The sequence below is a fragment of the Streptomyces sp. NPDC047706 genome (assembly GCF_043204795.1).
Classification (GTDB): Bacteria; Actinomycetota; Actinomycetes; order Streptomycetales; family Streptomycetaceae; genus Streptomyces.
Genome location: NZ_JBIDCW010000020.1, coordinates 54906 through 111603, shown reverse-complemented (window position 1 = coordinate 111603; position 56698 = coordinate 54906). Strand labels below are relative to the sequence as shown.

The window sequence follows — 56698 nt, the reverse complement described above, 5'->3', positions numbered from 1 at the left end:
ACCGGCCGTGTCGCCCAGCGGGTCTTCCCCACGCTGACCGAGCCGCTGCCCCCGCGGGACGAGCTGCGCCGGCGCATCGACGACGAGGACGCCTGGCGGATGCTCTTCGAGGAGCCGATCGGCGTGGCCGTCGAGGACCACTTCGCCGACGACCTGGTGCGTGGCGTGGTGCTGACCGACGCGCTGATCGGCACGTTCGCCGACGCGCACGACGGGGAGCTGCGCCAGAACCGGTGCTTCCTCTACCACGTGATCGGCGGCGGCACCGGCGACTGGGACGTCCCCGTCGGCGGCATGGGCGCGCTGACCGGCGCGCTGGCCACCGCCGCGCGGGAAGCGGGCGCAGTCGTCGCCACCGGGCACGAGGCCCTGCGGATCGACACCGACGGCCGCAGCGCCGAGGTCACCTACCGCACACACGACGGCGAGGGCGTGGCCGTCGCCCGGCACGTCCTCGTGAACGCCTCCCCGCAGGAGCTGGCCGCCCTCACCGCGGACACCCCGCCCGCCCCCGCGGAGGGCGCCCAGCTCAAGGTCAACATGCTGCTGAAGCGGCTGCCGAGGCTGCGTGACACCTCGGTCGACCCGCGTGAGGCGTTCGCCGGCACCTTCCACATCGCCGAGGGGTACGAGCAACTGGCCACCGCCCACGCGCAGGCCGCCGCCGGTGAGCTCCCCGCCGCCCCGCCCTCCGAGATCTACTGCCACTCGCTGACCGACCCGTCGATCCTCGCCCCGGAGCTGGCCGGGCGGGGCTACCAGACGCTCACGCTGTTCGGTCTGCACACCCCTGCCCGGCTCTTCGCCCAGGACAACGACGCGGTCCGGGACGCCCTGCTGAAACCGACCCTCGCGCAGCTCGACGCCCACCTCGCGGAGCCTCTCGCCGACTGCCTGGCCACCGACGCCGACGGGCGGCCCTGCATCGAGGCCAGAACGCCGCTCGACCTGGAGCGTGAGCTGCGGCTGCCCGGCGGCAACATCTTCCACCGCGAGCTGTCCTGGCCGTACGCCCAGGAGGGCACCGGCCGCTGGGGAGTGGAGACCCGGCATCCCAACGTGCTGCTCTGCGGCGCGGGCGCCGTGCGTGGCGGCGGGGTGAGCGGGGTGCCGGGGCACAACGCGGCGATGGCGGTCCTGGAGGACGGTGACGGCCCGTCCCGGTGACCTTCGCCCCCCGGCTCGATACCCGGGGCGGGGCACGCGATCCTCGTGCGCAGGGTCACGGCGCCGCCCGGACACCATGGCCCCGGCCGACCGGCACGGCAGGCCCGCCCGGCGGAGACCGGCGCCGTGGTGCCCGTACGGTTGCGGGACGGGCACCACGCCGCCAAGCCCCGCCGCCCCGGCCGCCGCAACCGCCGGTCAGTCCTTCGATGCCGTCCACCCCGTCGGCGTGATCCGTGCCGCGTCCGCGGGCCGGGCCTCGTCGAAGAGAACGGCTCCGCCGGACTCGACCCGCAGGCCGTCGACGTACGCTCCCCGGCCGACGTAGCGCTGGTCGGTGGTGTACCGCCAGCGCAGGGTGAGCCCCGGGGCGGGCGGCAGGGCCGCCGTGAACCGGTGCCAGGTGCGGCCCGACCAGCCGGTGACCCGCCCGGCCGGGTGCTCCTCGGGCTCCTCGCCGCGCCGGTCGGTGCTGAACGGAACCGGCTGCCAGGTCGCGCCGCCGTCCGTGGAGGACTCCAGGGCCAGACCGTCGGACGCCGGTTCGGTGTCCCACCACAGCGCGCCGCGCAGCGATGCCCCACCCGAGGACGTGTCGAGCGCGGGCAGGGCGAGCGTCGCGGTCGTGGAGTTCGCCATCCCGGAGAACCAGGCGGTACGACCGCGCGCCGGGCGGACGGCGACGGCGCGCGCCAGATGGTTCGCCGCGGCGACCCGGGGCGCCGAACCGGAGCGCCAGCTGCGCACCGGGTGCACCGAGTTGCCCAGCACCACGAGGAAGGAGTCGGTCGTCGGGTCGAGGACGAGGGAGGTGCCGGTGAAGCCGGTGTGGCCGGCGGTGCGCGGGGTGGCCATCGCGCCCATGTACCAGTGCTGGTGGAGCTCGAAGCCCAGGCCGTGCTCGTCACCGGGGAAGGCGGTGTTGAAGTCGGTGAACATCAGCTCCACCGACTCCGGCCGCAGGATCCGCGCCCGGCCGTAGACGCCGCCGTTCAGCAGGGTCCGGCCGAGCACGGCGAGGTCCCAGGCGCAGGAGAAGACCCCGGCGTGCCCCGCGACCCCGCCGAGGCTGTAGGCGTTCTCGTCGTGCACCTCGCCCCACACCAGCCCCCGGTCCAGCCCGGACCACGGCTTGCGGGCGTCCTCGGTGGCCGCGACACCCGGTCTCCAGGAGGCCGGCGGATTGAACCGAGTGCGGCGCATACCGAGTGGAGCGGTGATCTCCTTCCCCAGCAGCGTGTCCAGACGGCGACCGGTGATCTTCTCCAGCACCAGCTGAAGCGAGATCAGGTTGAGGTCCGAGTACAGGTACCTGGTCCCGGGCGCGTCGACCGGTGCCTCGTTCCAGATGAGCCGCAGCTTCTCCTCGTACGTCGGCGCGACGTACAGCGGAATCCACGCGCGGAACCCCGAGGTGTGCGTGAGCAGCTGCCGCACGGTGACGTCCTGCTTGCCGGCGCCCGCGAACTCGGGCAGATACGAGGCGACCGGCGCCTCCAGCTCCAGCGCGCCCCGCTCGATCTGCTGCACGGCCAGGATCGACGTGAACAGCTTGGACACCGAGGCGAGATCGAAGACGGTGTCCTCGGCCATCGGTATCTGCTCCTCGGCCGGCAGCTCCACCCCGGTGTCGGTCTTCTCGTCGTACGCCGCGTACCGCACCGCCGTGCCGATCGGCTCGTGCAGGGCCACGGTCCCGCCCCGCCCGGCGAGCAGCACGGCCCCGGCGTACCACGGGTGTTCGGGGGAGGGGCCGAGGAACGCCTCGGCGTCGGTGACGAGCCGGCGCAGATGCGAGCCGAGCAACCCGGCGCGCTCCGGCGAGCCGCGCCGCAGGGTCGGGCGGCCGGTGCCGGCGGGCGCGGCGGCCGCCGCCGGTCCCGCCGGGAAGGGCGCGAGGGCGAGTGCGCCGCCCAAGGCCACTGCCCGCAACCCCAGTTGACGGCGGCTGAACCCGTTCGCCATCTCTTCGCCCATCGAGGACCCTCCCGTACCCGGCTGAAAGTATCTTTCGGGGACCACTGTGCGGGGTGAAACTTTCCTGTCATGGGCGGGGGTGTGTCAATGGGGCGTGCGGCCGCGGGTGAGAGCCCGCCAGATCTGACGCTGTGTCAGAAAAACTCTTCCGTCGACCGGAGGACTGCGGCATCCTGCGCCCATGCAGACGGAGCTGAGCAAGCAACTGGGAGCCGAGCACGCCCTTCTCGGCTTCACGCCGTTCCCGGCCGTCGCCGCGGCCCTCAGCCGGGCCGGCGGCTTCGGAGTACTCGGCGCGGTCCGCTACACCGCACCCGGCGACCTCAGGCGCGACCTCGACTGGATCGAGGCCCATGCCGAGGGGCGGCCCTACGGCCTGGACGTCGTGATGCCCGCGACCAAGGTCGAGGGCGTCAGCGAGGCCGACGTGCAGGCGATGATCCCCCACGGGCACCGGCGGTTCGTCGAGGAGACGCTCGCCAAGTACGGCGTACCCGAACTACCCGAGGGCGAGGCGGCCGGCTGGCGCATCACCGGCTGATGGAGCAGGTCGCCCGCACCCAGGTCGACGTCGCCTTCGACTACCCGATCCGGCTGCTGGCCAACGCCCTGGGCTCACCGCCCGCCGACGTCGTCCGGCGCGCCCACGACCGCGGCGTCCGGGTCGCCGCGCTCGCCGGCAGCGCCCGGCACGCGCGCAAGCACCAGGACGCCGGGATCGACGTCGTCGTCGCCCAGGGGTACGAGGCGGGCGGGCACACCGGTGAGATCGCCTCCATGGTGCTCACCCCCGAGGTCGTCGATCCGCTGCCCGTGCTCGCCGCCGGAGGCATCGGCAGCGGGGAACAGGTGGCCGCCGCGCTGGCGCTCGGCGCGCAGGGCGTGTGGACCGGCTCCATCTGGCTGACCACCACCGAGGCCGACCTCCACTCCCCGGCCCTGACCCGCAAACTCCTCGCGGCCACCTCCGGCGACACCGTCCGCTCCTGCGCCCTGACCGGCAAACCCGCACGTCAGTTGCGCACCGAGTGGACCGACGCCTGGGACGACCCCGCCGGGCCGGGCACCCTGCCCATGCCCCTCCAGGGCCTGCTCGTCGCCGAGGCCGTCTCGCGTATCCAGAAGTACGAGGTCGACCCCCTGCTCGGCACGCCGGTCGGTCAGATCGTGGGCCGGATGACCGGCGAGCGCAGCGTCCAGGCCGTCTTCGACGACCTCACCCGCGGCTTCGAGCGGGCCGTCGACCGCGTCAACCGCATCGCGGGAAGGAGCGGCACGTCATGAACCACCCCACCGGCTTCTGGGCCCAGGCCACCGCCGATCCCGGGCGCGCCGTCCTCGTCGCACCCGACGGCGAGGAGTGGACCGCCGGGCGCCTGCACGCCGACGCCAATCGCCTGGTGCACGGGCTGCGGGCCGCCGGCCTGGAACCCGGCGACGCCTTCGCCGCCGTGCTGCCCAACGGGCCCGAGTTCCTCACGGCGTATCTGGCCGCCACCCAGGCCGGGTTCTACCTGGTCCCCGTCAACCACCACCTCGTAGGCCCCGAGATCGCCTGGATCGTCGCCGACTCCGGCGCCAAGGTCCTCATCGCCCACGAGCGGTTCGCCGACGCCTCCCGCCAGGCCGCCGACGAGGCGGGCCTGCCGCCCCGCCACCGGTACGCGGTCGGCACGGCCGAGGACTTCCGCCCGTACGCCGAACTCCTCGACGGCCGGCCGCAGTCACCGCCCGGCGGCCGCACCCTCGGCTGGGTGATGAACTACACCTCGGGCACCACCGGCCGCCCCCGCGGCATCCGCCGCCCCCTGCCCGGCAAGCCCCCCGAGGAGTCCCACCTCGGCGGGTTCCTCGGGATCTTCGGCATCGAGCCGCACGACGGCAACGTCCACCTCGTCTGCTCGCCGCTGTACCACACGGCGGTGCTCCAGTTCGCCGGCGCCTCGCTGCACATCGGCCACCGCCTCGTCGTCATGGACAGATGGACGCCCGAGGAGATGCTCCGCCTGATCGACACCCACGGATGCACGCACACGCACATGGTCCCGACCCAGTTCCACCGGCTGCTGGCCCTCCCCGAGGACGTCCGCCGGTCGTACGACGTCTCCTCCATGCGGCACGCCATCCACGGCGCCGCTCCCTGCCCGGACCACGTCAAACGCGCCATGATCGACTGGTGGGGGCAGTGCGTCGAGGAGTACTACGCCGCCAGCGAGGGCGGCGGCGCCTTCGCCACCGCCGAGGACTGGCTGAAGAAGCCCGGGACCGTCGGCAGGGCCTGGCCGATCAGCGAACTCGCCGTCTTCGACGACGCAGGCCACCGGCTGCCCCCAGGCGAACTCGGCACCGTCTACGTGAAGATGAGCACCGGCGGCTTCGCCTACCACAAGGACGACGACAAGACCCGGAAGAACCGCGTCGGCGACTTCTTCACCGTCGGCGACCTCGGCCTTCTCGACGAGGACGGATACCTGTTCCTGCGGGACCGCAAGATCGACCTGATCATCTCCGGCGGCGTCAACATCTACCCCGCCGAGATCGAGTCCGTCCTGCTCGCCCACCCCGCCGTCGCCGACGCCGCCGCCTTCGGCATCCCGCACGACGACTGGGGCGAGGAGGTGAAGGCCGTCGTCGAACCGGCCCCCGGTCACGAACCCGGACCCGCCCTCGCCGCCGCCCTCCTCGACCACTGCGCCGCCCGGCTCGCCGGCTACAAGCGCCCCAGGAGCGTCGACTTCACCAGCGAGATGCCCCGCGACCCCAACGGCAAGCTGTACAAACGGCGGCTGCGGGAGCCGTACGGGGAGGAGCGGACCCGGGAGATGTGACGCACCCGGTCGCGTGCGGCGAACCGGCCGGCCACCGCAAGCGGCGCGTCCGCCGTCCTTCGGCCGACCCCGGCCCCCGCACCGCCCTCCTGGCGTGCCCGTACGGCGACCACGATCACCAAGGGCCGCCCGCCAAGCGGGAGCGCGCGGCGGGAGAACGGGCGCCCGCCCGATCTCACCCGGGTTCATGCTGCTGGGCATCGTCCTGTCCAACACGGCCTTCCACCTCTGGACGGCCGCTTGTACCGCCGGTCCCAAGTCCTCCAGGAGCTGATCAAGGTCGTACAGGCCACTGACGCCCGCGTCCGCACGTGCCGTGCGGGGCCATCGACCTCGACAGTGCCCCCGGCGTCATGACGGCTGAGATTCTGGCCAGCGTGCGCAAGCACGAAGTAGCCCACGCCATGGAGCCCATGAAGGGCAAGAAGCAGTCCAGCCGCGCGGCCGGGGTCAACCACGGCGGCCCGCGTGCGTTCGGCTTCCGGCCGGTCAAGCGGAAGGCCGAGGGTGAGGCCCCCGAGGTACCGAAGGCTCGAGCCCCGCGAAGCCGAGCTGCTTCGCGAGGCAGCGACGGCCATCCTCGCGCACGCCGCCGATCCCGACACCGGTCTCACCCCCGCGGGCATCAGCCGTCGGTGGACGGCCAGCGGCGTCAAGACCCCTTGAGGCACCGCCTGGACACGGCTAGTGCTGATTGCCGAGCAGCAGACAACGTCCACCCACCGTCGTGGCACCGCTGAAGGCGACCGCGTCGGAGGGGGGAGCGCTTGAGCGTACCAAGGGGTATGCCGAGCGCGGCCCTGTCTCTTGACCTCTTCCGGACGCGGACGGAGGATCATCAGTCATGACGCCCGGACACGGCAGCACGGTTGACGGGGTGCTGCGGCGCAGCGCCCGCCGCACCCCGGCGCGCGTCGCGGTCGAGTACCGCGAACGCCGCTGGACGTACGAGGAACTCGACGACGCCGTCTCCCGGGCGGCGGGCCTCCTGCTCGGTGAGGGCCTCGCCCCCGGTGACCGGGTCGGCGCCTACGGCCACAACTCCGACGCCTACCTCATCGGCTTCCTCGCCTGCGCCCGCGCGGGCCTGGTGCACGTGCCGGTCAACCAGAACCTGACCGGCGACGACCTCACGTACATCGTCGAGCAGTCGGGCAGCGGGCTGGTCCTCGCCGACCCGGATCTGGCGGGCCGACTCCCGCAGGGCGTACGGACGCTGCCGCTGCGGGACGCGGGCGACTCGCTGCTCGCCCGCCTGCCGTCCACGGCGCCCTACGACGGCCCGGAGCCGCGCGCCGAGGATCTGACGCAACTGCTCTACACCTCGGGCACGACGGCGCTGCCCAAGGGCGCGATGATGACGCATCGCGCACTCGTGCACGAGTACCTCAGCGCGATCACCGCCCTCGACCTCGCCGCGGGCGACCGGCCGGTGCACGCGCTGCCGCTGTACCACTCGGCACAGATGCATGTCTTCCTGCTGCCGTATCTCGCGGTCGGCGCGACGAACGTCATCCTGGACGCCCCGGACGGCGACCAGCTCTTCGATCTGATCGAAGCCGGGCGCGTGGACAGCCTGTTCGCTCCGCCCACCGTGTGGATCGGCCTGGCGAACCGGGCCGACTTCGCCACCCGCGACCTGAGCGGGCTGCGCAAGGCGTACTACGGAGCGTCGATCATGCCGGTGCCCGTCCTGGGACGGCTGCGCGAGCGGTTGCCGCAGCTGGCGTTCTACAACTGCTTCGGCCAGAGCGAGATCGGCCCTCTGGCCACGGTCCTCACTCCCGGCGAGCACACGGCCCGGCCGGCCTCCTGCGGCCGGACGGTGCTGTTCGTGGACGCCCGGGTCGTCGGCGAGGACGGCAAGGACGTGCCCGACGGCACACCCGGCGAGATCGTCTACCGCTCACCGCAGTTGTGCGAGGGCTACTGGGGCAAGCCGGAGGAGACCGCCGAGGCCTTCCGCGACGGCTGGTTCCACTCCGGCGACCTCGCGGTGCGGGACGCGGAGGGCTACCTCACGATCGTGGACAGGGTGAAGGACGTCATCAACTCCGGTGGTGTGGTCGTCGCCTCACGGCAGGTCGAGGACGCCCTCTACACCCATGAAGCCGTCGCCGAGGTCGCCGTCGTCGGGCTGCCCGACGAGAAGTGGATCGAGGCGATCACCGCCGTCGTCGTCCCGCGCGGCGAGGTGACCCCGCAGGACCTGATCGCCCACGCGCGCGAGAGGCTTCCCCATTTCAAGGCGCCGAAGCGGGTGGTGTTCGTGGACGCGCTGCCGCGCAACGCCAGCGGCAAGATCCTCAAGCGGGAGCTGCGGGACCGGTTCGGCGACGGACAGGTCAGCGCGGACGCAGATCCACGATCCGCCTGATCTTGCCCACGGACCGTTCGAGGGACTCCGGTTCGACGATCTCCACCGCCACGGACACGCCGATGCCGTCCTTCACGGCCGCCGCGATGGCCCGCGCCGCGTCGTCGCGGGCCCCGGCGGTGGCGTCCGGGCGGGCCTCGGCCCGGACGGTCAGGGCGTCGAGCCGGCCCTCCCGGGTGAGACGCAGCTGGAAGTGCGGGGCCACACCGGGGGTGCGGAGCACGATCTCCTCGATCTGGGTGGGGAAGAGGTTCACGCCGCGCAGGATCACCATGTCGTCGCTACGACCGGTGATCTTCTCCATCCGTCGGAAGACGCGTGCCGTGCCCGGCAGCAGCCGCGTCAGGTCCCGGGTCCGGTAGCGGATCACGGGCATGGCCTCCTTGGTGAGCGAGGTGAAGACCAGCTCGCCCCGCTCGCCGTCGGGCAGCACCTCACCGGTGACCGGGTCGACGATCTCCGGGTAGAAGTGGTCCTCGTGCACATGCAGACCGTCCTTGGTGTCCACGCACTCCTGGGCGACTCCCGGGCCGATCACCTCGGAGAGCCCGTATATGTCCACGGCGTCGATCGCGAACCGCTCCTCGATCTCCCGCCGCATCCCCTCCGTCCAGGGTTCGGCACCGAAGATGCCCACCCGGAGCGAGGTGCCCCTCGGGTCGACGCCCTGGCGCTCGAACTCGTCCAGCAGCGTCAGCATGAAGGACGGCGTCACCATGACGACGCCGGGTTTCAGGTCCTGGATCAGCTGTACCTGACGGGCCGTCATGCCGCCGGACGCCGGGATCACCGTGCAGCCGAGCCGCTCGGCGCCGTGGTGCGCGCCCAGCCCGCCGGTGAACAGGCCGTAGCCGTACGCCACATGCACCGTGTCGCCGGGCCGCGCGCCCGCCGCCCGCATCGAACGGGCCACCATGTCGGCCCACATCGACAGATCGTTGGCCGTGTAGCCGACGACGGTCGGGCGCCCGGTGGTACCGCTCGACGCGTGGATCCGGCGGATGCGCTCCCGGGGCACGGCGAACATCCCGTACGGGTAGTGCTCCCGCAGGTCGGCCTTGGTGGTGAACGGGAAGCGGGCGAGGTCGGCGAGGGAGCGGCAGTCGTCGGGGTGGACGCCCGCCTTGTCGAAGGACTCACGGTAGAAGCGCACGTTGTCGTAGGCGTGCCGCAACTGCGCCCGCAGCCGCTCCAGCTGCACCGCCCGCAGCTCCTGCGGGCCCAGTCGTTCCCCCGCGTCCAGCGGGTCCGCCGTCCTCGCCATGGGATCTCTCCTTACCAACCGCGGCAATCCGGGCGACCGATCATTCGGTCGAGGTGTTGTGGATCAGTAATCCAGCCCGCCCCGGCGGAAGCAAGGCCCCGGCCCGCACTTTCTGCGGGAGGCGGAAGTCTGTTGCGCGGGCCGCCGCCGAGCGCCGAGGATGCTCGCCACGCCCACTTTCCTCGCCCCTGACGGCACCCGGCTCACCTGTCATCTGCGCGGTGACGGCGCGCCGCTGGTCGTTCTGCCGGGCGGCCCCATGCGGCGCTCCGCCTATCTCGGCGACCTGGGCGGCCTCGCCGCACACCGCCTGCTGGTCCTGCTCGATCTGCGCGGCACCGGCGACTCGGAGGTGCCGGCCGACCCGGCGACCTACCGATGCGACCGCCTCGTCGACGACGTGGAGGCGCTGCGCCTCCACCTGGGTCTGGAGCGGATGGACCTGCTCGCCCACTCGGCGGGCGGCAGCCTCGCCATGCTGTACGCCGCCCGCCACCCCGGCCGGGTGGCACGGCTCGCGCTGATCACCGCGACGCCCTGGGCGCTGGACATGCCGGCGACGACCGAGGACCGGCTCGCCGCCGCGCGGCTGCGGGAGGGTGAGCCCTGGTTCACGGAGGCGTTCCCGGCGTTCGAGAGGTGGCTGTGCCAGGGCGGCGACTTCGACCCGAGGTTCATACCGTTCTTCTACGGGCGCTGGGACGAGGTCGCCGCCGCGCACGCCGAACGGGACGAGCACGAGAGCAACGACGAGGCGGCCGGGGGGTACGGCTCCGAGGGCGCCTACGACGCACCCGCGACCCGCGCCGCGCTTGCCGCACTGGACGCCCCGCCCTCGCGGCCGTGGCCGCCCGCAGCCGCGCGGCGGCCGAGGACAACCCCCACGCCCAGCTGCGGGGCCCGGTGCCGCACGGGGAGTACGCCGTACGGCCGCTGCGCACCGGCGACTGCCCGCCCGTCGGCGACGGCGCCGCCGCCGTGATCCTCGCCGCCGGGGACCGCGCCCGCGAGCTGTGCGCACGCCCCGCCTGGATCCGCGGCATCGACCATCGCATCGAGGCACACGGCCTCGGCGTCCGCGACCTCACCGACTCGCCCTCCACCCGCCTGGCCGCCGAGCGGGCCGGTGCCTTCGCACGGCCCGTCGACACCGCCGAACTGCACGCGCCCTTCACCGCACGGGAGGTCGTCCTGCGCAAGGCGCTGCGTCTCGGCGACGCCGTGGACGTCAACCCGTCGGGCGGCGCGCTCGCGGCCCACCCGATCATGGCCGCCGGTCTGATCCGCATCGGCGAGGCGGCCGCCCGCATCCACCGGGGTCCCTGCGGCCGGGCCCTCGCCCACGCCACGTCCGGCCCCTGCCTGCAACAGAACCTGGTCGCCGTTCTCGAAGGGGATTCCCGATGAGCAAGGAGCCCGTGGCCGTCGTAGGCGTCGGCCAGACCAAGCACGCGGCGGCACGCCGGGACCTCTCCCTCGCCGGGCTCGTCCGGGAGGCGGCCGCAGAGGCCCTCGTCGACGCCGGGCTGACGTGGGCCGACGTCGACGCCGTGGTCATCGGCAAGGCGCCCGACTTCTTCGAGGGCGTGATGATGCCGGAGCTCTATCTGGCGGACGCGCTGGGCGCGGTCGGCAAGCCCATGCTCCGCGTGCACACCGCCGGATCGGTCGGCGGCTCCACCGCCCTGGTGGCGGCCCAGCTCGTCGCCGCCCGGGTGCACGGCACCGTCCTGACCCTCGCGTTCGAGAAGCAGTCCGAGTCCAACGCCATGTGGGGTCTGTCGCTGCCGGTCCCGTTCCAGCAGCCGCTGCTGGCCGGCGCGGGCGGCTTCTTCGCCCCGCACGTACGCGCGTACATGCGGCGCAGCGGCGCGCCCGACACGATCGGCTCGCTCGTGGCGTACAAGGACCGGCGCAACGCCCTGAAGAACCCGTACGCCCATCTCCACGAGCACGACGTCACCCTGGAGAAGGTCCAGGCCTCACCCATGCTCTGGGACCCGATCCGCTACTCGGAGACCTGCCCGTCCTCCGACGGCGCCTGCGCCATGATCCTCACCGACCGGGCGGGAGCCGCCCGCGCGCCCCGGCCACCCGCCTGGATGCTCGGCGGCGCTATGCGCAGCGAACCCACTCTCTTCGCCGGCAAGGACTTCGTCTCGCCACGGGCCGGCCAGGACTGCGCCGCCGACGTCTACCGGCAGGCCGGCATCGCCGACCCGCGCCGGGACATCGACGCGGCCGAGATCTACGTGCCGTTCTCCTGGTACGAGCCGATGTGGCTGGAGAACCTCGGCTTCGCCGCCGAGGGCGAGGGCTGGAAGCTCACCGAGTCGGGGGTCACCGAACTTCACGGGGACCTGCCGGTCAACATGTCGGGCGGCGTGCTGTCCACCAACCCCATCGGCGCCTCCGGCATGATCCGCTTCGCCGAGGCGGCCCAGCAGGTGCGCGGGCTGGCGGGGGAGCACCAGGTGGACGGCGCCCGCAAGGTGCTGGGGCACGCCTACGGGGGCGGCTCCCAGTTCTTCTCCATGTGGCTCGTGGGCGCGCGGCCGCCGGACGCCTGAAAGGTCCCCCTCACGTGGCCTGTCGGCTGCGGGAACCGATCGCTAGGCTGGCCGCGGACGACGAGTCGGGAGGAGCACGGACGTGGCCGAGACCACCATCCAACAGCAGCCGCTCATGGGCTGGGACAAGCCGGAGCTGGACCTGAGCAACGCCGAATGGCAGTCCAGCAGCCGGGGTGTGGGGGATGTCCAGATCGCCTTCGTCGAGGGCTTCATCGCGATGCGCAACAGCGGCCGCCCGGAGAGCCCCTCTCTCATCTTCACCCCCGCCGAGTGGGGCGCGTTCGTGTCGGGTGCCCGGGAGGGCGAGTTCGACCTGACCTGACCCCGCCGGCGTGTGCCGGGCAGCCCGACCGGCCCTGGGGTGTCCCACCCGATTTTCCGGACACGCGACCTGCTGAGGCCTCCCGGGGTCGAGGCCTGAGCGAGGCTGGCCCCGGGAAGCGGAAGGTCGCCACTGCGGAGGTGAGGAACCCATGAGCACCCTGCCGGTCATCGCGGCGTTCGACGGTTCGGACGACAGCCTGCGGGCCCTGGACTGGGCCCTCGACGCCGCCCGCGGGCGCGGCGCCCCGTTGCGGGTGGTGCACGTGCGCCAGTACGCCGCCCGGATGCCCGCCGCCGCGGAGGTCACACGACTGCCGGAGCCCGCGGACGATCCCGTCCTGGCCAGGGCCCGTGCCCACCTCGCCGGCGCGCCGGACGTCGACTACCTCGGGCCCGAGGGCACCCCGGCCGCCGTTCTGCCCGAACTGGGCGCCGACGCCCAGCTGTTGGTGCTCGCCGCCCGGGGCCGCGGCGGGTTCGCGAGTCTCCTGCTCGGCTCCAACGGCCTCGCCGCGGCCCGCGACGCCGCGTGCCCTGTCGTCGTGGTGCCCCGGCCCGGCCGCGAGGTCTACGAGGCCCCGCCGCAGGAACCAGGCCCCCGGGTCGTCGTCGGCCTCGACGTGGACGGCCCCGACGACGCCACCCTCGCCTTCGCCTTCGTGGAGGCCGCCCGGAACGCCGCACGCCTGCAGGTGGTCGCCGCCTACCCGGGACCGCTGCAACTCTGGGCGGGCGCGGCGGGTGAGCTGCTGCCGGCCGGTATCGACCGGGACGCCGTCGAGGGCGAGACCCGCACCCTCGCCAACGGCTTCCTGGCCCCGCACCGGCGGCGCCACCCCGGTGTCCGGGCGGAGCCGTACGTGGCACCCGGCGACGCCGCCGCCCAGCTCGTCGCGCACTCGCAGGGCGCCGAACTGGTCGTCGTGGGCCGCCACCGCCGCCGCCTGCTCGCCCCCGCCCGCATGATGGGCTCGGTCACGCACGCCGTGCTGCTGCACGCTGCGAGCCCGGTGGCGGTGGTACCACCGGCGGCGCCGGAGGAGTGAGGCGCGCCGCGAGCTGATGGTTCGCTGCCGCCCTGTCATCAGCCTCATGCGGGACCCGGCCAGCAGGGCCGCCCGGATCGCTCTCGACCTCGCCGGGACCGTCCGGCACGACGGGCACGGCGGCGTCGCGGGCTCACCGCCTGGGTGCGCGCCCACCCCGGCACCGAGCCGGACGCCGGCGTCTGCACCGCCGACGCCGGGACCCTCACCGCAGTGCGCGAGCTGCGCGCCGCCGTCCGCGCCCCCCTCGCCCGCGCCGTACGCCCCGCCGCGCCGAGCCCCGCCGACGCGGCCCTGCTGCCGCCCGTCACCGAAGCCCTGGCCCGCCTCGACGCCACCGCCGCCCGTACCCCCACCGTGCCCGTCCTGCGCCGGCCCGACGACGCCGACCCCGTCACGTACCACCGGCCCGCGCACGGCGAGGCCGATCTGGCCGCGCTGCTCGCGCAGGCCGCCCTCGCCTTCCTCGCCGGCCCCGACCGCAGGCGGCTGCGCGCCTGCCGCGCCCCGCGCTGGGCGCGCTACTTCCTGAAGGAACACCCGCGCCAGGAGTGGTGCACACCGTCCTGCGGCAACCGTGCCCGCGTCGCCCGCCACCACGAGCGGCACCAAGGCCCGCCCAGGCACTCCGCCCAGGGGTGCCCGGGCGCGCCGTCGGCCCACTGCGACGCCGTCGTGGCTGGTCGCGCCGCGCGGCGGCACCGCGTACCGACGCGGCCCCGCGCCCCTTCGGAGCGCTGCCCGGCCACGGCGGGCTCACCCGCCCTGCTGAGCCGCCCGCCCTCCCCGCGCCGACGACCTGCGGGCACGTACCATGGCGGCATGTCGTTCCTCCGCCGCCGCAGCGCCACCCCCGCCGGGCCCGACTTCGACGTGCTGGCCATGGACCCGGGCGACTGGCCCGGCAATCTGGGCGCGGGTCTGCTGCCCGCCCCCGACGGCACCTGCCAGGGCGTCTTCCTGCGCTACGACCTCTTCGGCGGCCGCGGCCCCGCGATGATCATCGGCAATCTGCCCGAGGGCTCCCCGGCCCGCGACGTCGTCGAGGGGCAGATCCCGTTCGAGGTGGCCCAGCTGCTGCTGGCTCTGGAGAACGACGAGGAGGTGACCGTCGCCGGGAGCGAGGACGTGCCGGTGATGCAGGGCGACAACCTCCTCATCGTGCGCCGCCTGAAGCTCTCCGAGAGCCGGATCTCCTGCGTGCAGTTCGACCGCAGCGACAACGTGCTGGTCACGATCGCCGCCTGGGACCGCCCCATCACCGACGACCTGTACGCCCTGCTGAAGCCGCTCCCGGCGGAGCTGTTCCAGCAGGGCTGAGCCACTACGGCGACACCTTCACATCGGCCGCCCGGACGAACGCGACCCGGTGGCCGAACTGGATCTCGTAGTACTGGTCCTCGCCCACGACGACCCTGTGCCCGCCGGTGGCGAAGGTGACCGCGTAGTAGTACTCGCCGGGCACCTTGTCACCGACGACGTACCTCTGGCCCGTGAGCAGCTTGTACGGCAGCGGGGACACCGACTGGGCCGGCACTCCCGCCGGGTAGGCGGACGCCTCCGGGTAGGCGCGGCCGTACACCGGGACGCTGCCAAGCCCGCTCCTCGGCGTGACGACCAGGCCCCTCGAAGGCACCGCGGCCGGGGCCTTCGCCGGGTTGCGGAACCAGGCCTTCTGGCCCAGGTACCAGATCGCCGTCCACTCGCCCTGGCGCCCGGCCACCGCGTACCGCTGCCCGGTCGAGACCCGTGAGCCGATGTCGTTGACGCCGGTCGTCGAGTCGCCGCCGCCCGGGCGCAGACCGATGTCCTTGATCAGCGGGTAGGTCTCGCCCGGACCTGAGTACAGGCGCACGGCGCTCGAGCCGTGGGGCGCGCACGGCTCGCCCGGGGTGCCGCAGCCCGTGTACTCCGGCCGGTGCCCGTCGTAGTCCGGCAGGATCGTCACCACGCCGCTGCCCGGCGGGGCGGTGGGGCCGAAGGGGCGGCCCAGCAGGGCGAAGTAGTGCCGCCAGTCCCAGTACGGCCCCGGGTCGGTGTGCATGCCCGGGATCGTCGCCGTGGTCGTCCCGGGCACGGTGTCGTGACCGAGGATGTGCTGCCGGTCCAGCGGGATGCCGTACTTCCTGGCGAGGTACTTCACCAGCCGGGCCGACGAGCGGTACATCGCCTCCGTGTACCAGGCGTCCGGCGAGGCCAGGAAACCCTCGTGCTCCAGCCCGATCGACTTCGCGTTGACGTACCAGTTGCCCGCGTGCCAGGCCACGTCCTTCGCCTTGACGTGCTGGGCGATGTGGCCGTCGGTGGACCGCAGCGAGTAGTTCCAGGACACGTAGGCCGGGTCCTGCACCAGGTCGAGGACGCCCTCCCAGGCGCCCTCCGTGTCGTGCACGACGATGTAGTCGATGCTCTGCGAGGCCGGGCGCCCGCCCAGGTCGTGGTTGCCGTAGTCGCCGTCTGCGAACTCCTCGTACGGCGCCGGGATCCACTCGCAGGAGACGGTGGGCGGGCATTCGGTGCCCTCGGCGGACGCCGTGCGCAGGCCCGCCCGCCGCAACGGGGCGGTGTCGGGGACGAGTCCGGGCCGCGCCGGCAGGGTGACCCGCTGCCCGGCGTCCGTGCGGCGTTGTGCACCGGCGCGCAGCACGTCGTAGACGTCGTTCGCGTACGTCGCGGCCGTAGCGGTGTCGTCGGCGCCCGAGAAGCGGGCCACCGCGCCGTACCAGTCCGCCGGGTCGTCGCTCGGCGGCCGGCCCAGCTCCCGCTGCGCGGCGGCGAGCAGCGCGGCGCCGCCCGCCACGTTCGCCGCCGGGTCGGTGCGCAGTTCCCCGGCGCTGATGCCGGTCAGCTCGGCGGCCCTCGTCAAGGTCCGCAGGCGGGGTGGGAGTTCGGCGTTCTGAGGCAGCTTCGCCTCGGGGAGCAGCGCCGGGCGTGCGTCGTCACCGCGCGGGTCCTCCGTGCCTTCGCTGTGATGCGGCGCGGTGGCCAGTGCCGTACGGGCGTCGGTGAGGTGCATCGGGCCGTAGCCGCCGGACACGCTCGGCGCGCTGCCGTGCGCGTCCCAGCGGGACTGGAGGTAGGAGACACCGAGCAGCACGCTCTGCGGAACGTCGTACGCGGCGGCGGCCCGCTCGAACGCCTTTTGCAGCCGGCTGTCCGGACGGCCCTCCGGTCCGGTGCCGGACGGGGCCGCGCCGATCAGCGGCAGCAAGAGCGCCGCGGCGGCCACGGTGCCGGCGGTCCGGCGCCGGCGTCTCCGTCCGGCCGCTCGTCGGGGGTCGGTGGCGGATCCTCGCAAAGCAGCCTCCTGGGACGGGTGAGCGCGATGAGCCGTGCGGGGCCGGGCGTGACAGTGGTACCGGCTCTCCGACGATCCGTCAATCATGCGACCAGTGACGCGAATTCCCCGGTCAGGGCGGGGTGCGAGGAGATTCGTGGCGGCGGCCGACGGGCCTGCGGGGCGTCAGTGGCGTACACCAATGGGGCACGCCCCCGGGCCCCGGACACGACGAGGTCCGCGGTGCGCCGCTGTCCCGGGCACACCGCGGACCGTCATCCCCCTTCAGCGAGTGCCGACCGCCGCGCGCACGGCCCGGCGGGCCAGCTGGCAGTCGTCGTGCAGCCGCCTCAGGAGCAGCCGCTGTTCCTCGCCGGACGGCGCAGCACCCGGGTGGGCCGCTCCCGGTGCCGCGGGGGCCGTGTCGTGCATCGAACGCTGCACGGCCGTCTCGTACGTACGGATCTCGCGGGTCAGTACGAGCATCAGATTGACCAGGAACGCGTCCCGCGAGGCCGGCCCCGCGGACTGGGCGATCTGGCTGATGTGCCGCCGCGCGCCCGGCGCGTCGCCGAGCACCGCCCACAACGTGGCCAGGTCGTACCCCGGCAGGTACCAGCCGGCGTGCTCCCAGTCCACCAGAACCGGTCCCGCGGGCGACAGCAGGACGTTCGACAGCAGCGCGTCGCCGTGGCAGAACTGACCCATGCCCTGCCGGCCCGCGGCGAGCGCGATGCCGTGCAGCAGCTTCTGCAGGTCGCCCAGGTCCCGGTCGGTGAGCAGACCCAGGTCGTGGTAGCGCGAGATGCGGGCCGCGTAGTCCAGCGGCGCGTCGAACGTGCCCGCGGGGGGCCGCCAGGCGTTCAGCCGGCAGATCGCGGTCAGCGCCTGACGGATGTCCGCGCGCGGCGGTGCCTCCGACGGGTGCCGCTGGAGGGCCGCGGCCCGTCCCGGCATCCGTTCGATGACCAGCGTGCAGTTGTCCGGGTCCGCCGCGATCAGCCGGGGCACCCGCGCGGGAGGGCGGTGCCGGACGAACGAGCGGTATGCCGCTATTTCGTGGCGGATCCGCTCGGCCCATGCCGGGGACGGGTCGAGTAAGCACTTGGCGACGGCCGTACTGCGGCCGGTGGTGCCGACCAGCAGCACGGACCGTCCGCTGCGCCGCAGCACCTGCACGGGGGCGAACTCCGGGCAGATCCGGTGCACCGACGCGATGGCGGTACGCAGCTGGGCGCCCTGCGGGCCGGACAAGTCGAGTCTCCCGCTGAGCGGTTGGGTGCCGAGCCCCGCGGGGCGCCGCGTCCGGCCCGCGCCGAGCACGGGGGCCGTCGGGCGCGCAGGGGCGAGGTAGGGGCCGCCGCCACCCGGCAGGGGGAGCTCTCCCGGCCTCTGGGAGGCGGGAGCCGCGGGGCGCGGGCGCAGCGGCCGGGGCGGGGCGGACACGGAGGACGATGCTGCGTACATGGGAGAGACAGATCCCTTCGTGTGCCTGCGAAGTCGTTGCGCCCCCGTCCCGACCGCCCGGGTGCACCCTGGGGAATGCACCGGCCGTATCCAGCAGGCGACCGGGTCGGGGTGGCGCGTTCCTACCTGACACCCGATGCGCGGTGGCACACCATCTGGCGCACCCTGGCGAACCCTGGCGAATAGTCGCCCGGCAACCTGCCCCGGGCTACTGTCAACTCAGCCGAGTACCTGGGGGCTTGATGTGAGCGGACAACCCAACACCCGACTGTCGGACCTGTTCGGCCTGGCCGGCTGGTCCAAGGGAGAGCTCGCGAGGCTGGTCAACAAGCAGGCGGCGGCCATGGGCCACCCCCAGCTTGCGACCGACACCTCGCGGGTACGGCGGTGGATCGACATGGGAGAGATCCCGCGCGATCCGGTGCCGAGGGTGCTGGCGGCTCTGTTCACCGAGCGTCTCGGCCGTGTCGTGACCATTGAGGATCTTGGTCTGGTCCGGCACGGGCGTGCGGGGAAGCGGCAGGCCGGCGGGAGTGCTGAACATCCCGACGGTGTGCCGTGGGCGCCCGAACGGACCGCCGCGGTCCTCACCGAATTCACGGGAATGGACCTCATGCTCAACCGACGCGGCTTGGTGGGCGCGGGTGCCGTGCTCGCCGCGGGATCCGCACTCAGCAGCGCCATGTACGACTGGCTGCACACCGACCCGGCCCTGGCGGCCGACGCTCCCCACTTCGACGACCCCCTGCACGCCGACCCCGCCGGGTTCGACCGCTACGAGGCCGCCCCCATCGGGTCGCAGGAGATCGAGGAACTGGAGCGCTCGGTCGAGGTGTTCCGCGCCTGGGACGCGGCCCGCGGCGGCGGGCTCCAGCGCAAGGCGGTCGTGGGCCAGCTCAACGAGGTGGGCGGCATGCTCGCCTACCGTCACCCACCCCATCTGCAGCGGCGCCTGTGGGGCGTCGCGGCCAACCTCGCCGTCCTCGCGGGCTGGATGTCGCACGACGTCGGCCTGGAGCCCACGGCCCAGAAGTACTTCGTCATCGCCGCCCATGCCGCGAGAGAGGGCGGCGACCGGCCCCGGGCGGGCGAGGCGCTCTCCCGGGCGGCCCGCCAGATGGTGCACCTGGGCCGGCCCGACGACGCGCTCGACCTGATGAAGCTCGCCACGTCAGGATCGGGGGAGGAGGTACTGCCCCGCACCCAGGCGATGTTCCACACCATCGAGGCCTGGGCGCAGGCGTCCATGGGCAGGAGCCAGGCGATGCGCCGCACCCTGGGCCAGGCGGAGGACCTCTTCGTCTCCGACAAGGGGGAGGTGCCTCCGCCGAGCTGGATGCAGCTGTTCAACGAGGCGGACCTGTACGGCATGCAGGCCCTGGCCTACCGCACTCTCGCGGAGCACGAGCCGGGCGCGGCGGCGCACGCTCAGCACTACGCGGACAAGGCACTGGCGCTGCGGGTCGACGCCCAGCAGCGGTCGAAGATCTTCGACTTCCTGTCCATGGCGTCCGCCTGCTTCATCGCCGACGACCCCGAACAGGCGGACCGGTTCGCCCGGCTGGCGCTGATGTCGATGGGGCAGAACTCCTCGCGCCGTACCTGGGACCGGCTGCGCCAGATGTACCGGCTCACCGCCGAGTACGCCGAGTACCCGAAGATCCAGCAGCTGCGGGAGGAGATCCAGCTGGCGCTGCCCAAGCCGAAGGGAAGGGGCGGCAACAGCTCAGCCGTGTAGGGCCACTGCCCCTGCTCCCTGTCCTGTCTTCCCTCTTTCCTACGACGTGACCCTGGCGATCAGGACACAGGCGTCGTCCTGGCGTGCGGTCTCGCCGAACTGCTCCACGACCATCCGCACGCAGTCCTGTGCGGTTTCCGCCTCGGCGAACCGTGGGGCGAGGTCGGTGAGGCGGTGGGTTGCGGCCGTGCCGCTGCTGCCGGGCACCAGCCCGTCGGTGTGCAGCAGCACCAGGTCGCCCTCCTCCAGGGCTTCCTCGGCCTCGCCGTAGGCGGCACCCGTGGTCGCGCCGAGCAGGACACCGTCCGGTGCGCTCAGCCTGCGCCCCGTCCCGTCGCGGAACAGCAGCGGGGCGGGGTGTCCGGCCTGCGCCCACACCAGGGTGCGGGTCCCGGGGCGGTAGCGGCAGCAGACCGCGCTGCCCAGGGCCGGCTGGACGGTGGTGTCCAGGAGCTGGTTCAGCCAGGCCAGCAGCTTGCCGGGACCGGTGCCCGCCATGGCCATGCCGCGTACCGCGCCCAGCAGCATCGCCATCCCCGAGGTCACCGCGACGCCGTGGCCGGTGAGGTCGCCGACGCTCAGCAGCGTCTCGCCGTCGGGCAGTTCCAGCGCGTCGTACCAGTCGCCGCCGATCGGTTCGCCGGGCGCGGCGGGCAGATGGCGGGCCGTCAGGTCCAGGCTGCTCGGGCCCTGGCGCGGGAGCCGCAGGGTGCCGTGCCACGGCGGCAGCACGGCTTCCTGCAGCTCGACCGCAAGCCTGCGCTCGGTCTGCGCGACGTGCCGGCGGCGCTGGAGCGAGTCACGGGTCTCGCTCACCGCCTGCTGGCTGCGGCGCAGTTCGCTGACGTCGCGCAGCACGGCCCACATCGAGGCGGTGCTTCCGTCGGCGCCGAGCACGGGCTCGCCCATCATGTGCACGGTCCGCATCTCGCCGTCCGGCCGTAGGATCCGGAACTCGCCGTCGATGCGCTTGGCGTCGACCAGGCAGTCCGTGACCATCGCGGTCAGCTGCGGCCGGTCCGCGTCGAGTACCAGTGAGGGCAGCTCGTCCAGGGTGAGCGGGGGAGCGGAGGCGTCGCGGCCGAGGATCTCGTAGAGCTCGCCGGACCAACTGGCGTGGTCCGTCAGCAGGTTCCACTCCGCGCTGCCGACCCGGCTGAGCAGCGACTCGCCGGTGACCGCGGGCACCGCCGCGCCGGCCGGTTCGGCGTCCTGCGCTCCGGTGACCGGGGGCGGACCGTCGCGCAGCTGGGCCAGGTGCTCGTCGAGGTCGTTGAGCTGGTGCAGCGCGAGGTCGTAGAGTGCGCGCTGCCAGCGGTCCCGTGGATCCGAGCCGTCGCTCCGCGCGTCCCGCCGTACGGCGTCCATGTCACCCTTGAGCCGCCGCGTCTGCGATATCAGCGCGTCGACCGCGCCGCGTCCTGGCGGCTGGGCGGCCGGGTGGTCCGCGGAGAGATGGGACGGCATGACGCACTCCGATGCGGGGACGGTACGACAAGGCTGGCGGTGGGACCGTTACGACTGTTGCACAGCCCGCGACGCCCTGTAAGGGATTTGGCAGCACACGATACGGTGGTGCTCCTGGCATATGCCAGCGTCTTCACGGAGTGCTTGCCGCGTAGTCGGGGCCTACGCGTCCAGGCGGGCAAGTCGTAGACCACGTACGCGAATTGACGGAACGTCCGGCTCGGCGGCATGCGCTCAAGTGGGTGTTCGTCGCATGTCTGTTCAAGGGTGTACGTGAGAGGCCGGAACGAGCTCGTAAGAGAACCGGCATGGAAAACCGGCCGCCCTCTCGCCGCAGTGGAGACCGAAGCATGGACATCACCCTCCAGCAGCCCGCCCGCGCCCGGCTGATCACGGCGGAGGAGCGGGAAGTCCCCGTCCCCGTCACCCTCCGCTACCTGTCCTCCGACCCCCTCGCAGTGCACTTCGACTTCCCGCCCGAGGCGTGCCTCGACGGTGACGCGCTCAGCTGGACCTTCGCCCGGGCACTGCTTCAGGAGGGGGTGCACGGCCCGGCAGGCAGCGGTGACGTGCAGATCTGGCCGTGCGGCCGGGCCCTGACGGTGCTGGAGTTCCACTCGCCGTGCGGGCTGGCGCTGCTCCAGTTCGACACCTCGGCCCTGCGCCGCTTCCTGCTGCGTACGTACGCGGTCGTCGCCACCGGCCAGGAGGACGTCGGCGGGGCCGTCGAGCGGGGCCTGAGCAGCCTCTTCGACGGGGTCTGAGAGGCCCGGCCCCCCCCGGCGTCAGCCGGCCGCGTCCGCGTACAGCTCCGGGCGGGTGGCGAGGTCGACGGTCACGCGGCCGCCGCCCTCCAGCGCCCGGACCCCGGCCTCGGCGACGGCGGAGGCCGCGTATCCGTCCCAGGCGCTCGGGCCGGTGACCCGGCCCCGCCGGGTGGCGTCGACCCAGGCCTGCACCTGGTGGTCGTAGGCGTCCGCGAACCGTGCGACGTAGTCCTGCGGCACCTCCTCACGTGCGCCGCCCTCCGCCGTGACGCGTATGGTGCGGCCCTCCCCGATCCGGGCGCTGCCCGACTCGCAGACGGCCTCGCAGCGCACCTGGTAACCGAATCCGCAGTTCACGAAGACCTCCACGTCGACCAGCGCGCCGCCCGCCGTCTCGAGGAGCACGAACTGCGGGTCGAGCAGGCCCTCGGGGGCGTTCGCGGCGGGCCGGGGACGCACCACGGTCACGGCGGTCAGCTCCTGCCCGAGCAGCCAGCGCGCCGCGTCGATCTCGTGCGAGACCGAGCTGTTGACCAGCATCGCGCTGGTGAAGCCGGGCGGCGAGGAGACGTTGCGGTGGACGCAGTGCAGCATCAGCGGCCGCCCCAGACGGCCGCCGTCCAGCAGGGACTTCAGCTGCCGGTACTCGGCGTCGTAGCGCCGCATGAAGCCGATCTGCGCCAGCCGCCGGCCGAGCCGCGCCTCGGCCTGCACCACCCGCAGCGCCCCCGCCGGCTCGGGCACCATGGGCTTCTCGCACAGCACGGGCAGGCCCCGCGCGAAGGCCGCGTGCAGCCCCTCCTCGTGGGCGGGCCCGGGGGAGGCGATCAGTACGGCGCCGACGCCCGGCGCGTCGAGCGCCGCCTCCGCCTCGGCGTGCACCGTGACCCCGTCGATACCGGCCGCCGCCTCCTTGGCCCGTGCCGGGTCCGGGTCGGCCACGGCGGCCACCCTGGCTCCGCTCACCACTCGGTCCAGCCGGCGTATGTGGTCGGCTCCCATGTGACCCGCGCCCAGTACCGCCACGCCCAGCAGCTCGCCCACGTGCGCCCTCCCTTGTCGCCGGCTGTTCCGGCGTAGCGTAGGCGCAGGGGCGCGGTCGCCGTCAGTAGCGCAGCACGCCCGCGATGCCGCCTGCGTCGGCCAGGGTGCCGTCGGGGACGAAGCGGACGTCGGCGCCGGTCTCCAGGCACTGTTCCACGATCTCGTCCACGATGTCGTCACGGGCGTCGAGATCCTCGGTGGAGGCCGGGACCAGGTGGTCGCCGTCGTCGCGCACGGTCACGCGGTAGTTCTCCTCGACGGCCAGCAGCCGTACCCGGGCCTCCCGGGCGCTGTGCCAGACCTCGTCGACACCGGCCGCGAACTCCTTGCGCCCACGGGCGGATTCGAGCTCGTTGGTCACGGTGTCTATGGTCCTCAGGTCCTCGGCCTCGACCACCGTGCGCACCGCCTGCCACACGGCGTCCGGAGTGCCCTGCGCGAGACCGCCGTGCGGGATCTGCAGGGCGTGCCGGGAGGCGTCTCCGACCTCGTCGAGGCAGGACAGCGCGGCCTGCTCACCGGTCACGTACAGCGGTCGCGGGCGGTCCCGGAGCAACGCGCCCAGCGCGGTGTCGGCCTCGCGCAGGAAGTGCCGGGTGCCCTCGTCGCGGAACGTGCTCGGCATGTCGCCGACCCGTTCCAGGCGTTCGGGATCGAAGTTCTCCGCCCGGCGGGTCATCGGGAAGCCGCCGCTGCGCTCCTCGGTGACGCGGCCCCCGCTGCCGTTCCAGAGGGTGGCGCGGTCGGCCGAGACCGACAGCACCCAGAACGGCCGCTCGGACACCTGGGCGGAGACCAGGTTGCGGGTGAGGAAGGTGTCGGAGAGCACCACCCGCTCGGGCACGGAACGGGCGAGCGACCACACCTGGTGCTCGCCCGGGGCGGCGAAGATCACCAGGCCGTCCTCGGAATGGGTCAGATCGACCTCGCCGAGCGCCTGGTCCAGCTGGGCCGCCACATCGGCACGCCGCTCCCGGGTCACCGCGGGATCGGCCTCCAGCTGCCTCTTGGCCTCGGACACCACATTGCGCAGCCGGACCCGGTCCTGCGCGTTGTACGGCTCCCTGCGGTGGGTCGGCGTCAGCACGGACACCGCCGGGTAGGGGCGCGGCCGACGCAGCTCGGACAGGGTCGTGGGACTGAGTGCGTGCTCCATGACACGACCATAGGACCGATTTACGTATCGGGCATTTGGGGCAGGATGATCGTCATGGAGCGGCTCCCGCGCTGTCCTCGGAGCCGCAGGAGCTGCCGTTCGGCGGCAGGTTCCCGTACAGCAGGAAGTCGTCGACCTTGCCGTGCACGCACTTGGACGACATGTAACCGGTGTGGCCCTCGCCCTTGTTGTCGAGCACCACGGCCGACGGTCCCAGCCGCTTCGCCGTCTGCACGGTCCAGCGGTACGGCGTCGCCGGGTCGCCGCGGGTCCCTACCAGCAGCATCTTGGCGGTGTCGACGTCCTTGACCTCGTTCCGGATGAAGTCGGTGCCCTTGGGGCGGCCGTAGCACAGCAGGACCTGGGTGAGGCGGAACGGGCCGAACACGGGTGACGCCTCCTCGTACGTGGCGCGCAGCCGGTCCAGGTTCCCGGTGATCTGCCGGGCCGTGGGGCGGTCGGGGTCGTCGGCGCAGTTGACGGCCATCAGCGCGGCCGGAAGGTTGTCCAGAGGGACGTTCTCCTGGTCCACGAGTCCGCGGTCGCCGGACGGCGAGGCCACCTGGCGGCCGTGCCGCAGGCCCGGGACCGCCATGCCGCCGGTGGCGAAGGCCTCCACCCCCCGCGTGTCCCCGTCCTCGACGAGCGAGGCCAGGGCGCGCTCCAGCGACGGCCACATCTGCCTGCTGTAGAGCGCCTGGCTCAGCGCGCCGACCAGGTCCTGGCCCGTGAACACACCGCTGAACGCCGTCGGGACCGGATCCTCGTCCATCGACCGGACCAGGCGCACGACCTCCTCCCGCGCGACCCGGGCGTCCTGGCCGAACGGGCAGGCGACGTCCTTCACGCACCAGCGGATGAAGTCGTCCAGCGCGGTCTGCTGTCCCGCCGCGCCCGCCACGCCCTGCTCGGCGAGCGACTCCGTCAGCGTGTCCACGCCGTCCATCGCCATCCGGCCCACCTTGTCGGGGAACTGGGCCGCGTACACCGCGCCGAGACGCGATCCGTAGGAGAAGCCGAGGTAGTTGAGCTTGTCGTCGCCGAGGGCCTGGCGTACGACGTCCATGTCCCGGGAGACGTTCACCGTGCCTATGTGCCGCAGGACGGGCCCGGAGTGCTCGGCGCACTCCTCGGCCGCCTTCTTCAGCTGCTTCAGCACCGCGTCCGGGTCGCGGAGCGTCTCGTCGGTCCCGGCCGTCAGCTCCGCGCCGGCGTACGGGTTGTCGCCGCAGCTGACCGGGGAGGACCGGCCGACGCCGCGCGGATCGAAGCTCACCACGTCGTAACCGTCGGTGAGGCTCATGAAGTCGTCGCCGCTGTGGGCGAGTTCGCTGACTCCCGGGACTCCGGGGCCGCCGAAGTTCAGCAGCAGCGAGCCGCGTCTGTCGCCGCTGGCCCGGTACCGGGCCAGGGCCAGGTCGAGCGTTCCGGCGCCGGGCCGGGCGTAGTCGAGCGGGACGGTGACCTTTCCGCACTGCAGGTCGCGGGGGGTCGCAGCGCCCTCGCACTTCTCCCACACGACCTTCTGCCGGTAGAACCGGGTCAGGTCGGGCTGGGGGTCGTCCGCGGCCGTCGTGGGCACGCCGGCGCCCAGCATCGCCAGGCCGACGGCTCCGGCGACCGCGTGGCGTCGCACCGCGCGCCGCGGTGACAGCTTGGCCAGCATCGATGCCTCCAGGGGGCCCCGCTGGGGAACCGGTGTACGGCGCCCTCGCTCACGATAAGCGGCGCTCGCGGGGGCCGCCTCCGGGCCGACGGGGCGCGTGGGGCGGCCCTGCCTGCCCGGCTCACTCGTCCGGTACGGACGGTTACGGAGGGTGTGCAATGGTTCGGACGTTTTTACCGCCAGTTCGACAAACCTGACACTCGGCAGGGTGATAGGCGGGTGAAAGACGGATAAGCCATAACTCGGATGGTTCACCTGCGTTCTATGCGGTGCGGGTGAGTGCCCGCGACCACGTCTGGAAGGCAGGGACCCTATGAAACGGGTTACCCGAAACGGTGTGATCGCCGTCGCCGCCGTGTCCGGCGCGATGGCTGTGACGTTTCCGGCGCACGCCGACTCGGCGGCCGACGGAGCCGCGGTCGGCTCACCAGGGCTGATCTCCGGCAACACCATCCAGCTCCCGGTGCACGTCCCGGTGAACGCCTGCGGCAACACCGTGAACGTGGTGGGGCTGCTGAACCCCGCCGCGGGCAACCGCTGCGCCAACACCGGCGACGCCCGGGAGGAGGGCCCCGGTTCGGGGGCCGCCGCGGGCGGGGGAGCGACCGCCACGAGCAGCGGAAAGGATTCGCCCGGCGTGCTCTCCGGCAACGGGGTGCAGCTCCCGGTGCATGTGCCGGTGAACGTCACCGGCAACAGTGTGAACGTCGTCGGCGTCGGCAACGGGGCCGTCGGTAACGAGTCCGTGAACACCCCCGGCGACCGGCCGGTCCGTCCCGAGCGGCCCGTGCGACCGGCACCCGAGCCGTCGGTGCCGCCCAAGGCCCTGCCGAAGCCGGTGGTCCAGCACGCCGGGCCCGGCCTCGCCGAGACGGGTGCGGACGCGACCCTGCCCACCGCGATCGGTGCCGCGGCGCTGGTGCTGGGCGGCGCGGTGCTCTACCGGCGGTCCCGGGCACGGGTGGTGCGCTGAGACCACGTGGCTTGCCGAGTCCGTGCGGCTCGCCGAGTCCGCGTGTCCCGCCCGGTCCGTCCGGCCCGCTGAGCCCCTGTGGCTCCCGGCGCGCGCCAGGAGGCCCCATCGGTGGCCGATGCACCGATGGGGCCCGGCCTCGGTCACGGGCGCCCGTCGGGGCGGCTCAGCCCCCCCGCGCGGTGGAAGCGCCGGTGCAGCTCCCGCACCGCGTCGGTGAGCTCGGGAACCGGCCCCTCCACGACCACGCCGGGCGCCACCTCGTTCACCGGCAAACTCCGCACCGGAGGCGGCGGTACGCCCAGGTCCGCCAGCCATGCGGCATCTCGGCTTCGCTCACCATGGCGTACGGCCGCCTCCTCGGTCGGTGACGTCCACGCCCCGAGCACACCCAGGGCCGCGTCGAACGCGGCCGCGGCACCGGCGACGACGCCCCGTGTCGGGGGACGGGCGCCTCGGTCGTCCCGCCCGCGCCGGTACCGGCGGTTCGAACTGCGCAAACCCTCCTGCGGGACTCCGCGCGGTTGACATGCAGGCAATTGGCTGCATAACTTTGAGTGTGCGATCAGAAGACGACGACTTCCGGTTGGACAGGGTCTTCAGGGCCCTGGCCGACGAGACCCGCATGCGCCTGCTGGACCGGCTGCACGAGGACAACGGGCAGACGCTCGGCGAGTTGTGCGAGCGCATCGAGATGACCCGCCAGTCGGTGACCCGGCACCTGGCCGTCCTGGAGGACGCCAACCTGGTCAGCACGGTGCGGCGGGGCCGGACGAAGTTGCACTACCTCAACCCGGTGCCGCTCCACGAGATCCAGGAGCGGTGGATCGACAAGTTCGAGCGTCCGCGCCTGCGTGCGCTCGGCGCCGTGAAGCGACAAGCCGAGGAAGCCATGGCCGACAAGCCCACATTCGTGTACGTCACCTACATCGCGAGCACCCCGGAGAAGGTCTGGGACGCGCTCACCGACGCGGACCTCACCGCCGGCTACTGGGGGCACAGCAACGTCTCCGACTGGAAGCCCGGGTCCCGCTGGGCGCACGTCCGCACGGACGGCTCCGGCGTCGCCGACGTCGTCGGCATCGTCGCCGAGAGTGAGCGCCCCACCCGGCTGGTCACCACCTGGGCCGCCCCCGAGGACGAGGCGGACGAGGCCAGGCACTCCCGCGTCACCTTCGACATCCGGCCGCACGGCGACATCGTCCGCCTCACCGTCACCCACGAGGACCTCGCCGACGAGGGAGAGCGCGCCGCTGCGGCGTCCGGCTGGGCCGCCGTGCTGTCCAACCTCAAGTCGCTGCTGGAGACCGGCAGTCCGCTGCCGCAGGAGCCGTGGCTGGTGCCCGGCGACTGAGACACGTGAAACGGCCGGTCCGCCAGGCACGGCGGGCCGGCCTCGGTGCTGTTCATCGACTCCCTTCCTGTCGGGGATACCTATGGCTTGGGGGCGCTCTTCGCAGCCGTACCGGCGCACACCAGGCCCAGGATCACGGCCAGAGCGCCGATGATGACGTTGTTCCAGACGACGCCCGCGTCCGGGCTCGCGCCGACGATCCACGGCGAGATGATCATCCACACACCCAGGGCGCACATGGCCCAGCTGAGGCCGTACATGCGCTCGGGTGCCCGTGTGAACCCGAGTGCCAGCAGACCGATCGCGATCCCGATGATCAGGTTGTGGGTCGCGAGTGAGGGCTGGCCGGTGGCGTAGTGGATCACCCAGGGGGACACGGCGCAGTACAGACCGAGCAGGAACACCGGTCCGTCCACGAGTGCCACGTCGCGGCCGCCGAGCACACGGGCGTAGCGAGCCCGCATCTCGTGGGCGTCGGGGTGGCCGGTCATGTCACCTCTGGTGGGCTGGACGTTGGCCATGACTCGTCTCCTTCTGACTTCGCTGGCCAGACCGCGGCTGGTGCGGTACGCGGTAAGCGCGGTGTTATGCACATTCTGCTCTTATTTGGCCTTTATGTGTAGAGGTCGCCACTCTGATCATCATGGACAGAATCGATCATGTGCGGCGCGGGTGCGCGGCGGCCCCCGGGGGCCTCGACCTGCGGTACCTCGCCGTGCAGTTGCGCCGGATGAACGTCGAGATCGACCGCCTGGTCCACGGGTTCGCGGGCAACGGCCTGAACGCGACCGACCTACAGGCACTCGCGGCCGTCCTGGACCCGACGGGCCCATGACGCCGGGACGGTCGCGCGAACACCTGGGACTCACCTCCGGGTCCGTCTCCGCCTGCGTGGAGCGGCTGGAGCGCGCGGGGCTCGTCCGGCGGGTCCGTGGCGGCGACGACCGCCGCGTGGTCCATCTGCGCTACGTCTGCGCCGCCCCTTCGACGGGCCCCTGGTACTGCCGGCCGCTCGCGGAGGCGACCGCCGCCACCCGGGCCCCCTTCTCCGAGGCCGAACTCACGGTCGCGCTGCGCCTTCTGGCGGCGCGGAACGAGGAACTCTCTCTGCACCGGGCCTCCGCCGGCTGAGAACGGGGGCGCCCGGCCGGAGCGGGACACCCGCCCGTCACCGCCTGTTGCGTGCGGTTCACGCGGATGTACATGATCGCGGGGATCGAGGGCAGGCGAATCGTACGGGAGTTGCCCGCGTCCGTCGAGGGTTCGGCGGGAGGACGTGGAGGTGTCTGCGGCTATGAGTGCGAAGGTGATGGAGCGTTTTCCCGCCGGAGCTCCGCGAGGATCGTGGCCGGCGGAGGAGTACGCCGCCGCGCTGCGTGCCGAGGGGGAGCCGGCCACGGTGGTGATGGACCTGAGGCAGGACGCGTTCCTCGTGGTGGTTCCGGTGCGAGACGAGGACTGACCGCCGGCGGCTGTGCGTGCCCCCGGGGCGCACGCCCGGCCGGCGGGCGCACATGGCGGTGAACTGGGCCGGCCGGCGGGTCGAGCACCCCGAGCACGGCGAGCTCCGCCTCGGCCGTCTCAGAGAGCGGCGCCGGCCTGTGCCGCCCGCTGCCGCCACCTGACAGCCCCGCCCGGCGCCGCTGTCCCGCGCCCGCGCGTGCCCGTCGTGTCGAGGAGTGCGCCCACGCCGGCCCTCCACGCCGGCAGCCGCTGGGGCGTCATGAGGCCAGGGCGTCGAGGTGCGCGCGCCGCGACTGCGCCGTCTGACCCTGGACCAGCAGGAACATCGCCTCGCGGGCGAGCCGCTGGGCCTTGCTGGTCACGGCCATGGACCGGCCGCCCCCGGACACCACGGCCGCCGTGGTCGCCGCGCGCATCACCTCGTACGACCGCAGCCTGAGCGCCAGCCGCTCGTCCAGGTGCTCGTGCGGCGCCGCCTCGTCGGCGAGCGCGTAGGCGCGACTGCGGATCTCGGCGAGACGGGCGCGCAGCGGCCCCGCGACAGCGTCGTCCACCAGGCCGAGAGCGGCCTCGGTGACACCGAACACCGCGGGGGAGGCGGCCACCGTCTTCGGGCGGTCCCCGGCGGCCCACTGCTCGTAGGGTGTCCGCACGGCCACCGCCTCCTCGGGCAGCCACATCCCGTCGAGTTCCAGCGACACCGTGCGCGCCGCCGTGAGCGCCGCGAGCCGCATGGGAGGCGAGGCGCGCATCCCCGGCCGCTCCCGCGCCTCGGTGAACGCGAACAGGGCCTCGCCGCCGTCGGTCACCCCGGCGAGCAGCATCACGTCGTTCAGGCCCCACCCGGTGTACCAGGGCACCGTCCCGTCGAACCGCCACCCGCCCCGCTCGCGCACCACCCGCACCGGCGTCCGGGGATGGGCCCGCAGATGCGCGTAGGCGACGCCGGAGAGCAGTTCACCGCGGGCCATCGGTCCCAGCAGCCGCTGCCGTACCGGCTCCGCGCCCTTCACCAGCGTAGCGACCGGCGTGTGGTGCTGCGTCTGGACGAACCAGGTCGAGCAGCAGGCCCCCGCCAGGATCTCCGCGGTCTCCCGGGCCACGCCGGCGGGCGCGGCCGACCCGCCGTACTCCTCGGGCGCGCCGAGCCCCAGCAGCCCGGACCGTTTGATCGCGGCGATGTGACCGGCCGGCACCTGCGTCTGGTCCACCCTTTCGGCGTCGGGGGAGAGGAGGCCGTCGGCCAGCTGCCGGGCGCGGACGACGAGCGGGTGCGGTGTGGTGGTCATGGGAAGGATCTTCCGCTGCCGTGGCGCGGGGTGTCGATCCCGGGGCGTCGCCGGTCCCGGGGCCGAGGGCCGCACGGCGGGCGGCCGACCCGGTGTCGTCGCGCCCGCTCAGCTGAGCGGGGCGCGAGAGGCGTGCATACCCTGGAGACGTGGCTCGTTCCAACGATGAGGTGGCCGCGCTGTTCGCCGAGTACGCGGATCTGATCTCGATCACCGGAGGAGACGCCTTCCGGGCACGCGTGTACGAGAAGGCCGCACGGGCGATCGGCGGTCACCATGCCGACGTGTCCAGACTCGACCTCAAGGGTCTGCAGGAGATCCCCAACGTCGGCAAGTCGATCGCGGAGAAGATCGTCGAGTACTTCGGCACGGGCAAGGTCTCCGCGATCGAGGAACTGCGGGCGAGAATCCCCGCAGGCGTCCGGCGGCTGACGGCCATCCCCACACTCGGCCCGAAGAAGGCCATGGCCGTCTACGAGGAACTGGGAATCTCCTCGATCGAGGAACTGGCCGGCGCCATCCGGCAGGAGCGGCTGCGGGACCTGAAGGGCTTCGGGCCCAGGACCGAGGAGAACATCCTGCACGGCATCGCGCTGCTGCAGTCCTCCGGGGACCGGACGCTGATCGACGCCGCCATGGACGTGGCCGAGGGCATGGTCGCCCAGTTGTCGAAGGTGCGAGGCTGCCGTCGATGCGCGTACGCCGGCTCGCTGCGCCGGGGCCGGGAGACCGTCGGGGACATCGACATCCTCGCCGCGGCCGAGGACTCGGCGCCGCTGATGCGGGCCTTCACCGAACTGCCGGAGACCGGCGAGGTCATCGCCCGGGGCACCACGAAGACGTCGATCCGCACCACCAAGGGCCTCGCCGTCGACCTGCGGGTCGTACCGCCGGACGCCTGGGGAGCCGCACTGCAGTACTTCACCGGCTCGAAGGCGCACAACATCCGTACCCGGGAGCGGGCCGTGCACCAGGGGCTGAAGCTCTCCGAGTACGGGCTGTTCGACGTGGAGAGCGGGGAGAAGATCGTCTCCGAGTCGGAGGAGGACGTCTACGCGCGGCTCGGCCTGCCGTGGATCCCGCCGGCGCTGCGCGAGGACCGCGGCGAGATCGAGGCGGGGCTGCGCGACGAACTGCCCCAGCTTGTCCAGGAGTCCGACATCCGGGGTGACCTGCACACCCACACGGACCTCACGGACGGCCTCGCCCCGCTGGAGGAGATGGTGGCGGCGGCCCGCGACCGCGGCCACTCCTACTACGCGATCACCGACCACGCGCCCAACCTCTACATGCAGCGCATGACCGGCGAACGGATGCTGGCCCAGCGTGAGCGCGTCCGTGAACTCGACAGGGAGTACGGCGGGCGCGGCGGGCGCGGTGGGATGAGGCTGCTGCACGGCGTGGAGCTGAACATCGACCCCGACGGCGGCGTGGACTGGCCGGACGACTTCCTGGCCGGCTTCGACCTGTGCGTGGCCTCGGTGCACTCGCACTTCAACCAGGCGCCCGACGCGATGACCCGGCGCTTCCTGCGGGCCTGCGAGAACCCGTACATCAACATCATCGGCCACCCCACCACCCGCATCATCGGCAAGCGCCCCGGCGTCGACGCCGACCTGGACGCGCTCTTCGCCGCCTGCGCGCACACCGGCACGGCCCTGGAGATCAACTCCCATCCCGACCGGCTCGACCTGAACGACGAGCACATCCTGCGGGCCAAGCGGCACGGGGTGAAGTTCGCCATCGACAGCGACGCGCACTCCACGCTCCATCTGGCCCATCTGCGCTACGGCGTGGGCACGGCACAGCGGGGCTGGCTGACCAAGGACGATGTGATCAACACCTGGCCACTGACCCGCCTGCGGCGGTTCCTGCGCAAGGGACGTACGAAAGCGGGGGCTAGGAGGCCGGCGGCCCGAGCGCTCAGGGGGTAACCGAGCCGTATCGCGGGCCTGTTGGCGGGCGCATCCGCCGCGGTGCGGCGCAGCCCGACCGTCGCGTGACTGCGTCCGCTGGTCAGCCGGGGGCGGATTTCGGTCAGAGCCGGGTCGTGAGGTGAGGGCGCCGACCGCGGCGTACGCGGGGTGGTCGCCGAGGCCGTCGCCCACGGGGCGAGCGGGGGTGGTCCGTCCGGCGGTCACGCCCATATGACTGTCAGAAGTGCCGTGGCGGCGCGGAGTTCTGCCAGCTGATCCCTTGTCGATACGGCGTGCGAGCGGGGCCCGCATGTCAACTCGGCCTGGGCGCCGGGCGAGTTGACTGGTCTACACCCTTGACTGGTACAGACCAACGCGGTTGAGTGTCGGACCAACCCCCCACCACGGCCGCCCCCCCTCCTCGGGGAGCGGCCGTGCACCGCAAAGGAGCTGAACCTGTGTCGAGGCGTCGTTTCCGCATCTCCGCACTCCTGAGCTCGCTCGCACTCGCGGGCACCGCCCTGGCCCTGCAGTCGGCCCCCACCGCGTCGGCCGCCGGATTCGTGGTCAGCGAGGCGCAGTTCAACCAGATGTTCCCGAACCGGAACTCGTTCTACACGTACAGCGGCCTCACCGCGGCCCTGAGCGCGTACCCCGCCTTCGCGAACACGGGCAGCGACACCGTGAAGAAGCAGGAGGCGGCCGCCTTCCTCGCGAACGTCAGCCATGAGACCGGTGGCCTGGTGCACATCGTCGAGCAGAACCAGGCCAACTACCCGCACTACTGCGACTGGAGTCAGTCGTACGGCTGCCCGGCGGGCCAGGCCGCCTACTACGGCCGCGGTCCCATCCAGCTGAGCTGGAACTTCAACTACAAGGCCGCGGGCGACGCGCTCGGTCTGAACCTCCTGGGCGATCCGTGGATGGTGCAGAACAACGCCTCCGTCGCCTGGAGGACGGGCCTGTGGTACTGGAACACCCAGTCCGGGCCCGGCACCATGACCGGCCACAACGCCATGGTGAACGGCGCCGGCTTCGGGCAGACGATCCGCAGCATCAACGGCTCGCTGGAGTGCGACGGCAAGAACCCCGCGCAGGTGCAGAGCAGGGTGAACAACTACCAGAGGTTCACCCAGATTCTCGGTGTTTCACCGGGCGGCAACCTCTACTGCTGACGCCGGTTCGCGGGGCATGGTGTCATGCACCTGACCATCACGCCGCGAAACGAAGGGCACGTCATGCGTCGCACCCCCCACGCCCTCCTCGCCACGACCGCCGCGCTGGCCGCCGCGGTCGTGGCGCCCCCACCCCCGGCAGGGGCCGCACCCGCGTCCCCGGCCTCCGGCACGTACTACCTGCAGAGCGCCACCACCGGCCTCAACGCCGCCGACAACCAGGGCGCGGTCGAGCAGCACAGACCCAAGGGCAACGAGGACCGCCAGCAGTGGAACCTGCGGCCGAGCGGTGGCTCGTACGTCCTCGAAAGCACCGACGCCACCGGCACCTGCCTCGGGCGCTCCGGCGACCAGGCGCGGACCGTCACCTGTACGAGCACCGACGCGGCCTGGGAGATCACGCCCACCGGCGCGGACCGGTACACCCTCAAGGCGCCCGGGACCGACCGCCATCTCACGCTCGCCCCCAAGCCCGCCGGCGCCAACTACCCCGCCCCACTGACCGTCGGCGCCCCCGGCGCCCTCGCGTCCTGGTACCTCACCCCCGTCACCCCGGCCACCACCCCGATGCCGCCGCAGGACCGGCGCACCCTGGACCAGGTCACGTTCCTCACCTCGCACAACGCCTACGCCAACGGCGTCGACGGTGGCTTCGCCCCACCGTTCGTGAACCTCGCGCCGAACCAGTCCCGCGGCATCAACCAGCAACTCGCCGACGGCGTACGCGGATTCATGCTCGACATCCACCAGACCCCCGACGGCGCGATTCTCTGCCACAACAGCTGCACCCTGGTCAGCAGGCCGGTCGCCCTGTGGGTCGACCTCCAGCGGATCGTGGACTTCCTGCGGGCACACCCCGACCAGTTCGTCACCGTCTTCCTGGAGGACTACGTCGACCCGGGCGTCCTGCGCTCCGAACTCGCCCGCGTGAGCGGTCTGTACGACGTCCTGTACCACCCCGACCGCACCGGCGTCCGCGACAGCGGCTGGCCCCGGCTCGCCGACCTGATCGCCGCCGACGACCGGCTGCTGATCTTCACCGACCACAGCCGCTCCGCCGACCAGTCGGCCGGTCTGACCCGGGACAGCTTCGGGGTGATGTACCAGCGGGAGTGGACCGTCGAGAACCACTGGTCGATGGGTTCCGGCCTCGGCTCCTCCGACTGGTCCTGCTACAGCCGCTGGTACGACGCGCACACCAACATCCCGCTGACCTGGACCGAGCCCGGCTTCCGCCCGTTGTTCGTGATGAACCACTTCCGTGACGTCCCGATCTCCGGCACGGTCCGCACGGACAACACCAAGCTCGCCGACCGGGCCGGCCGCTTCTGCCGGCCGGCCGCCCGCAAGAAGCCCAACTTCCTCGCCGTGGACCGCTACGAACTCGGCGACACGGCCTCGGCGGTGAACGCCCTGAACACCTACACCTACCCGTAGACGCCCGAAGAGGTGGGCCCCGGTCGCCCGGGGCCCACGTCCCTCTGCCCGAGGACCGGATAGTGGTCCGACAGGTTCGTGTACGTGTAGCCGGTGCCCCAGCTCCACACCGTCCAGGGCGCGCTCTCCCCTTTGACGACGTCGCTCTTCCAGACCGCCGGCCGGGCGTGCCCCGCCCGGTGGAGCACGAAGTCGAGGTTCTCGCACGGGTCGTCGGGGTAGCGGTCCCGGGCGACGGAGTTCTCCGCGGTGAGGACGTCATGACGCCTGTGTCGCGCACGGCGCCCTACCCGCTTCTGGAGTCGGGCCAGGACATCGACAGCCTCCCGGAGCGGAAGCGTGTCGAGTGCGCCCAGTGCCTCGCGGGGGAGGACGCCTCCGACGACCTGGAAGCCCGACGGCGGGCCGCCAGGCACGTGATCGCTAACCGCTCCTTCGCCAACCGGTCGCACGAGCGCTTCCGCGTCGAAGTCGTCCGCCGCTGGAGCCTGAAGCCCATCTGGACCCGCGTGCGGCGCCCGTGCGTCGCACGTGGAGGGCGCGGCGGGGGCGGGAGTGCCGGTGAGGTCGGCCCACCCCGCTCCCGCTGGCGTCCTCATCCGTCCGACGGCGCCCCTTGTGGGACGGACGGTCTGAAGACCCGTCACCAATGGTGCTCCCAGCGCCCGGTGGCCGGGCTTCTTCGTGCGCGCTCGGAGTACAGATAGGCAGTCTTTGGATCTCCCTGTGGGTGAAAGGGGGCGGGTGGCGCCGCACATCAAACCACCTGGAGTTACTCCCAGGTAGCACCCGTGCAGGGCAGGGATGGCGGAACGGCGTATGCCGGTGGTCGGCGGCCGGCACGCGCCGGGGGCAGAAAATGAGGTATTCCGGACGCGGGCGTAACGTGGCTGACATGGATCCGGCCGCGGCCTTCGGTCCGCGGGTCCAGCGCGTCCGTGCGGCTCGGTCCCGGTTGCCGCCGCAGTGCGTCGGCGCCCCCGTGCGACCAGGCCGCTTCGCCTTTCCAGCAGAAGGATCAGCAATGGGCACGGTCACCACCTCAGACGGCACGACCATCTTCTACAAGGACTGGGGCCCGCGTGACGGCCGGCCGATCGTCTTCCACCACGGCTGGCCGCTCAGCGCGGACGACTGGGACAACCAGATGTTGTTCTTCCTCGCCCACGGCTATCGCGTGATAGCCCACGACCGGCGCGGGCACGGTCGCTCCAGCCAGTCCGCCACCGGCCACGAGATGGACACCTACGCCGCCGATGTCGCGGCGCTGACCGACGCGCTCGACCTGCAGGGCGCCGTGCACATCGGGCACTCGACCGGCGGCGGCGAGGTCGCGCACTACGTCGCGCGCGCCAAGCCGGGCCGTGTCGCGAAGGCCGTCCTCGTCGCTGCCGTGCCGCCGGTCATGGTCAAGTCCGAGTCCAACCCGGGCGGAACGCCGATCGAGGTCTTCGACGGATTCCGCGCCGCCCTGGCCGCCAATCGCGCGCAGTTCTACACCGAGGTGCCGTCGGGCCCCTTCTACGGTTTCAACCGGGAGGGCGCGGAAGTGTCCCAGGGCCTGATCGACAACTGGTGGCGTCAGGGCATGATGGGCGCGGCCAACGCCCACTACGAGTGCATCAAGGCGTTCTCCGAGACCGACTTCACCGAGGACCTCAAGCAGATCGGCGTACCCGTCCTCGTCGCGCACGGCACGGACGATCAGGTCGTGCCCTACCCGGATGCGGCGCCGCTGTCGGCCCAGTTGCTGAAGCACGGCACGCTGAGGTCGTACGAGGGCTATCCGCACGGCATGCTCTCGACCCACCCGGAGGTCCTCAACCCCGACCTGCTGGAGTTCGTGAAGTCGTAGCACGCCCGCGCGAGGGGGCGGCCACCGGGCGGCCCCTTCAGGTGTACACACCGTTACCGGTTCACGGGCGCGGGCACGTCCTGATCCGTTTCCCCGCATCCAGCTTTTGCGGCCTGTCCGGGCCCGTACGAGAATTGAGGGTGCTTTCTCTGGAGGTGTGCCATGTCCACCAGCGGCCAGGCCGTCACCCAAGCAGGCACCGCACGTGTGGAACGAGGCCCCGGTCCGGTCCGGGTGAGACTGTCGATCAACGGCGCCGAGCACACCCTGGACATCGAGCCGCGGGTGAGCCTGCTGGACGCACTCCGGGAGCGCCTCGACCTGACGGGCGCGAAGAAGGGCTGTGACCAGGGCACCTGCGGAGCCTGCACGGTGTGGGTGGACGGACGGCGGGTGCTGGCCTGCCTCACGCTCGCGATGACCTGCGAGGGCCATGAGGTGACCACCGTCGAGGGGCTCGCCGCGCACGGGGAACCGCACCCCATGCAGGAGGCCTTCATCGAGCAGGACGCCTTCCAGTGCGGCTACTGCACTCCCGGCCAGATCATGTCCGCCGTGGCACTGATCGCGGAGGGCCATGCCCGGAACGACGCCGACATCAAGGAGTGGATGAGCGGCAACATCTGCCGCTGCGCCGCCTATCCGCACATCCGGGCCGCGATCCGCTCCGTCCGCGACCAGACGTAGGAGGCCCCTCGTGCGGCCCATCACCTACCTCCGCGCACCCGACACGGCGACCGCCGTCGCCGCCGTGAGCGCCGACCCCACCAGTGACTTCCTCGCCGGGGGCACCACCGAGGTCGACCTGCTGCGGCAGAACGTGCTGAACCCCCGGCGGCTCGTCGACATCAACAGCCTTCCCCTGACCGGGATCGAGGGCACCCCGCAGGGCGGTCTGCGCATCGGAGCCCTGGCCCGGATGAGCGAGGTGGCGGCGGCCCCCGTCGTCCGCGAGCGGTTCCCGCTGATCGCGCAGGCCTTGGAGCTGGGGGCGTCCGCGCAGTTGCGCAACATGGCCTCCATGGGGGGCAACCTCTTGCAGCGCGTGCGCTGTTCGTACTTCCGCGACGCCGAGTCCGCGTGCAACAAGCGTGAGCCCGGCAGCGGCTGCTCGGCCATCGAGGGCTTCAGCCGCGGCCACGCGGTGCTCGGCACCAGCGAACACTGCATCGCCACCCACCCCTCGGACGTCGCCGTCGCCCTGGTCGCGCTGGACGCGCGCGTGCACACCCTCGGGCCGGGTGGCGAACGCACCTATCCGATCGACGACTTCTTCCTGCTTCCCGGTGACTCCCCGCACCGTGAACACCCCATGGAGCACGGTGAGTTGATCACCGGCATCGAGGTGCCTCCCGCACCGCCGGCACGCCACTCCCTCTATCTGAAGGTCCGCGACCGTGAGTCCTACGAGTTCGCGCTCGTCTCGGTCGCGGCCGCGCTCTCCGTCGTGGACGGCACGATCGCGGACGTGCGGATGGCTCTGGGCGGCGTGGCGACCAAGCCCTGGCGGGCCAGGCGCGCCGAGGACTTCCTGATCGGCGCTGCCGTGAACCGGGACAACTTCGCCCTGGCCGGCCGCGTGGAGATGGCCGACGCCCGGCCGACCGCCATGAACGCCTTCAAGGTCGAACTCGCCCAGCGCGCGATCGTCCGCGCCCTCGACACGCTCAGCGACGGATCGGGAAGCGGGCCCGCGGCCCGGCCCGGGACCGGGAGCCCGCCATGACCGCCACCATCCCGTCCGCCCTCGGACAGCCGCTCGACCGCGTCGACGGTTTCGCCAAGGTCAGCGGAAGCGCACGGTACTCCGCCGAGATCCCCCTCCCGGACATGGCCTACGCGTACGTGGTCGGCTCCCGCATCGCCGCCGGGCGGGTCACGGAGATCGACGTAAGCGCCGCGCTGGCCGAGGAGGGCGTCCTCGCGGTCCTCACCCACCGGACGCTGCCGAAGATCGCCGAGCAGCCGCCGCTCATCCCCTCGCTCGCCGGGACGGCGGCCCCCGCGCAGACCTTCTTCCCGATGCAGGACGACACCGTCCACTACGCGGGCCAGCAGATCGCCGTCGTCGTCGCCGACACCTGGGAACGCGCCCAGCACGCGGCACGCCTGCTGCGCGTCACCTACGAGGAGACACCACCGGTCACCACCCTCGACCAGGGCCGCGACCGGACGTACGTGCCCGAGCGGATCTTCGGCGGCTTGATACCGGGCCGGAGCGAGCGCGGGGACGTGAACGCCGCCCTCCAGGACGCTGACATCCGGGTGGACGCCACCTACACCTACGCGGCGAACAACCACAACCCGATCGAATCCTCCTGCACCACGGCCCAGTGGGACGGTGACGAGCTGATCCTGTACGACGCCACGCAGGGGGTGAACGCCACACAGATGACCGTCTCCCGGCTGCTCGGCGTTCCGATGTCGAAGATCAGGGTCCTCGGTCACTACGTGGGCGGCAGCTTCGGGTGCAAGGCGATGATCCACGCCCACTCGACGCTCGCCGCGATGGCGGCCCGTGAGGTCGGCCGGCCGGTGAAACTCGCCCTCACCCGGGAGCAGATGTTCACCTCCGTGGGCCACCGCGAGGAACAGGAGCAGCACGTGACCCTCGGCGCCACGCGCGAGGGCAGGCTGACCGCGATCCGGCACCACAAACTGTCCCCGACCTCCCACTTCGACGACTGGGCCGAACCCTCCGTCGGCGTCTCCTCGCAGATCTACGCATGTCCCGCCTACGAGGGCGAGTACCGGCTGTTCCGCGCCAACACCATGACCCCCACCTTCATGCGGGCACCGGGCGAGGCCAGCGGCATGTTCGCGCTGGATTCCGCGATGGACGAACTCGCCCACGAACTGGGCCTTGACCCCCTCGAACTGCGCCTGCTCAACCACACCGACGTCGACGCCATGTCGGGCCTGCCCTGGTCCAGCAGCGGCCTGCGGGAGTGCTACGAGCGTGGCGCGCAGCGTTTCGGCTGGGCCGGGCGTGATCCCCGGCCGGGTGTACGCCGGGACGGGAACTGGCTGATCGGCACGGGCATGGCCACCGCGAGCTATCCGGTCTCGCCGCTCGCCAACCCCCAGCGCGCCCGGGCCCGTGTGTACGCGGACGGCACGGCCCTGGTCCAGGCGGCCACACCCGAGTTCGGCACCGGCGTCGCCACGGTCATGACCCAGGTCGCCGCTGAAGGCCTCGGCATGAGCGTGGAGCGCTGCCGGTTCGAGTTCGGGGACACCGACCTGCCCAACATCGCCGCGGCCGTGGGCTCGGCCGGCGCCGGCATGATCAGCGCGGCCGTGCACAGCGCCGCGACCGCCCTGCGGGGGCAGCTGATCGCGAGCGCCGTCGGCGATCCCGGTTCACCGCTGCACGGGGCCGACCCGGTCGACGTCGTGGTGCGGGACGGGGTGATGACCGCCGGTACCGCGTCCGAGTCGTACAGGGATCTGCTGGTGCGCAACTTCCGGCCGGACGCCGAGGCCGTGGGGCAGTGGACCCCGCCGCACGACATCCCCTACGGCATGATGACCTTCGGCGCCCAGTTCGCCGAGGTCGCCGTGGACGCGGAGCTGGGCCTCGTCCGGGTGCGGCGCATGACCGGGGCCTTCGCGCCCGGCCGTGTCCTCAACGCCAAGACGGCCCGCAGTCAGCTGATGGGCGGCATGCTGTGGGGCCTCGGCCAGGCGCTCATGGAGGCCAACCACATGGAGCCGGACACCGGCCGCTGGGTCAGCGCGAGCCTCGGGGAGTACCTGGTCCCCGTGAACGCGGACGCTCCCGACGTCGCCGTGGAGCTCGTCGAGGTCGAGGACGACATCGTCAACCCGCTGGGCGTCAAGGGCGTCGGAGAGATCGGCCAGGTCGGTGTGGCGGCCGCGATCGCCAACGCCGTGCACCACGCGACCGGGCGGCGGGTGCGCAAGCTGCCGATCATGATCGAGGACCTGCTGTGAGCCTCGCGCCGTCCGCCCGCAGGCGCGCGGCGGCGGCCACGCCGGTCTCGTCACGCCGGAAGGTCCCACCCCCGTAGGAGCACCGGACCCCGCCGACGGACCGGAAGCGGTGGACGCCGTGGACGACTCGGACGATGCCGTCGACCGTGTCGAGGCGTTCGTCGCAGAGGTGGGGACGGCGCCGTCGCGGCATTGCGCGCCCTGCTGGCCCTCTGGGCGGCGATGCCGTCGACCGTGTCGAAATTCGTCGCAGAGGTGGGGGACGGCGCCGTCGCGGCATTGCACGCCCTGCTGACCCGCTCGGTCGCCGGGCTCGCCGTCCGGGACGCCGACCTGGGATGCGTCTGGGGCGTCGACGCCTTCGAACGCGTCGACGGCATCGACCGCGGTCGCCGCACCGGCGTTTCGCCTCGTAGGGGGCAGGCGCGACGACGGCTGGCGTCCGAGGGGTTTTACGTATAACCTCTCCCGTCAATCAGCCCTGCCGGAAGGTCCCGATGACACGCATCGCCCTGGTCACCCTCGTCGTCGACGACTACGACGAGGCGATCCGCTTCTACACCGAGGCCCTCGGCTTCCGGGTCGCCGAGGACGCGCCCCGCCCCGACGGCTCCCGCTGGGTCGTGGTCGAGCCCGGGACGGGAGGCACCGGCACCGCCCTGCTGCTGGCGCGCGCCAAGGGCGAGGCCCAGCAGGCCCGGGTCGGGGACCAGACCGGCGGCCGCGTCGGCTTCTTCCTGCACACCGACGACTTCGCCCGCGAGCACGCGCGGGCGCTCACCGCGGGGGTGAGCTTCCTGGAGGAGCCGCGGCACGAGCCGTACGGCACGGTCGCCGTCTTCCAGGACCTGTACGGCAACCGGTGGGATCTGCTCCAGCCCGCCGACTGACCGCGCAGCCCCGACAGCCCCCGCACCCGCACGGTTCCGCTCGCTCGGACACCCCGCACCAGGAAAGGCGCACCATGACAGCTACGCGCGTAGACACCGAGACCCTCCGCCGCCTGCCCAAGGCCGTCCTGCACGACCACCTCGACGGCGGCCTGCGTCCCGCCACCGTCGTGGAGCTCGCCGAGACGGTCGGGCACACCCTGCCCACCACCGACCCCGAGGCACTCGCCGCCTGGTACTACGACGCCGCCAACTCCGGCGACCTGGTCCGCTACATCGCCACCTTCGAGCACACCCTCGCCGTGATGCAGACCCGCGAAGGCCTGCTGCGCACGGCCGAGGAGTACGTCCTCGACCTGGCGGCGGACGGTGTCGTGTACGGCGAGGTCCGCTACGCGCCGGAGCTGATGGTCAAGGGCGGGCTGACCCTGCCCGAGGTCGTCGAGACCGTGCAGGAGGGGCTCGCCGCGGGCATGGCCAAGGCGGCGGCCGCCGGCACGCCGGTCCGGGTGGGGACGCTGCTGTGCGGCATGCGGATGTTCGACCGCAGCCGGGAGATCGCCGACCTCGTGGTCGCCTTCCGGGACGCCGGCGTCGTCGGCTTCGACATCGCCGGCGCCGAGGACGGCTTCCCGCCCGCCGACCACCTGGCCGCCTTCGCGCACCTGCGCGAGGAGAACGTGCCGTTCACCATCCACGCCGGTGAGGCGCACGGCCTGCCCAGCATCCACCAGGCGCTCCAGGTGTGCGGCGCGCAGCGCATCGGCCACGGCGCGCGGATCACGGACGACATCCCCGACCTCGCGTCCGGCAAGCTCGGCCGGCTCGCCGGATGGGTCCGCGACCGCCGGATCGCGCTGGAGATGTGCCCGACCTCCAACCTCCAGACCGGTGCGGCCACCTCGATCGCCGAGCACCCCATCACGGCGCTCCGCGACCTCGGATTCCGCGTCACGCTCAACACCGACAACCGCCTGGTCTCCGGCACGACCATGACCCGCGAGATGTCGCTGCTGGTCGAGGAGGCCGGCTGGACGGTCGAGGACCTGCGCACCGTCACCGTGAACGCCGTCAAGAGCGCGTTCATACCGTTCGACGAGCGCAACGCCCTCATCCGGGACGTGATCCTGCCGGGCTACGAGGCCTGAAGCAGCCCTCGTACGTAGGCGGCCTGTCCGACGTGCTGAAGGTCGTCGGACAGGACGCTCACCAGCCGGGTGCCGAGGGTGACCGGCGGATCCCACCGCTCGTCCACGACGCGTTCGAGGTCCTGGGCGGTCACTTCACGCAGGAAGCCCCGGGTCTGCTCGTGCACGGCGTCGTAGTAGCCGGTCAGCAGGTCCGGGGAGTCGACCCGCACCTTCGCGACCTTCGCCGGGCTGTGCCCGTAGCCGGTGTCGTGGCGCGGCAGCCCGAGCCCGAAGCGCTTCTCCCAGTCCTGGCCGAACCAGACCTGTTCCAGCCCGGCGGCGTCGGCGACGTGGTCGTCCTGGACGCGGGTCAGGTGCCAGATGAGCCAGGAGACGGAGTTGGCGGTGGGCCCGGGGCGGGCGTTGAGGCCGTCGGCCGTGAGGCCTTCGACGACGGCGTGGACTTCTTCCTGGACGCGGCCGTAGCCGTCGCTGAGGATGTCCTTGGCATGCATACGTCCCACCATGGCGCATCGCCGGGATTCGCACGACGCAGGTGGGATGTGCTCCGGCGAGGGCGCCCCGGCCGGACCGGCCCGTCGGGGCGCGAAGCCGCCGGTCTTCCCGGTCGCCGCGATCGACGACCCGGTGCTTCCGGGGCAGCCGGCGGAGTCGGCGGAGCCGGGCGGACGAGAGGGGCGAGAGGGGCGAGAGGGGCGCCGACACGCTCGACCGGGGGCTGTCCATCGCCCGCAAGGCTGTCGGCCGGTGGCAGTGCCGGGGCTGGAGCGAAGGCGATCCGACCATCGGCATCGAGCGGCGGCCGTACCCACCGGTCCGCCCCAAGGCCCTGGCCGAGAACCTGATCGCTTCCTTTGGCGCCGGGGAGTCTCCCTGCGGGAGAAGACCTTGTGGAAGACGGCGGGGTGAGGGAGTGCAACCACTGGCGGTCCGGCGCCGCTCAGCTGCTGCCCCGCCTGACCGCCCGGCCTCCCTGGACGACCTCGCGGCCCCGGACGGCCGGACCCTGTACCGGCTGCGGCACTCCGCGCTCACCCACGACGCCGAGGGCGGCACCTCAACCCCCCGATGCTGCCGGCCCGCTCCCCGCACGCCTCGGTCCGCTCCCTGGGCCGGTCTGCCCGCCCCGGCGTCGACGCGGTCGCCCGGCAGGTGGCCGAACGCGACCGGCGGCCGCCGCCGGCGCTGAACTGCCGGACTGCACCGCAGAACAGCGAGCGGCCCCGGCCGGGCGCCGGGGGCCGCTCGCTGTTCGCCTGCCGTGTCAGTGGCTGCCGGCGAGTTCGCCGGTGAGCTTGCGGTGGAGATCGGCGCTCGGGTCGTTCAGCCCGGTGATCTCGACGGTCTTGCCGCGCTGGCCGTACTTCGTCTCGATCGCGTCCAGGGCGGCCACCGAGGAGGCGTCCCAGATGTGCGCGGCGGACAGGTCGATGACGACCTTGTCGGGGTCGGTGGCGTAGTCGAACTGGCCGACGAGGTCGTTGGAGGAGGCGAAGAACAGCTCGCCGGTGACCCGGTAGACCACCGCCTTGCCATCGGGGTCGACCACGGCGGTGACCTCCGCGAGGCGGGCGACACGCTTGGCGAAGACGACCATGGCGGTGATCGAGCCGACGACGACGCCGACCGCGAGGTTGTGGGTGGCGACCACGCAGCCGACGGCGATGACCATGACGGCGATCTCCCCGGCGGGCATCCGCCGAAGCGTCTTGGGAGCGATGGAGTGCCAGTCGAAGGTCGCGAACGACACCATGATCATGACGGCGACAAGGGCCGCCATGGGGATGTCGGAGACGACCGGGCCGAACACGATGCACAGCACCATAAGGAACACGCCGGCGAGGAACGTGGACAGGCGGGTGCGGGCGCCGGAGACCTTCACGTTGATCATCGTCTGGCCGATCATCGCGCAGCCGCCCATGCCGCCGAAGAAGCCGGTGACGATGTTGGCGATGCCCTGGCCGACGGACTCGCGGGTCTTGTTCGAGTGGGTGTCGGTGATGTCGTCGACCAGCTTGGCGGTCATCAGCGACTCCATCAGGCCGACCAGTGCCATGGCGAAGGCGTACGGGGCGATCGTCGTCAGCGTGTCCAGGGTGAACGGAACGTCCGGCAGGCCCGGCACGGGCAGGGAGGAAGGCAGTTCGCCCTTGTCGCCCACGGTCGGCACCGCGATGGCCGCGCCTACGGTGATCACGGTCAGGATCACGATGGAGACCAGCGGCGCCGGGATCACGGTGGTGACCTTCGGGAAGAACACCATCAGCACCAGGCCGCCGATGATCAGCGGGTACACGGCCCACGGCACGTCGGTCATCTCGGGGACCTGGGCCATGAAGATCAGGATGGCGAGGGAGTTGACGAAGCCGACCATCACCGAGCGGGGAATGAACCGCATCAGCTTCGCCACCCCCAGCGCGCCCAGGACGACCTGGAAGACGCCGGCCAGGATGACGGCGGCGACCAGGTAGCCGAAGCCGTGCTCGCGGTTGAGCGGGGCGATCACGAGCGCGACGGCGCCGGTGGCGGCGGAGATCATCGCCCGGCGTCCGCCGACGATCGAGATGACCACGGCCATGGTGAAGGAGGCGAACAGGCCGATCGCGGGGTCGACGCCGGCGATGATCGAGAAGGAGATCGCCTCGGGGATCAGCGCCAGGGCGACGACCAGGCCCGCGAGGACCTCGGTGCGCCAGACCTTCGTATCGGAGATCCAGTCGGGCTTCAGGCCGCGCAGGCGCGCGGCCGGGGACACAGCAGTGGCAGCGGAGGACAAGGAAGAGGGAACCTGTCGTGCTCAGGCACACCCCTACGGCAGGCCGAGGCGTGCGGGAGGACGCGGAGGAACCGGGCCGGCACCCCGCGGACGGCGCCGCGACATGCGGAGCCACAAGTCGAGTACGGACGGGTCAGGGCCTGTGCAAAGGTGCGGCCCTGCCTCGCGTCCGGGAGCGAAGACTCACGGCGGGCAGGTGGCGGCGGCAGGCGTCATGGGCTCGCGCACGCTTCTCTCCCGCAGGGATCGGATCTTCGCCGGGGGCACCTTCGGCCCCGACACGGCAACGGCGGGGCAGCGGCACGCCACCCTCACCAGCAGCAACCCTACCCTAACGTTAGGGTAGAGATCGGCGGCGCCCACCCGGGCCGGGACCGCCGACGACGAGAAGGGCCGGAGGATCACGCCGTGGACGGCAGGCACATGCAGATCGGCGAGGTCGCCGCGCGCACGGAGCTGTCCCTGCGCACCATCCGGCACTACGAGGAGACCGGCCTGATCGTCCCGTCCGCCCGCTCGCAGGGCGGATTCCGTCTCTACACCGAGGCCGACGTCGCCCGGCTCATGGTCATCCGCCGCATGAAGCCGCTCGGCTTCACCTTGGACCAGATGCGCGACCTGCTGGACGCCACCGACCGCCTCGACGCGGGAACCGGCCTCGACGCCGCCGAGCGCGAAGCCCTCCTGGAACGGGTACGGACCTACCAGCAGGCCGCCGCCGAGCAGGTGGAGAAGCTGCGGGTCCAGCTGGCCCGCGCCGAGGACTTCGCCGCCACCCTGGCCGACCGCCTGGAGCGGAACGCTCCGGCCGCCCACGCTTAGAACCGGGCATCACATCCCGGCCGGTGCCGCCCTGTCCTGCCGGCGGCGCGGGCCGGGCATGGCCATGGCCGGGGTCGCCAGGGCACGTCCCGGGCGGCTGTTCAGGTCCAGCTCGGACCGGCCGTAGTGGTTCACGCGCGCCCGGAGCGGCGGGACGGGGCCCTGCGGTCGGCGTCGGGTGAGCGTCTCGGCCCACTTCGGGCCGGCGAGGGCCCCGTTCGCAGCGGCCGTACGAGGACGGGGCCGTCCAGGTCGCCGCGCCGCACCCGCCGTGCCGCACCGCGCCGTGCCTCAGTCGGCGGGCCTCGCGTCGAGGAGGTCCATCAGGGCGCGGGCCGCCGGGCTTGTCGCCTCCGGGGGTGGGAGCAGGGCCACCGTCTCGTAGGCGGCCTCGTCGGTGCCCTTCAGCGGCAGTGCCGTGAGGGACGGGCGCTTGTGGCGGAAGTGATGCGGTACGACGGCGATGCCCAGGTTCTCGTCCAGCAGGTCGAGCAGGCTGTGCACGTCGTTCACCTCCAGATCCACGGTCCGCCGGACACCGGCCCTGGTGAAGGCGGCGTCCGTCGCGCGCCGCGGCCCCCAGTCGGGATGGAAGTCGACGAAGACCTCGCTCCCCAGCTCCTGCGGCGTGACGGGCGCGCCGGCGGCGGCGAGACGATGTGTCGGATGACACAGGACGGTCATCGGCTCGCGGGTCAGCGCCACGGAGCGCAACTGGTCGGTGCTCTCCTCCGTGCGTACGGCGAAGGCGAGGTCCAGGCGTCCCGCCGCCACCTCCTCCAGCAGCGCGCCCGAGCCGGCCTGCCGCAGGCAGATCTCCACATCCGGGTGCCGGTGGCGGAACGCCGCGAGCAGCCGCGCCACGTTCACCCCCGCGATGCACTGCTCGGTGCCGAGCGCGAGCATGCCGCGCAGCACGCCCTGGACCGCGGCCACCGCCTCGTGGGCGGAGCGCACCTGAGCCAGGATCCGCTCCGCCTCGCCCAGCAGCGCCCGCCCGGCCGGGGTGAGCGTCACCCGGCGGGTGGTCCGTACGAACAGCGGGGTCTGCAACTCGCGCTCCAGTGCCCTAATCGAGGCCGACAGGCCCGACTGGGACACCAGGAGCCGTTCGGCCGCCCGGGTGAAGTGCTGGTCCTCGGCGACCGCGACGAAGTGCTGGAGATGACGCAGTTCCATACTGAGAAGCCTAGTCGCTGAATTCCATCGGATTCTTCTGTTGGACCACTGCCCGCAGGTCACGACAGAGTGGAGGCACACCGATCCATCCGTGCCAACCCCTCTGGAGTCGCGTTGTACACGGCACACCCCGACCGCTACGCCGGCATGCCCTACCGGCGCACGGGACGCAGCGGCCTGAAGCTCCCCGCCCTGTCACTCGGCCTGTGGCACAACTTCGGCCCCGACCGGCCGGTCCGGACCCAGCGCGCCATCCTGCGCCGTGCCTTCGACCTCGGCATCACCCACTTCGACCTCGCCAACAACTACGGGCCGCCGCCCGGCGCCGCCGAGTCCGCGTTCGGCGAGGCGCTCAGGGCGGACTTCGCGCCGTACCGAGACGAGCTGGTGATCTCCACCAAGGCGGGCTACCTGATGTGGCCCGGCCCGTACGGCGAGTGGGGCTCGCGCAAGTACCTGCTGTCCTCACTGGACCAGAGCCTCGGGCGGATGGGCCTGGAGTACGTCGACATCTTCTACTCGCACCGCCCGGACCCCCAGACACCGCTGGAGGAGACGATGGGCGCCCTGCACTCGGCGGTCCAGCAGGGCAAGGCGCTCTACGTCGGCGTCTCCAACTACTCGCCGGAGCAGACCCGCGAGGCCGCCCGCATCCTGGGCGAACTGGGCACCCCGCTCCTCATCCACCAGCCGCGCTACTCCATGCTCGACCGGCGTCCGGAGGAGGAGGGGCTGCTGGACGCGCTGGACGAGCTGGCGGTCGGCTCCATCGCCTACTCGCCGCTGGAGCAGGGCCTGCTCACCGGACGCTACCTCGACGGCATCCCGGAGGACTCGCGGGCCGCGGGTGACAGCCCGTTCCTGAAGTCCGACGCGCTGACCGAGGAGCTCGTGGACCGGCTGCGCGCCCTGAACGACATCGCCAAGTCGCGCGGCCAGTCACTGGCCCAGATGGCGCTCGCCTGGGTGCTGCGCGGCGGCCGGGTGACCTCCGCCCTGGTGGGCGCGAGCAGCCCGGAGCAACTGCAGGACAGCGTCGCCGCGATCGACAACCTGGACTTCGACGCGGACGAGCTGTCCCGCATCAACGCACTCGCTGTTGCCTGACCCGCCGTTTCCCCACCCGTGCCCCGGAGGTGAGCCGCCACCTCCGGGGCACGGGTGTCTTCGTGGCGGGATCGGCGTGTACCGCCTGCGCGCCGGGCCGTTCGCGCAGACGCTCCGTGACCGTGTCGCCCGCGTCCTTGCCGGCGGCCCGGCGCACCTCGGACTTGACGGGCAGTTTGTGGGTGCCGTCGCCCAGCGTCATGAAAGAGTTCCGGAAAGGGTGACCGTCAATGGTCCCGCGGATCTTGACGAGCCCGCGGGTGTCGAAGAAGGCGACGGATTCGGGCCAGACGACATACGTCCATCCGCCTTTGCCCGGACTCCTGTGCAGGGCGGCGGTGAATTCCGCGTCGACGTTTCCGGTCGCCCCATGGCTGTCTCCGTCGGCCGTGATCGCTGAATTCCTCACCCGCCGGACCCCGTGAACAGGAAGAACTCATCGCGGAGGCTCTCGCTCCGCTACTGGCGAAGATCAGTGCTGTCCGGCCTGCGGTCCTCACCCGTCGCGATCCGGCCAATACCGGCGGTGAATATGCCAGGAGACTGGCCGGAATGGCATGGTGACAGTGATTCAACAGTGAAGATACTCAAGGGTGCAGGGACTGTTTTCACCGCACGGGAGTCGCACCGAAAGCGGGGCATCACCGCTGGCGGGCAACGCGACGGGGGAGGCGAGCGTGCACGACGAATTCCTGTGCCATGTAACGGCGTACGGCACGTGTGGCGGCCGGCGGATCGGCGTGCCGCTCGGTACGTACCGGGCACCCACTCTGGCGCTGGCGCTGTGGTGGCTGCGCGATCGCGCCAACTGGATCGCCGAGCGGCTCGATCCCCAGCCCGGTGACGCGCCGTATCCGCCCAACGCACTGATTCCGGTCGGCTCCGGCGTGGCCGACGTGCCGTCGGTGCTGCGCGCCTGGTGCGCCGACGCGGGCCGGCAGGAGCTGATCGCCGACCAGTTGGCGGCCGGGCGGCTGGTCAGGATCGCCATCTGTGACGACACCACGGAGTACGAGCTGCTCGCCGAGTCCGTCGACGCCCTGCGGATGCAGCGCACCGTCCCGGCCCTTGTCGTCACCGTCGCCTGACACGTGCCATCGGGGGCCTGCGGCACTGCGGGGGCTGGACCGCCGGCGCGCCGTCCAGCATGATGACGCTGCCATGACAACATCGTCGGGATGGTGACCGTGCGCGCAGCCGTCGTCAGGGCCACACTGGCCGCCGTAGCCCTTGTGCTGCCCTTGGTGCAGGGCCCCGGGGCCACCGCCGCAGCCGGGGCCGTCCCCCGGCTCGAGGCCGCCGCGGAATGGACGGCCCCCCTGAGCACGCGGGGACGCTGGATCGTCGACGCCGACGGTGACCGCTTCAAGCTGCGATCCGGCAACTGGCACGGCGCCAGCGGCACCTGGAGCGGCACCGGCAGCACGGCCGACGACGGCAACCACCACGCCGGCGAGAACGCCGGCCGGATCCCGCTCGGCCTGGACCGTGCCCCCATGGCCGAGATCGTCGCCGGATTGCGGGAGATCGGAGTCAACAGCATCCGGCTGCCCTTCTCCAACGAGATGATCCACGACACCGTTCCCGTCACGGACGACGCCGTCGCCGCCAATCCCGTCCTGCGCGGCATGACCCCGCTCCAGGTGTACGACGCCGTGGTCCGCGAGCTGACCGCCGCGGGGCTGGCGGTGATCCTCAACAACCACACCAACACGACCCGTTGGTGCTGCGGCATCGACGGCAACGAACGCTGGAACGCGAGCCGGCCGACACGGACCTGGGAGAACGACTGGCTGTTCATGGCCCGCCGCTACCAGGACAACAAGCGGGTCGTCGGCGCCGACCTCTACAACGAGGTGCGCCGCGACATCTGGGACGACCCCAACTGGGGGCTCGGCGACGACCACGACTGGTTCGCCGCCTCGCAGCGCGTCGGCGACCGCATCCTGACGGAGGCCAATCCCGACCTCCTGATCGTCGTCGAGGGCATCAACTGGACCGGCATCCCCGTCGACGGATTCCCGCACGAGCGCCCCACCCTGGAGCCGGTGCGGCGTCTCTCGCACACCCTGGTCGACTCCGGCAAACTCGTGTACTCCGCCCACTTCTACGACTACACCGGCCCGAACCACAGCGGCGCCACCGGGACGGGCGAGACCACCGACCCCCGCTACCGCGACCTGAGCCCGGCCGAGCTGATCGACGTACTGAACCGCCAGGCCTTCTTCACCGCCGCCGAGCGGGACCGGCACTTCACCGCACCGGTCTGGATCAGCGAGTTCGGCGTCGGCGGCCGGGGCGAGACCGGTGCCCGGCAGCGGGCCTGGTTCGAGAACTTCGTCGACCATCTCGTCCGCACCGACGCCGACTTCGCCTACTGGCCACTCGTCGGCTGGCACGAGAACCGCAAGGGCAACGGCTGGGCGCTGCTGCACTGGGACGCGGCGGGCCACCGCATGGGGCTGTACGACGGTGACGACTGGCGGGCCGCCGCCTGGACGCGGCTCGTCGGCGCCTCCGGCCGCACCGGCCAGGTGGCGGCGGTGCCCGAGTGGTCCCAGCTCAGCCCCGACCACGGCGACTTCGTCCAGTCGCGGCGCATGCGCGCGCTGCCCGACTGGGACTCCGGCGCCCGCAAGGCCGCCTGCCCCGACGGCCAGCGGCTGCTCGGCCTCAGCCACACCGGCAACCGGGGCCTGTGCTCGGACGTGTCCGCCTCGTGGGTCCCGGCCGGCGGACACGAGGTGGTCCGCGACGAGCGGCACGTCACGGCGGGCAACGACTGGGCGTCCGGCTACACCAAGCTCCAGTGCGCCGCCGGTCACTACCTGGCCGGCTACAGCGTCCGCGGCTCCGCCGTCTCCGCCGCCCTGTGCGTGGCCGCCCCGGCGGGAGGACTCGGCGGCGCCGGCCGCACGGTCTGGTTCGACCGCGGCGACAACCGGGGACCAGCCCCCAAGGGCGGTGACTTCGCGGTCGGCCGCTACAAGGGGCAGTGCGCGGACGACGAGTACGCGGCCGGGATCGCGTACACGGGACGCGTGGGGTCCTCGCGCACGCCGGACGCGTTGTACTGCCGGAAGCTCGCCTAGGTACTGGCGGACGCCTCTGCCGCGGGAAGCTCGCCTAGGTACCGCCCGGACTCCCGGGCCTCGTCCCTCGCCGCCGCCCCACCGCCCTGGCCAGCAGTCCGCCGAGGGCACCGGTCACCAGCCCCCACAGCAGGGCGAGCCCCAGCGCGCCCCAGATGCGTGGCCGCAGGAACAGCTCCCCGGCGAGGTCGCCGCCCAGATCGCCGATGCCGAGCACCGACAGTCCGTAGGAGGCGGAGACGCGGCCGACCAGGCAGATCATGAGCACGGTGAGCGCCAGCGCGACGGCCATGCGCACGGCGTGCTGCCAGAGCGGCAGCCGGGCCGGGGAGCGGGCTGCCATCACGAAGGCGGCCGCGAGCACCAGCACCAGCGCCGCGACCACCAGCCACCACACCCGGCCGTCGTGTTCGGAGAGCGTGCCGACGTTCAGGGCCTGGACGTCCTCGGACCGCAGCACCTGGTCGAGCACGGGGGGCATCGGCAGGCTGAACGGCCCCTCCACCCGGCCGTCCCAGGTGGCGCCCATGCCGAGGGTGAGCCCGAGCCACGCGAGGTTCGGCAGTCCGAGGAGCAGCGTCGCGAAGGTCTCGGCCGGATGCCCGCGGGTCCCCGCGGCGATCAGGCCGATGACCGTGCCCACTACGACGTACACGAGCAGCAGGGCCACCATGGCGTAGGCGGCCGGACGCACCGCCTCCCGCAAACGCGGCAGCGGGTCCCGCAAGGGAGTGCCGGGTGCGACCAGCAGGGCCAGTACGAGCACACCCGCCAGCCACAGCAGGCCGAAGAACAGGGACAGCGGCACGTCCGCCGCGAAGCCGACCTCGGGTGTGAGGCCGAACAGATCGCCGATGGCGCTGATCGCCCCCTCGCCGAGCGAGATCCGGAACGTCTGCCGGGCCGCGAGGGCGAGACCGAGCAGCCCCAGCAGCCACAGGACGGCCACCTTCGCGGCCCACGCGCCCAGTTCCCCGGCACCCGCCGGCGCCCGGCGCCGCAGCGGCCGGAGGAAACCCACGGCGATCACCAGCGCGCCGGCCAGTGTCACGGACAATGGGATCACGGTCAGCCCCGCCGTCGTCTCGGCCAGGCCTGAGGCGCCTCCCGAGAACTCGACGACCCCGCCCACCGCGATGACGACGGTCGCCGCGACCACCCGCCAAAACGCCGCGTCCGGCAGTTGAGCCGCCCCCGCCGCCCACAGTCCCAGTGCGGCGGTGACCCCCATGGCGACCAGCCCGGCCAGCACCACGAGGAGGGCCTGCACCGAGCCGGGGCGGGCCGGTGCCTGACCGGAGGGGGTTCGGGCGCTCACGCTGCCACGCTAAGCAGCGCGGGCACCGGGCGCGCGCCGGGAGGTCCGTCCGCGTCGGCATAGGAGAAAAGTCCGAAACATCGTGCTCTACGGCCTATATCCCATGATTTCTCGTGCCGTCGGCGACGCGGAGCGTTCGTCCTGCGCGTACATGACCCCCTGAATGGCCCGCAAACGCTCCGGCTGTGTGACGTCTGCGGCACTATGGACTGGGGCGCCCGGCTCGGGGTACGAGGACTGGTGCAGCAGCGTCCGGCACGGCCGGCTTCGGAGAGAGACAGGCATGATCGAGCACGGGGACGGGGCCGTCGTACCGACTGGTTTCGACGTGCCCGTGGAACCACTACGGCGGGCGGCGCACTACACGGGCGAGCCGGGGTGCATCGCCGAGGCGCGGTCCCTCGCCGCCCTCTTCCTCGGCCAGCTCAGGACCGAGTGGTGTGCCGAGATCGACGACCGCGTCGAGGGAGCGGTGCTCCTCGTGGTGAGCGAACTGGTCACCAACGCGGACCGGCACAGCAACGGGCCGTACATCCTGGAGCTGGAAGGGACGGACAGCGCCCTGGCGGTGTCCGTGTACGACAGCAGCGCCGCCCTGCCCAGGCGGTTCCCGCGTGACCCGGCCCGCATCGGCCGGCACGGCCTGGAGATCGTTCACGCCCTCGCGGCCGAGGTGACCGTCGAGCGGGTGCCGGTGGGCAAGCTGGTGCGTGCGGTGATGCCGCTGGAGGACACGCAGTGAGCCCCTGACGCGTGGCCAGGGACCCACCTACGGTCCGAATTCTTCCGCCGGCCTGCGGTCGGGTTGCCCTGTCAGGCGCAGCCCAGCTCCCCGAGCATGCCCCGGCGGAGCCGCACGATGATCCGCTTGAGCAGCCGGGACACATGCATCTGGGAGCATCCGAGCCGCTCGCCGATCTCGGCCTGGGTGGCCTCCTCGACAAACCTCAGATGCAGGATCTGCCGGTCACGCTCGTCGAGTTCGGCCATCAGCGGGGCGAGTGACTGGAAGTCCTCGACGAGTCGCAGTCCCTGTTCCTCGACACCGATGAAGTCGGCGAGGACGGACTCACCGTTCTCCGGGCCGTCGCCGGTGAGGGCGGCGTCCAGGGAAGCGGAGTTGTAGCCGTTCGCGGCGATCTGGGCCTCGACGACCTCCTTCTCCGAGATGTTCATCAGCGTGGCGAGCTCGGCCACGGTGGGGTCCCGGTCCAGCCGGCTGGCCAGTTCCTCGCGGGCCTTGGCCAGTTCGACGCGGAGTTCCTGAAGGCGGCGGGGGACGTGCACGGCCCAGGTGGTGTCGCGGAAGAACCGTTTGATCTCACCGACGATGTACGGCAGCGCGAAGGAGGTGAACTCGACCTCGCGGGAGAGTTCGAACCGGTCGATGGCCTTGATCAGGCCGATCATCCCGGTCTGGACGATGTCCTCCATGTCGTCCCCGCGGTTGCGGAACCGGCCCGCGGCGAAGCGCACCAACGACATGTTCATCTCGATCAGGGTGTTGCGCGCGTACTGGTACTCGTGCGTGCCCTCTTCGAGTTCGGTCAGGCGCGCGAAGAACTGGCGGGACAGCTCGCGCGCGTCGCGTGGAGCCACGGCACGGGGGTCCACGACCTCCGGTGCCGACCCCTCACCCGTCCTGGCCACGGGGCTGTCCTTGACGGCCTGTGCCTCCGACCCGGTCACGGCGGTGTCCATTACCTCTCCCACGACAGTCATGGTGCGGCGTCTGCCTCTTCGGCTTCTGTTGTTCTCGGTGGTACCCCTCGTCATGCCCCGGTGAGTATCCCGAGGCCGACGACGTACTCCTGCGTGTACCCGGGCCTTCTCTTCGCATGCCCGTCGATTCCGGGGTGGCCCGAACAGGGCACGCGGGCCCGGGACTCCGGCGAGCGGGACGCGTGCGCCGGCGGACTGCGGGCCGCTGCCGCCGGGCAGCCGCGGCCAACTCCTCCTACGAAAACCCATGTTTACTGTTACGGGGTGATTCGTCCGATTCCGCCGTGGGCGGAACGCCGCGGGCTTCCCCTGACGGGCCGCGAACCTAGGCTGGAGTGGTGAGCAACCAAGCGCCGGACAAGCAGACGACGCCGAACGAGGGCCTCGTGTTCCCGCTGCGCCCGCAGCCGCGTTCCGGGGGTGTTCGCCCCGCAGCCGGGGCGCGGCCCGGACCCCCGGCCCGGCCGGCGGGCAAGGAGCCGCTCTGGCGTGACCTCGTCGGTCAGGTGCTGCGGCGTGAGCGGCTGGCGCAGGAAAGGACGTTGAAGGACGTCGCCGACGCCGCCCGGATCTCGATGCCGTATCTGTCGGAGGTGGAGCGCGGCCGCAAGGAGGCATCCTCGGAGGTGCTCGCCGCCGCCGCCCAGGCCCTCGGACTCGGCCTGGGCGATCTGCTGACGCGGGCGCACAGCGACCTCACCCGGCACACGCGCACACGCGGCCGTGCCACGTCCGCCGCACCCCACAACGGCCTCTGCCTGGCCGCCTGACGCCGCCTGGGCGCCTCAGACCGTCACGAGGCGCCGGCTCAGCACCTCGTCGGCCAGCCCGTACGCCACCGCCTCCGGTGCGGTGAACACCTTGTCGCGGTCCATGTCGGCGCGCAGGGTCGCGAGCTCGTGGCGGGTGTGCCGGGCCAGCACCTCCTCGACCTGGGAGCGGATCCGGACCATCTCCTTGGCCTGGAGGGCGAGATCGGACACCGTGCCCTGCCGGCCGCCGCTGGCCGGCTGCCCGAGCAGCACCCGCGCGTGCTCCAGGACGAAGCGCCGCCCCGGATCCCCGCCGGCCAGCAGCACTGCC

General features: G+C 72.3%; 47 protein-coding genes and 5 pseudogenes (2 of these 52 only partly in view). 33 read left to right on the top strand and 19 right to left on the bottom strand.

Going from position 1 to position 56698, the window contains the following annotated elements; all coding sequences use genetic code 11:
• Positions 1–1167: the 3' portion of a phytoene desaturase family protein gene (locus tag ACGF8A_RS23495; RefSeq protein ID WP_393111195.1), read on the top strand. The gene continues 411 nt to the left of window position 1, outside the view; only the last 1167 of its 1578 coding nucleotides appear in the window; the start codon falls outside the window, past its left edge; it ends in the stop codon at positions 1165–1167.
• Positions 1168–1365: 198 nt separating this feature from the next.
• On the opposite strand, the gene ACGF8A_RS23490 is transcribed toward ACGF8A_RS23495, so the two are convergent.
• Positions 1366–3144, bottom strand: a complete 1779-nt coding sequence (locus ACGF8A_RS23490) for a serine hydrolase (RefSeq protein ID WP_393111193.1) — start codon at positions 3142–3144, stop codon at positions 1366–1368.
• A 181-nt stretch (positions 3145–3325) separates the two neighbouring features.
• Here ACGF8A_RS23490 and ACGF8A_RS23485 point away from each other — a divergent pair.
• The 3 genes and pseudogenes from ACGF8A_RS23485 (at position 3326) to ACGF8A_RS23475 (ending at position 8349) form a co-directional block, all read left to right on the top strand.
• Positions 3326–4428 (top strand): annotated as a pseudogene (locus tag ACGF8A_RS23485) (nitronate monooxygenase).
• The gene (locus ACGF8A_RS23480; RefSeq protein WP_393111191.1) at positions 4425–5972 is read left to right on the top strand and encodes an acyl-CoA synthetase; all 1548 of its coding nucleotides are present in this window, start codon (positions 4425–4427) and stop codon (positions 5970–5972) included. Before ACGF8A_RS23485 ends, ACGF8A_RS23480 begins: the two are co-directional and overlap by 4 nt.
• An 844-nt stretch (positions 5973–6816) precedes the next feature.
• Positions 6817–8349 (top strand): acyl-CoA synthetase, encoded by a 1533-nt coding sequence (locus tag ACGF8A_RS23475; protein WP_393111189.1) that lies wholly within the window; start codon positions 6817–6819, stop codon positions 8347–8349.
• Here the strand turns inward: ACGF8A_RS23475 and paaK are convergent.
• Positions 8318–9613 carry a phenylacetate--CoA ligase PaaK gene (paaK, locus tag ACGF8A_RS23470; RefSeq protein ID WP_393111187.1) on the bottom strand — a complete coding sequence of 432 codons (1296 nt, stop codon included), beginning with the start codon at positions 9611–9613 and terminating at the stop codon, positions 8318–8320. The two genes, ACGF8A_RS23475 and paaK, sit on opposite strands and share 32 nt — an antisense overlap.
• A gap of 160 nt (positions 9614–9773) precedes the next feature.
• Between paaK and ACGF8A_RS23465 the strand changes: the two genes are divergently transcribed.
• The 7 genes and pseudogenes from ACGF8A_RS23465 to ACGF8A_RS23435 all read left to right on the top strand — a co-directional run bounded on the left by ACGF8A_RS23465 (position 9774) and on the right by ACGF8A_RS23435 (position 14876).
• Complete coding sequence (locus tag ACGF8A_RS23465; protein WP_393111185.1) at positions 9774–10595, top strand: alpha/beta fold hydrolase; 822 nt, start codon at positions 9774–9776, stop codon at positions 10593–10595.
• Complete coding sequence (locus ACGF8A_RS23460; RefSeq protein WP_393111183.1) at positions 10517–11020, top strand: hypothetical protein; 504 nt, start codon at positions 10517–10519, stop codon at positions 11018–11020. The genes ACGF8A_RS23465 and ACGF8A_RS23460 overlap by 79 nt, the downstream gene beginning before the upstream one ends.
• A complete protein-coding gene (locus ACGF8A_RS23455; RefSeq protein ID WP_393111181.1) occupies positions 11017–12183 on the top strand; it encodes a thiolase domain-containing protein in 1167 nt (388 codons plus the stop codon). Before ACGF8A_RS23460 ends, ACGF8A_RS23455 begins: the two co-directional genes overlap by 4 nt.
• An 82-nt stretch (positions 12184–12265) precedes the next feature.
• Positions 12266–12508, top strand: a complete 243-nt coding sequence (locus ACGF8A_RS23450; protein WP_393111179.1) for a DUF397 domain-containing protein — start codon at positions 12266–12268, stop codon at positions 12506–12508.
• A gap of 151 nt (positions 12509–12659) precedes the next feature.
• The gene (locus tag ACGF8A_RS23445) at positions 12660–13556 is read left to right on the top strand and encodes a universal stress protein (RefSeq protein ID WP_393111177.1); all 897 of its coding nucleotides are present in this window, start codon (positions 12660–12662) and stop codon (positions 13554–13556) included.
• 46 nt (positions 13557–13602) lie between these two features.
• A pseudogene (locus tag ACGF8A_RS23440) lies at positions 13603–14168 on the top strand (ABATE domain-containing protein); the annotation flags it as partial.
• Between the two features lie 210 nt (positions 14169–14378).
• Positions 14379–14876, top strand: a complete 498-nt coding sequence (locus ACGF8A_RS23435) for a hypothetical protein (RefSeq protein ID WP_393111285.1) — start codon at positions 14379–14381, stop codon at positions 14874–14876.
• 4 nt (positions 14877–14880) lie between these two features.
• On the opposite strand, the gene ACGF8A_RS23430 is transcribed toward ACGF8A_RS23435, so the two are convergent.
• Together ACGF8A_RS23430 and ACGF8A_RS23425 are read right to left on the bottom strand one after the other, a co-directional pair.
• Positions 14881–16854 (bottom strand): N-acetylmuramoyl-L-alanine amidase, encoded by a 1974-nt coding sequence (locus tag ACGF8A_RS23430; RefSeq protein ID WP_393111175.1) that lies wholly within the window; start codon positions 16852–16854, stop codon positions 14881–14883.
• A 264-nt stretch (positions 16855–17118) separates the two neighbouring features.
• Positions 17119–18300, bottom strand: coding sequence for an aminoglycoside phosphotransferase family protein (locus tag ACGF8A_RS23425; RefSeq protein WP_393111173.1), 1182 nt, complete (start codon positions 18298–18300; stop codon positions 17119–17121).
• Between the two features lie 244 nt (positions 18301–18544).
• Here ACGF8A_RS23425 and ACGF8A_RS23420 point away from each other — a divergent pair, with 244 nt between their 5' ends.
• Positions 18545–20038 carry a hypothetical protein gene (locus tag ACGF8A_RS23420; protein ID WP_393111171.1) on the top strand — a complete coding sequence of 498 codons (1494 nt, stop codon included), beginning with the start codon at positions 18545–18547 and terminating at the stop codon, positions 20036–20038.
• Between the two features lie 39 nt (positions 20039–20077).
• On the opposite strand, the gene ACGF8A_RS23415 is transcribed toward ACGF8A_RS23420, so the two are convergent.
• Positions 20078–21505 carry a PP2C family protein-serine/threonine phosphatase gene (locus tag ACGF8A_RS23415; RefSeq protein WP_393111169.1) on the bottom strand — a complete coding sequence of 476 codons (1428 nt, stop codon included), beginning with the start codon at positions 21503–21505 and terminating at the stop codon, positions 20078–20080.
• A gap of 350 nt (positions 21506–21855) precedes the next feature.
• Here ACGF8A_RS23415 and ACGF8A_RS23410 point away from each other — a divergent pair, with 350 nt between their 5' ends.
• Positions 21856–22269 (top strand): SsgA family sporulation/cell division regulator, encoded by a 414-nt coding sequence (locus tag ACGF8A_RS23410; RefSeq protein ID WP_393111167.1) that lies wholly within the window; start codon positions 21856–21858, stop codon positions 22267–22269.
• 21 nt (positions 22270–22290) lie between these two features.
• On the opposite strand, the gene ACGF8A_RS23405 is transcribed toward ACGF8A_RS23410, so the two are convergent.
• The 3 genes from ACGF8A_RS23405 to ACGF8A_RS23395 all read right to left on the bottom strand — a co-directional run bounded on the left by ACGF8A_RS23405 (position 22291) and on the right by ACGF8A_RS23395 (position 26138).
• Positions 22291–23316 carry a Gfo/Idh/MocA family protein gene (locus ACGF8A_RS23405; protein WP_393111165.1) on the bottom strand — a complete coding sequence of 342 codons (1026 nt, stop codon included), beginning with the start codon at positions 23314–23316 and terminating at the stop codon, positions 22291–22293.
• Between the two features lie 61 nt (positions 23317–23377).
• Positions 23378–24472 carry a chemotaxis protein gene (locus tag ACGF8A_RS23400; RefSeq protein ID WP_393111163.1) on the bottom strand — a complete coding sequence of 365 codons (1095 nt, stop codon included), beginning with the start codon at positions 24470–24472 and terminating at the stop codon, positions 23378–23380.
• A 52-nt stretch (positions 24473–24524) separates the two neighbouring features.
• The gene (locus ACGF8A_RS23395) at positions 24525–26138 is read right to left on the bottom strand and encodes an alpha/beta hydrolase (protein ID WP_393111161.1); all 1614 of its coding nucleotides are present in this window, start codon (positions 26136–26138) and stop codon (positions 24525–24527) included.
• Positions 26139–26451: 313 nt separating this feature from the next.
• Between ACGF8A_RS23395 and ACGF8A_RS23390 the strand changes: the two genes are divergently transcribed.
• Complete coding sequence (locus ACGF8A_RS23390; RefSeq protein ID WP_393111159.1) at positions 26452–27111, top strand: chaplin family protein; 660 nt, start codon at positions 26452–26454, stop codon at positions 27109–27111.
• 143 nt (positions 27112–27254) lie between these two features.
• On the opposite strand, the gene ACGF8A_RS23385 is transcribed toward ACGF8A_RS23390, so the two are convergent.
• Positions 27255–27611 (bottom strand): hypothetical protein, encoded by a 357-nt coding sequence (locus tag ACGF8A_RS23385; protein WP_393111297.1) that lies wholly within the window; start codon positions 27609–27611, stop codon positions 27255–27257.
• A gap of 86 nt (positions 27612–27697) precedes the next feature.
• On the opposite strand from ACGF8A_RS23385, the gene ACGF8A_RS23380 reads away from it, so the two are divergent.
• Positions 27698–28465 (top strand): ArsR/SmtB family transcription factor, encoded by a 768-nt coding sequence (locus tag ACGF8A_RS23380; RefSeq protein WP_393111283.1) that lies wholly within the window; start codon positions 27698–27700, stop codon positions 28463–28465.
• An 80-nt stretch (positions 28466–28545) separates the two neighbouring features.
• Here the strand turns inward: ACGF8A_RS23380 and ACGF8A_RS23375 are convergent, their stop codons facing one another.
• A complete protein-coding gene (locus ACGF8A_RS23375; RefSeq protein ID WP_393111157.1) occupies positions 28546–28986 on the bottom strand; it encodes an SPW repeat protein in 441 nt (146 codons plus the stop codon).
• Between the two features lie 122 nt (positions 28987–29108).
• On the opposite strand from ACGF8A_RS23375, the pseudogene ACGF8A_RS23370 reads away from it, so the two are divergent.
• Positions 29109–29596 (top strand): annotated as a pseudogene (locus ACGF8A_RS23370) (MarR family transcriptional regulator).
• 163 nt (positions 29597–29759) lie between these two features.
• Positions 29760–29927 carry a hypothetical protein gene (locus ACGF8A_RS23365; protein WP_393111155.1) on the top strand — a complete coding sequence of 56 codons (168 nt, stop codon included), beginning with the start codon at positions 29760–29762 and terminating at the stop codon, positions 29925–29927.
• 259 nt (positions 29928–30186) lie between these two features.
• Here ACGF8A_RS23365 and ACGF8A_RS23360 read toward each other — a convergent pair whose 3' ends face one another.
• Complete coding sequence (locus ACGF8A_RS23360) at positions 30187–31218, bottom strand: acyl-CoA dehydrogenase family protein (protein WP_393111153.1); 1032 nt, start codon at positions 31216–31218, stop codon at positions 30187–30189.
• 149 nt (positions 31219–31367) lie between these two features.
• On the opposite strand from ACGF8A_RS23360, the gene polX reads away from it, so the two are divergent.
• The 3 genes from polX to ACGF8A_RS23345 all read left to right on the top strand — a co-directional run bounded on the left by polX (position 31368) and on the right by ACGF8A_RS23345 (position 35746).
• On the top strand, positions 31368–33152 hold the full coding sequence (gene polX / locus ACGF8A_RS23355; RefSeq protein WP_393111151.1) for a DNA polymerase/3'-5' exonuclease PolX: 1785 nt from the start codon (positions 31368–31370) through the stop codon (positions 33150–33152).
• Between the two features lie 503 nt (positions 33153–33655).
• Complete coding sequence (locus ACGF8A_RS23350; RefSeq protein ID WP_393111281.1) at positions 33656–34309, top strand: chitinase; 654 nt, start codon at positions 33656–33658, stop codon at positions 34307–34309.
• Between the two features lie 63 nt (positions 34310–34372).
• Positions 34373–35746, top strand: a complete 1374-nt coding sequence (locus tag ACGF8A_RS23345) for an RICIN domain-containing protein (protein WP_393111149.1) — start codon at positions 34373–34375, stop codon at positions 35744–35746.
• Here ACGF8A_RS23345 and ACGF8A_RS23340 read toward each other — a convergent pair.
• A pseudogene (locus ACGF8A_RS23340) lies at positions 35737–35997 on the bottom strand (hypothetical protein); the annotation flags it as partial. The gene ACGF8A_RS23345 and the pseudogene ACGF8A_RS23340 sit on opposite strands and share 10 nt — an antisense overlap.
• A gap of 773 nt (positions 35998–36770) precedes the next feature.
• Here ACGF8A_RS23340 and ACGF8A_RS23335 point away from each other — a divergent pair.
• From ACGF8A_RS23335 to ACGF8A_RS23305, 7 genes are all read left to right on the top strand, one after another.
• Positions 36771–37601: an alpha/beta fold hydrolase gene (locus ACGF8A_RS23335; RefSeq protein ID WP_393111147.1), complete on the top strand. Its 831-nt coding sequence runs from the start codon at positions 36771–36773 to the stop codon at positions 37599–37601.
• 162 nt (positions 37602–37763) lie between these two features.
• Positions 37764–38288 (top strand): (2Fe-2S)-binding protein, encoded by a 525-nt coding sequence (locus tag ACGF8A_RS23330; protein ID WP_393111145.1) that lies wholly within the window; start codon positions 37764–37766, stop codon positions 38286–38288.
• A 10-nt stretch (positions 38289–38298) separates the two neighbouring features.
• Positions 38299–39327 (top strand): FAD binding domain-containing protein, encoded by a 1029-nt coding sequence (locus ACGF8A_RS23325; protein ID WP_393111143.1) that lies wholly within the window; start codon positions 38299–38301, stop codon positions 39325–39327.
• Positions 39324–41558 (top strand): xanthine dehydrogenase family protein molybdopterin-binding subunit, encoded by a 2235-nt coding sequence (locus tag ACGF8A_RS23320; protein WP_393111141.1) that lies wholly within the window; start codon positions 39324–39326, stop codon positions 41556–41558. The genes ACGF8A_RS23325 and ACGF8A_RS23320 overlap by 4 nt, the downstream gene beginning before the upstream one ends.
• A 234-nt stretch (positions 41559–41792) precedes the next feature.
• Positions 41793–42020 carry a hypothetical protein gene (locus ACGF8A_RS23315; protein ID WP_393111139.1) on the top strand — a complete coding sequence of 76 codons (228 nt, stop codon included), beginning with the start codon at positions 41793–41795 and terminating at the stop codon, positions 42018–42020.
• A 35-nt stretch (positions 42021–42055) separates the two neighbouring features.
• Positions 42056–42448 carry a VOC family protein gene (locus tag ACGF8A_RS23310; protein ID WP_393111137.1) on the top strand — a complete coding sequence of 131 codons (393 nt, stop codon included), beginning with the start codon at positions 42056–42058 and terminating at the stop codon, positions 42446–42448.
• 74 nt (positions 42449–42522) lie between these two features.
• Positions 42523–43596 carry an adenosine deaminase gene (locus ACGF8A_RS23305; protein WP_393111135.1) on the top strand — a complete coding sequence of 358 codons (1074 nt, stop codon included), beginning with the start codon at positions 42523–42525 and terminating at the stop codon, positions 43594–43596.
• Here the strand turns inward: ACGF8A_RS23305 and ACGF8A_RS23300 are convergent.
• Both ACGF8A_RS23300 and ACGF8A_RS23295 read right to left on the bottom strand, forming a co-directional pair.
• A complete protein-coding gene (locus ACGF8A_RS23300; RefSeq protein ID WP_393111133.1) occupies positions 43584–44093 on the bottom strand; it encodes a DUF664 domain-containing protein in 510 nt (169 codons plus the stop codon). The genes ACGF8A_RS23305 and ACGF8A_RS23300 overlap by 13 nt on opposite strands.
• Before the next feature lie 770 nt (positions 44094–44863).
• Complete coding sequence (locus ACGF8A_RS23295) at positions 44864–46354, bottom strand: SulP family inorganic anion transporter (protein ID WP_393111279.1); 1491 nt, start codon at positions 46352–46354, stop codon at positions 44864–44866.
• Positions 46355–46783: 429 nt separating this feature from the next.
• On the opposite strand from ACGF8A_RS23295, the gene ACGF8A_RS23290 reads away from it, so the two are divergent.
• Positions 46784–47197: a MerR family transcriptional regulator gene (locus tag ACGF8A_RS23290; protein WP_393111131.1), complete on the top strand. Its 414-nt coding sequence runs from the start codon at positions 46784–46786 to the stop codon at positions 47195–47197.
• 291 nt (positions 47198–47488) lie between these two features.
• Here ACGF8A_RS23290 and ACGF8A_RS23285 read toward each other — a convergent pair whose 3' ends face one another.
• Complete coding sequence (locus tag ACGF8A_RS23285) at positions 47489–48376, bottom strand: LysR substrate-binding domain-containing protein (protein WP_393111129.1); 888 nt, start codon at positions 48374–48376, stop codon at positions 47489–47491.
• 114 nt (positions 48377–48490) lie between these two features.
• Between ACGF8A_RS23285 and mgrA the strand changes: the two genes are divergently transcribed.
• Positions 48491–49483, top strand: coding sequence for an L-glyceraldehyde 3-phosphate reductase (gene mgrA / locus ACGF8A_RS23280; RefSeq protein WP_393111127.1), 993 nt, complete (start codon positions 48491–48493; stop codon positions 49481–49483).
• 97 nt (positions 49484–49580) lie between these two features.
• Here the strand turns inward: mgrA and ACGF8A_RS23275 are convergent.
• Positions 49581–49877, bottom strand: a pseudogene (locus ACGF8A_RS23275) (DUF1905 domain-containing protein); the annotation flags it as partial.
• Between the two features lie 283 nt (positions 49878–50160).
• Between ACGF8A_RS23275 and ACGF8A_RS23270 the strand changes: the two are divergent.
• Both ACGF8A_RS23270 and ACGF8A_RS23265 read left to right on the top strand, forming a co-directional pair.
• A complete protein-coding gene (locus ACGF8A_RS23270; protein ID WP_393111125.1) occupies positions 50161–50571 on the top strand; it encodes a hypothetical protein in 411 nt (136 codons plus the stop codon).
• 90 nt (positions 50572–50661) lie between these two features.
• Positions 50662–52575: a glycoside hydrolase family 5 protein gene (locus ACGF8A_RS23265; protein ID WP_393111123.1), complete on the top strand. Its 1914-nt coding sequence runs from the start codon at positions 50662–50664 to the stop codon at positions 52573–52575.
• A gap of 34 nt (positions 52576–52609) precedes the next feature.
• Here ACGF8A_RS23265 and ACGF8A_RS23260 read toward each other — a convergent pair whose 3' ends face one another.
• Positions 52610–53893, bottom strand: a complete 1284-nt coding sequence (locus tag ACGF8A_RS23260; RefSeq protein ID WP_393111121.1) for a streptophobe family protein — start codon at positions 53891–53893, stop codon at positions 52610–52612.
• Between the two features lie 283 nt (positions 53894–54176).
• Between ACGF8A_RS23260 and ACGF8A_RS23255 the strand changes: the two genes are divergently transcribed.
• Positions 54177–54635, top strand: a complete 459-nt coding sequence (locus ACGF8A_RS23255) for an ATP-binding protein (RefSeq protein WP_393111119.1) — start codon at positions 54177–54179, stop codon at positions 54633–54635.
• A 71-nt stretch (positions 54636–54706) separates the two neighbouring features.
• On the opposite strand, the gene ACGF8A_RS23250 is transcribed toward ACGF8A_RS23255, so the two are convergent.
• Entirely contained in the window at positions 54707–55594 is an 888-nt protein-coding gene (locus ACGF8A_RS23250; RefSeq protein ID WP_393111277.1) for an RNA polymerase sigma factor SigF, read from the bottom strand.
• Between the two features lie 359 nt (positions 55595–55953).
• Here ACGF8A_RS23250 and ACGF8A_RS23245 point away from each other — a divergent pair, with 359 nt between their 5' ends.
• Positions 55954–56385: a helix-turn-helix domain-containing protein gene (locus ACGF8A_RS23245; RefSeq protein WP_393111117.1), complete on the top strand. Its 432-nt coding sequence runs from the start codon at positions 55954–55956 to the stop codon at positions 56383–56385.
• 15 nt (positions 56386–56400) lie between these two features.
• Here ACGF8A_RS23245 and ACGF8A_RS23240 read toward each other — a convergent pair whose 3' ends face one another.
• A protein-coding gene (locus tag ACGF8A_RS23240; RefSeq protein ID WP_393111115.1) for a ClpP family protease crosses the window boundary here: on the bottom strand, positions 56401–56698 show its 3' end. 305 nt of this gene lie beyond the right edge of the window; 298 of the gene's 603 nt are visible here — the last part of the coding sequence; its start codon lies off the right edge, out of view — the gene reads right to left on this strand; its stop codon occupies positions 56401–56403.

What these genes read in the sequence shown, in the direction of transcription:
- ACGF8A_RS23480 (WP_393111191.1), top strand. Translation starts at nt 4,425, where the DNA reads ATGAACCACCCCACCGGCTTCTGGGCCCAGGCCACCGCCGATCCCGGG.
- ACGF8A_RS23285 (WP_393111129.1), bottom strand. Translation starts at nt 48,376, where the DNA reads ATGGAACTGCGTCATCTCCAGCACTTCGTCGCGGTCGCCGAGGACCAG.
- ACGF8A_RS23255 (WP_393111119.1), top strand. Translation starts at nt 54,177, where the DNA reads ATGATCGAGCACGGGGACGGGGCCGTCGTACCGACTGGTTTCGACGTG.
- ACGF8A_RS23345 (WP_393111149.1), top strand. Translation starts at nt 34,373, where the DNA reads ATGCGTCGCACCCCCCACGCCCTCCTCGCCACGACCGCCGCGCTGGCC.
- ACGF8A_RS23415 (WP_393111169.1), bottom strand. Translation starts at nt 21,505, where the DNA reads ATGCCGTCCCATCTCTCCGCGGACCACCCGGCCGCCCAGCCGCCAGGA.
- ACGF8A_RS23375 (WP_393111157.1), bottom strand. Translation starts at nt 28,986, where the DNA reads ATGGCCAACGTCCAGCCCACCAGAGGTGACATGACCGGCCACCCCGAC.
- ACGF8A_RS23435 (WP_393111285.1), top strand. Translation starts at nt 14,379, where the DNA reads ATGTCGTTCCTCCGCCGCCGCAGCGCCACCCCCGCCGGGCCCGACTTC.
- ACGF8A_RS23300 (WP_393111133.1), bottom strand. Translation starts at nt 44,093, where the DNA reads ATGCATGCCAAGGACATCCTCAGCGACGGCTACGGCCGCGTCCAGGAA.
- ACGF8A_RS23445 (WP_393111177.1), top strand. Translation starts at nt 12,660, where the DNA reads ATGAGCACCCTGCCGGTCATCGCGGCGTTCGACGGTTCGGACGACAGC.
- ACGF8A_RS23475 (WP_393111189.1), top strand. Translation starts at nt 6,817, where the DNA reads ATGACGCCCGGACACGGCAGCACGGTTGACGGGGTGCTGCGGCGCAGC.
- ACGF8A_RS23310 (WP_393111137.1), top strand. Translation starts at nt 42,056, where the DNA reads ATGACACGCATCGCCCTGGTCACCCTCGTCGTCGACGACTACGACGAG.
- ACGF8A_RS23305 (WP_393111135.1), top strand. Translation starts at nt 42,523, where the DNA reads ATGACAGCTACGCGCGTAGACACCGAGACCCTCCGCCGCCTGCCCAAG.
- ACGF8A_RS23320 (WP_393111141.1), top strand. Translation starts at nt 39,324, where the DNA reads ATGACCGCCACCATCCCGTCCGCCCTCGGACAGCCGCTCGACCGCGTC.
- ACGF8A_RS23395 (WP_393111161.1), bottom strand. Translation starts at nt 26,138, where the DNA reads ATGCTGGCCAAGCTGTCACCGCGGCGCGCGGTGCGACGCCACGCGGTC.
- ACGF8A_RS23250 (WP_393111277.1), bottom strand. Translation starts at nt 55,594, where the DNA reads ATGGACACCGCCGTGACCGGGTCGGAGGCACAGGCCGTCAAGGACAGC.
- ACGF8A_RS23490 (WP_393111193.1), bottom strand. Translation starts at nt 3,144, where the DNA reads ATGGGCGAAGAGATGGCGAACGGGTTCAGCCGCCGTCAACTGGGGTTG.
- paaK (WP_393111187.1), bottom strand. Translation starts at nt 9,613, where the DNA reads ATGGCGAGGACGGCGGACCCGCTGGACGCGGGGGAACGACTGGGCCCG.
- ACGF8A_RS23465 (WP_393111185.1), top strand. Translation starts at nt 9,774, where the DNA reads ATGCTCGCCACGCCCACTTTCCTCGCCCCTGACGGCACCCGGCTCACC.
- ACGF8A_RS23390 (WP_393111159.1), top strand. Translation starts at nt 26,452, where the DNA reads ATGAAACGGGTTACCCGAAACGGTGTGATCGCCGTCGCCGCCGTGTCC.
- ACGF8A_RS23335 (WP_393111147.1), top strand. Translation starts at nt 36,771, where the DNA reads ATGGGCACGGTCACCACCTCAGACGGCACGACCATCTTCTACAAGGAC.
- ACGF8A_RS23425 (WP_393111173.1), bottom strand. Translation starts at nt 18,300, where the DNA reads ATGTACGCAGCATCGTCCTCCGTGTCCGCCCCGCCCCGGCCGCTGCGC.
- ACGF8A_RS23400 (WP_393111163.1), bottom strand. Translation starts at nt 24,472, where the DNA reads ATGGAGCACGCACTCAGTCCCACGACCCTGTCCGAGCTGCGTCGGCCG.
- ACGF8A_RS23330 (WP_393111145.1), top strand. Translation starts at nt 37,764, where the DNA reads ATGTCCACCAGCGGCCAGGCCGTCACCCAAGCAGGCACCGCACGTGTG.
- ACGF8A_RS23410 (WP_393111167.1), top strand. Translation starts at nt 21,856, where the DNA reads ATGGACATCACCCTCCAGCAGCCCGCCCGCGCCCGGCTGATCACGGCG.
- ACGF8A_RS23360 (WP_393111153.1), bottom strand. Translation starts at nt 31,218, where the DNA reads ATGACCACCACACCGCACCCGCTCGTCGTCCGCGCCCGGCAGCTGGCC.
- ACGF8A_RS23365 (WP_393111155.1), top strand. Translation starts at nt 29,760, where the DNA reads ATGAGTGCGAAGGTGATGGAGCGTTTTCCCGCCGGAGCTCCGCGAGGA.
- ACGF8A_RS23455 (WP_393111181.1), top strand. Translation starts at nt 11,017, where the DNA reads ATGAGCAAGGAGCCCGTGGCCGTCGTAGGCGTCGGCCAGACCAAGCAC.
- ACGF8A_RS23265 (WP_393111123.1), top strand. Translation starts at nt 50,662, where the DNA reads ATGGTGACCGTGCGCGCAGCCGTCGTCAGGGCCACACTGGCCGCCGTA.